This is a genomic window from Methylobacterium sp. Leaf361 (genome assembly GCF_001424445.1).
GTDB lineage: Bacteria > Pseudomonadota > Alphaproteobacteria > Rhizobiales > Beijerinckiaceae > Methylobacterium.
In genome coordinates this window covers 242616-300286 of the sequence record NZ_LMPY01000034.1, presented here as the reverse complement: position 1 = coordinate 300286, position 57671 = coordinate 242616, and the positions used below count along the sequence as shown (strand labels likewise).

Genomic DNA, 57671 nt, shown 5'->3' with positions numbered 1-57671 from the left:
TCGTCGAAGCCGCGAGCCGGAGCAGAAGCACGGGGTCGGCGGAAATAAGCCGGGATCGCGGCCGCGATCGATCGCCGGTGCCGGTCGGCGACGGCCGGCTCCTGGGACTTGCCAAAACCGGCGCGATGCCTGAATATCATTCTGTAACAACGACTTAGCGAAACAATGCTCCGGCAGCGCGCTCGTGCGGTCGAAACCTTCTCCGCCGGACCGGGGCATCCGGAAGAGACTTCTCGCCGGCGCCGCCGGCGGCGGAATCGGGCCGCCACCGCGACCGATTCGAGGGAGACGACACCATGGCCCCGGGGACGATGATGCGGGGCGACGCCCCGGCCAATGTGGGCGTGACGGTCCAGAGACACGACGCCCTGGAGCGCGGCCGGCCCGGCCCGTTCCGCCCCCTGCCGTGATCGGCGACGACCGATGCATCACGCTGCCCTGCCCGCCGCGGGTGCCACGATGGCCGTGGTCCAGCCGCCCCTGCGCATCACGAGCCGCAGCACCGCGGAGGCCGAAGTCTGGGCCGCCCTGCGCGCCGAGGCCGAGGCGGCCCTGATCGAGGAGCCCCTCTATGCGGGGATCATCCAGGCGACGATTCTCGACCAGCGCTCGCTGGCCCAGGCCCTCGCCTACCGCCTCGCGCACCGGCTCGGGGACGGCGACCTCGCACGCCTGTCGATGCGCGACCTGTGCCTCTCGGCCTTCGAGGCCGACCCGCAGGCCGGCGCCCACGCGGTGCGCGACCTCGTGGCGATCCGCGAGCGCGACCCGACCTGCCGCCGCTACCTCGACCCGTTCCTGTTCTACAAGGGACTCGCCGCGCTCGAGGCGTACCGGGTCGGCCACTGGCTCTGGCACCGGGGCCGGGCGACCCTGGCGCTGCACGTCCAGAGCCGGATCTCCGAGGTGTTCGGCTGCGACATCCACCCGGCGGCCCGGATCGGCTCGGGGGTGTTCATCGACCACGCCACCGGCGTGGTGATCGGCGAGACCACGGTGATCGCCGACGACGTCTCGATCCTCCAGTCGGTGACGCTCGGGGGCAACGGAAAGGAGAGCGGCGACCGGCATCCCAAGATCGAGCGCGGGGTGCTGCTCAGCGTCGGCGCCAAGGTGCTGGGCAACATCCGCGTCGGGGCGGGCGCCAAGGTCGCGGCTGCCGCGGTGGTGCTGCAGGACGTGCCGCCCCACACGACCGTGGCGGGCGTGCCGGCCCGGGTCGTCTCGCGCCTGCCCGTCGACGAGGAGCCGGCGCTCAGCATGGACCAGTCCTTCGGCTACGGAGACGGCATCTAAGACGCGCGAAAGATTTTTCCTGACAACAAAGTCGTCCGGGCGCCGCCGCCGGGCGCGACTCTGTAGAATTAAGTTCTCTGACCTGCCTGTCTGAGGACGGTCGTGTCCTGTTCGTCGTGCATACCACGGGATCCATTTCTACGAATCGACGAAAAATGGGGACATCATTCCGTTGACCCTTGGGCGAATCAGACTTTATCCAGACATTACCGGAACAACGATGAAGTCGGCCCGGCCAATCGTTCGACGATGGCTGTCGGACTGCTAGAGAATACATGATTTGATTGATGGTGCGGCCGCTCGGGTCGCGATCGTCGTCGCGTTCTGATCGGAACGACTTGCGTCCGCCCCGCACAGGCTGTGGGGCGCACCGCCGCCGCGCGGATCGGCGCGGCGCGCCTGAAATCCTGGATGGAGTGAGGACGAACGATGAGCGGACCGGGTCTGAGCGTGAGCGCCACGGCGGCACGCAATCTTGCGACGGCGACCGTCACCTCGGTCCAGAACGCGGCCAACACGCCGCGCTGGCTGCTCCGGCTCCTGCCCTTCGTGGACGTGGCGGGCGGGGTCTACCGCGTCAACCGCCGCGCCGTCGTGCTGGCCCGCCCCGGCCGGATCGATCTCGTCGCCGAGGACAAGGGGGACGGCAAGGTGATCCGTCCCGCCTCCCTGCGGGCCGTGCCGCTGTTCAGCCGGCTGGGCGATGCCGAGCTGGCGGCGCTGGCGGCCAAGTTCACCGAGAGCCGGCACAAGGCCGGAACGGTGATCCACGAGGAGGGCTCCGCCGGCCGCAGCCTCACGGTGGTGGCCGACGGCACCGTCGAGCTGACCCTGTCGGGCCCCTACAAGGGTCGCCTGCGCCAGGGGCTCGCCACGAAGGGCGACTATTTCGGCGATGCGGGCCTCGCCGGTGAGCGCGCGCCCGCCCCGGCCGTGAAGGCCCTGTCGGCCGTGACCCTCCTGACCCTCGACGCCGCCGCGGTGGAGAGCGAGGAGATCCGCGCCAAGATCGCGCAGTACCGCGAGGAGCGCGACCGCCTCAAAGGTCACACCAACTCCTACGGCGAGCAGGGGATCGAGCTCCTGGCGGTCCATACCGGCGAGCCGCGCCTGCCGACGACCTTCGTGGACTACGAGGTCGATCCGCGCGAGTACCACCTCTCGACCATCCAGACGATCCTCAACACCCATACCCGCGTCACCGATCTCTACTCCAACGAGATCGACCAGCTCCGCGAGCAGATCCGCCTCACGGTCGACGCCGTGAAGGAGCGCGAGGAGTGGGAGCTCCTGAACAACGCGCAGTTCGGCCTTCTCGGCGAGGTCGGCCCGCGCCAGCGCATTCCCACCCGCGGCGGCCCGCCCACCCCGGACGACCTCGACGAGTTGCTGACGCTGGTCTGGAAGAAGCCCGCCTTCTTCGTGGCCCATCCCCGCGCCATCGCGGCCTTCGGCCGGGAGGCGACCCGCCGCGGCGTGCCGCCGGTCGTCGTCCACCTGTTCGGCGCGCCGTTCATCACGTGGCGCGGCGTGCCGCTGGTGCCGAGCGACAAGCTGCCGATCGACCTCGACCCGGTGACCGGGGCCGAGACCACCTCGATCCTGCTGCTGCGCGTCGGCGAGGGCGAGCAGGGCGTGGTCGGCCTGCAGAAGTCGGGCGTGACCGGCGAGATCGAGCCCGGCCTGTCGGTGCGCTACATGGGCACCAACGACCACTCGATCGCCTCGCACCTCGTGACCCGCTACTTCTCGGCCGCCGTGCTGGTCGAGGACGCGATCGCCCGCCTCGATAACGTGCTGCTGGGCAACTACCATGACTACGCCTGAGGCTGTCGCCCTCGGGCTGCCCGGGGCGAGCCCGGGCGAGCTGGCCCACGCGGATCTCGTCGGACGCCTCGCCCGGGAGATCTACGGGCAGGGTCAGGCCGCGAGCCGGCCCTTCGCGCCGGCGCTCCCCGCCGGCCCCCAGGTCCCGCAGGCCCTCGAGAGCCTGCCCCAGGGCTTGGGCGGCGCGCCGCTGCCGAGTGCGCCCCTGGGCGTCCCTTCCGCCCCAGCGGGCGGCCAGCCCGCCGACCTGCCGCCCGACGCCTCCGCGCTGGCGGCGCGCTCCTTCGGGGCGCCGCCGGTCGGCCTGCCGGGCCTCTCCGGCCCGACCGTGCCGAACCTCGCACCCGCGAGCCCGGCCCTCGCCGATGTCGGGGCGATCCCGCCGGTCCACCCGGCGAGCCCGCGCCCCGTGCTGCCCGATTTCTCCTTCGCCAGCGCCCCGGCGCTGGCGGCCGCCCTGCCCGGCGGTCCGGAGCTGCACCGGCAGATCGCCGCGGACCATCCCCGCGCCCACGCCTTCGCCCAAGCGCTCGTCCCGCACCGTGTGCCGGCCGACCCGTCGAAGGCCGGCGGTGACGCGGCGCAGGAGCGCTTCGCGCGGACCGGCCCTCTGTCCCGGGCCCCCGAGGCGCCGGCCTCCGACTACTACTTCCTGAACCTCGGACCCGGCCCGGCCCGCAGGGCGTCGGCGAGCCCACGGGTGGAGCCGGCCCGCGATCCCGGCCCGGCGCCGCGCCTGGTCGCGCAGGGCTCGAGCCCGGTGGCGGCGCCCTTCGACGTGGAGCATGTCCGCCGGGATTTCCCGGCCCTGCACCAGAGCGTCAACGGCCACCCGCTGGTCTGGCTCGACAACGCCGCGACGACCCACAAGCCGCAGGCCGTGATCGACGCGACCGCGGACTTCTACGCCCGGCACAACTCGAACATCCACCGGGCCGCCCACACCCTGGCGGCGCGCGCCACTGACCTGTTCGAGGGCGGCCGCGCGGCGGTGCGCCGCTTCCTCAACGCGCCCACGAAGGACGACATCGTCTTCCTGCGCGGCACCACGGAGGCGATCAACCTCGTGGCGAACTCCTACGGCCGGGCCCAGATCGGCCCGGGCGACGAGATCATCGTCTCGACCATCGAGCACCACGCCAACATCGTGCCCTGGCAGCTGCTGGCGCAGCAGACCGGGGCGACGCTCCGGGTGATCCCGGTCAACGATCGGGGCGAGATCATCTTCGAGCAGTACGCGGCGTTGCTCTCCGGCCGGACCAAGATCGTCTCGGTGACGCAGGTGGCCAACGCGCTCGGCACCGTGAACCCGGTGCGGGAGATCATCCAGCTCGCCCACGCCTACGGGGTGCCGGTGCTGGTCGACGCGGCGCAATCCGCGCCGCACATGCCGCTGGACGTGCAGTCCCTCGACGCGGACTTCCTGGTCTTCTCCGGCCACAAGGTGTTCGGGCCGACGGGCATCGGCGTGCTCTACGGCAAGACCCACCTGCTGGAGGCGATGCCGCCCTGGCAGGGCGGCGGCCACATGATCGAGGACGTCACCTTCGCGAAGACCGTCTACAAGGGCGCGCCCGAGAAGTTCGAGGCCGGCACGCCCGACATCGCCGGGGCGGTCGGTCTCGGGGCGGCGCTCGACTACCTCGCGGGTATCGGCATGCCGGCGATCGCCGCCTACGAGCACGACCTCCTCGCGTACGCCCAGGGCGGGCTCGCCGACGTGAAGGGCCTGCGCCTGATCGGCACGGCCCGTGAGAAGGCGAGCGTGATGTCCTTCGTGATCGAGGGGCAGACGAACGCGGCGGTGGCCCACCACCTCGACGGTCACGGCATCGCGGTGCGCTCGGGCCACCACTGCGCCCTGCCGGCCCTGCGCAGGTTCGGGGTCGACCAGTCGGTGCGGGCCTCGCTCGCCTTCTACAACACCCGCGCGGAGGTCGACGCCTTCCTGCGGGCGCTGCACACCCTGCCGCGACCGTGACCGGCGCGTCGCCGGCCGGCGGGCGCGGGGGCGTCGTGTCCGTGCCGAACCCTGCCCTGCGGGCGTGAGGATCCGCGCGACCCGTCGCCGACGTCCGGCGCGGCGCGCGGATCCTCACGCCGCCGGCCGGAGATGCCGCGTCCGCACCGTGCCGTCGATGGCCCGCAGCGCGCGGAGCACCGCGTCCGCCTCGCCCGGCGGCACGGACGCGTCCACCACGACGTAGCCGAACTCGCCGTCCGTCTGCAGGTACTGCGCGTCGATGTTGAGCGACCGGCCCGAGAAGATCGCGTTGATCTGCCCGAGCACGCCGGGCACGTTCCGGTGCACGTGGAGGAACCGCGCGCCCGACAGGCGCGGCGGCAGCTGGACCTGCGGGAAGTTCACGGCGCCGAGCGTCGAGCCGGTCTGGACGTAGTCGACCAGCTTGCGGGCCACCTCCGCGCCGATGCGGTCCTGGGCCTCCTCGGTCGAGCCGCCGACATGGGGGGTGAGGATCACGTTCGGCAGCCCCTGCAGAGGCGAGACGAAGCGCTCGGCGTTGGAGGTCGGCTCCACCGGGAAGACGTCGATCGCGGCCCCGGCGAGGTGACCGTCGCGCAGCGCCGCCGCCAGGGCGTCCAGGTCCACGACCGTGCCGCGGCTGTTGTTGATCAGGTAGGCGCCCGGCTTCATCGCGCGGATCCGCTCCGCGCCCATCAGCCCGTGGGTCAGCGGCGTCTCCGGGACGTGCAGGCTGACCACGTCGCTCACGGCGAGCAGGGCCTCGAAGCTCTCGGCCGGCTCGGTGTTCCCGTGGCGCAGCTTGTCGGTGAGGTCGTAGAAGATCACGCGCATGCCCATCGCCTCGGCGAGGTTCGAGAGCTGCGCGCCGATATTGCCGTAACCGACGATGCCGAGCGTCTTGCCGCGCACCTCGAAGGCGCCGGTGGCCGACTTGTCCCAGCCGCCTTCATGGGCCGCGACCGAGCGCGGCACGATGCGCCGGAGCAGCATCACGATCTCGCCGATCGTCAGTTCGGCGACGCTGCGCGTGTTCGAGAACGGCGCGTTGAACACCGGCAGGCCGCGGGCGCGCGCCGTCTCGAGGTCGACCTGGTTGGTCCCGACGCTGAAGCAGCCGATGGCGGCGAGGTCGGGCAGGGCGTCGAGAAGCGCGGCGGTGACCTGCGTGCGCGAGCGGATGCCGAGGACGGTGACGTCGGCCAGTTCGCCGGCGTCCCCGGGGCTGACCGCGCGCGACAGCTGCCGGATGGCGCCGATCCCGGCCTGGGTGAAGATCCTGGACGCTGTCGGCGCTATGCTTTCGGTCAGAACGACGCGCTCGGTCGACACGGTCTGTCCTCCCTCCACGGACGGGATGCGATCCGCGACCTTGGCGCCGGCGCGGCGCGGCGGCAAGGGCGGCGCGGGCAGGAAGGGGTTGCGGGCGCGGGGCGCCCTCCCCCGCCCCGCGGCGGACGGCCCGGCCCCGTCGTCTCGACGCGGCGCGCGGGGCCTGCCAGTGTCCGCCTCCCGGCGGCCGAGGCCGCGGAGCGACAGGTGCGTCATGACCGGATCGACAGCCCGGGCCGTCATCGTCCAGCCCGGCGGCGGCTTCGACAAGGTGGCCTTCGGCGAGCGGCCCGTGCCGGAGCCCGAGCCCGGCGCGATCACCGTCCGCCTGCGGGCGAGCTCCCTCAACTACCACGACTACGCGGTGGTCAACGGGATGTGGGGCCCGAGCGAGCCGCGCATCCCGATGTCCGACGGAGCCGGAGAGGTCGAGGCCGTGGGGCCGGGCGTGACCGAGTTCGCCGTGGGCGACCGAGTGGTCAGCACGTTCTTCCCGACCTGGCTGGAGGGCGCGCCGCGCGTCGAGGGCTTCGCCACCGTGCCGGGCGACGGGGTCGACGGCTACGCCCGCGGGGGCGTCACCGCGCCCGCCACCGCCTTCACCCGCGCCCCGCGGGGCTGGGACCACGCCGAGGCGGCGACGCTCACCACCGCCGCGCTCACCGCGTGGCGGGCGCTGCACGCCGATGCCGGCCTGAAGAGCGGCGACGTGGTGCTGGTGCAGGGCACCGGCGGCGTGTCGCTGTTCGGCCTGCAATTCGCCAAGGCGGCGGGGGCCACGGTGATCGCCACTTCCTCCAGCGACGACAAGCTGGAGCGCCTGCGCGGTCTCGGCGCCGACCACGTCATCAACTACCGCACCGACCCGGCCTGGGGCGAGACCGCCCGGCGCCTGACCGACGGGCGCGGTGTCGACCACGTCCTCGACGTCGGCGGCCCGGCGACGCTGGAGCAGTCCATGGCCGCCGCGCGGGTCGCCGGCCACGTCTCGGTGATCGGCATCCTCTCGGGGATCGCGGGCGAGCTGCCGCTGGTGCCGGCGCTCCTGAAGCAGATCCGGCTGCAGGGCGTGCTGGTCGGCAGCCGGCGCCACCAGATCGAGATGATCCGCGGCATCGACGCCTGCGGGCTGCGGCCGGTCATCGACCGCCGCTTCCCCCTCGACGACCTCGTCGCGGCGTTCCGCCACCAGGAGAGCAACCGCCACTTCGGCAAGATCTGCGTCGAGATCTGAGCGGTCCGGCCGGGCCCGAGGCGATGTAGTGGGCGACGCGGCGGGCGTTCAGCGGAAGGCGATCCCGAGGCCACCGGGTATCATCAGGGCCCGGGGCGTCTCGGCCTGGCTCGGCGGCGGCGGCACGTGCGCGCAGCCGTTCTCGCAGAACGTGCGGAGTGTGCGCCGGTCGAGGCCGATGTCGCTCAGCATCTCGTCGTCGAGGGCCGAGAGAATGCGAAGATTTCGCGCCGCGATACGGCTCTTCCGGGCAGATTTCAGGAACGAGAGGATCATGATCCAGCCTCCGTTGCGCCGAAAGATCCGTGGTTTATCCACGATCGGCCGGATCAGCCTCGCTTCAATGCAAAGTATGCGCATCCTCCGTTCGGATTAAGGGTGGCGCGCGGCGCGAATATTTTTGCCGGAGCGCGCTAGGCGTCCGCGATCGGCTGCGGGCAGAGCAGGAGCAGGCGCACCAGCTCGGCTTGGCGGCGCGTCCCCGTCTTCTCGAACAAGTGGCGCAGGTGCACGCGCGCCGTGTTCCGGGTGATCCGGCGGCGCGTCGCGCTCGCCGCGAGGTCGTTCCCGGCCAGGATGTCGACGGCCAGGGCCGCCTCCGCGGGCGTGAAGCCGAACTGGTCCTGGAGAATGCCGGGATCCGGCAGGCGCGGGGTCCCGGGGTCGGTGAGACGCAGGAGAACCGCGCCCTCGCCGATCGGGCCGAGCGTCCCGGGAATCGCCGAGGCGGCGACCAGGAGCGTCCCGCCCGCGCCCTCCAATCGCACCGAGCCGCCGCGATGGCCCGCGGCGCAGCGGGCGATGACCCGGCGCAGCCCCGCGCTGTCCTCGGGCGTCGCGCCGCGCAGGCCGCCGTGCTCCAGGCACAGGAGGCCGCGCGCGACGAAGGCCTGCGCCGCGCGGTTCAGGAAATGGGCCCGCCCGTACCGGTCGGCCACCGCCAGCCCCTGCTCGAGATGCTCCGCCAGGAGATGGAGCGCCGCCTCCACGAGGGTCGGGTCCGGGAAGGCCGGGGTGCCGCCGGCCTGAACCCGCCGCTCCTGGGCGGAGCCGATCCCGGATATCGTTTCGGCTCTGCGGGTGTGCAGGTGGGATTGACTGATCACGCTGGGATCCTCGCCGGATCGTCATCACGATATCAGTAATAACCCGAAACTGGCGTCCCTTATTCCCGCCTTATCCCGGCGGGCCCCCGGTCCGGGACTGAAACAGGTCGGCGAAGGCGCGCAGGTCGCGCCGGTTGAGGTCCGAGACCGCCCAGTAGGTGAGGTCGCCGTGGCGCCAGCGCTCGAGCGTGGACCCGTCGCGCCGCTCCTCGCCGGCGCCGGGGCCGTCGGCGGCGGGGACCACCGTGACGCTGATGACGTGCCTGTCGCGGCGATAGACTAGGGTCGGCACGGGGGTTCCGCCGACGATGTCGACCCGGCCGCCGACCAGCGGGAAGCCCTTGTCGGACAGGTCGGGGGCCTCGGGCGCGAGGGGGGTCCGGCCGTTGAACCAGGGCTTCACCACGTGCCGGTCCGAGGAGGCGACGTCGAAGGGCTGGGGCGCCGCGAGGCCGCGGAGATGGCCGGCGAGCACGGCCGCGCCGGTATCCGGGGCGCCGTCGGGGCGGTCGAGATAGACGATCCCGCCGCCGAGCGCGGCCCCGCCGACGAGGCCGACGAGCAGCGTCGCGGCCAGCGCCTGCCGGGATCTGCGCCAGGATTCGAGCCAGGCCTCGACCCAGGTCCCGACCCAGGACCCGAGCCGGGTCCCGAGCGGGCCTCCGAGGCGGCCGCGCGACGGAGGCGGGTCGGTGAAGCCGATCTGCTCGATCACGCGCGCCCGCAGGGATTCCGGGGCGGGCGGCCCCGCGAGGGGCCCGCGCAGGGTGGCCGAGAGGTCGCGGAGGCGTTCCGCCAGGGCCCGCGCGTCGGGATCCGCCGCGAGACGGCGCTCCATGGCCAGGACTTCGCCGGGCGACAGTTCGCCGTCCGCGTAGGCGCTGAGGAGCAGGAGGGTCTCGTCGTCGGTCATCGCCCGTCCTTCGCGAGCCGTGCAAGCAGGTGCTGCCGCGCGCGGCCGAGGCGCGACATCACGGTCCCGATCGGGACCCCCGTCACCGTGGCGATCTCCCGGTAGCTGAGGCCGTGGTACTCGCGCAGGACCAGCGCCTCGCGGAAGGCCACCGGCAGGGCCTCGACCGCCCGGGCGAGCTGCCCCGCGTCGTCGCGGGCGATGAGGGTCGCCTCGGGCGTCTCCGGGACCTCGGTCAGGGCGCCCCCGATCTCCAGCTCGGCGCGGGCCTCGGGGGCGAGGTCGTCGGCGAAGACCACCGCCCGCGGCCGGTGCCGCTGCAGCCAGGAATAGCCGGTGTTGCGGACGATGGTCAGGAACCACGCTCGGGCATTGCCCTCGGCGAACCCCTCGATCGCCCGGTAGGCGCGCAGACACGCCTCCTGCATCACGTCCTCGGCGTCGGTGGCGTTGCCGGTGAGCCAGTGCGCGAGCCGGTAGCCCTCGTCCAGGCGCGGGAGAACGAGCTGACTGAAGCGCGCGCGCGCCAGGGTCGTCATGTCGGCGGCCGGGCCGGGCCCGCCCCCTCGAGAGCCTGCGAAGCCATGGGGTCCCTGCCCTCGCGCTCCTGCCTGCAGCCTTGTGCCACACAATCGGGAACCGGGCGGCGGCGGGCTTTATTCCCGCGTCCGGGCACGCGAATGTTCGGGGCGCTACTCGGGGCGCTACTCGGGGCGCTACTCGGGAAGCCTCTCGGGCCGGTGGCGCGTCGCGACCGGCCGCCCCGGAGGCGCCCGGCGGTCCGGCGCCGCGGCCTCGCTCCCGCGGTCCTGCCCGGACGGCGATCGCCGGTCGGGTGCCGGTTCCGGGCAGCCGTCCGGACCGAGGCGCTTGCGGGCGACGCGCTCGGCCGCCGCCCGTTCCGCCGCCGAGGGGTTCGCGCCGCCGCTCTTATCCTGGGCCATGGCCATGTCCAACCGGAGCGGGACCGTCCGCGGTCCCGGTCGTGGCATCCCCGGCGCTGCCGGCCCGCATCACCGTCAACGGGAAAGGGGCAGGCCCCGCCTCCTCGGAGACGGGACCTGCCCCTGGATCAACCCGCGGGTCGGGCCACGGTTCGGCGCCGGACCCGCGCGTCGGGACGCGTGCCTGCGCGACCTTAGCGGCAGACGCGCCGCGGTCCCCACGGGGTCGGACGGAAGAAGCAGCGCGGGCCGTAGAAGCGCGGCCGCCGGTACATCGGCCGGCAGCGCCCGTACGGGCCGGGCGCCCAGCCGGGGCCGCAGCCGAACGCCACAGTGCTGACCGCGGCGGGGCCGGTGAGCGTATCGGCGCCGGCGGGCGCCAGGGGCGCCGCGCCGGCGGAGGCCAGGCCGAGGCCGCCGACGACAGCCGCGGCGGCCGCGATCATCTTCACGTGCATCATCATCAGACCTTCTGTTCGGTTCCGCGCCGGTTCGGCCCGGCGCAAGACCCGGTCAGAATGGTCATCGGGCCTGAATGTCGGCTGACCTCCGCCATCATCGTCTAGAAACAAACAGTCCGGCCGGCGCCCGCGCGGGGGCGGGCGCCGCGGCGGGGCTCTAGCGGTGGTCGACGCGGCCCAGCAGCGAGGCCGCGGCCGCGGTGGCCCCCGCCAGCAGGATCCCGGTCAGGACCGGGTTGATCGAGGCCCGGGTGTAGGCGCTGCGCATGACGTGGTGGGGCGAGCCGCCCCGCACGGCCCCGTCGCGGCCGGCCGCGTGGAGGGCGCCGTCCCGCCGCTTGCCGGCCGCGCCCGCCGTCTGGCTCCGCGACATCACCTGGGCGCCCATCCAGTCGGTCGCCGCGGGGACCCGCTTGCGCAGCGCGCTCATCAGCTTGCCGCCGCCGCCGACGTAGAGGTCGCGGGGCCCGTGCTCCGCGGCGTACAGGATCGCGTCGGCGACGTCAGCGGGGTCGTAGACCGGCGGCGGCAGCTTGGGCGCCTGCGCCATGTAGTTCCGGGCATGCTCCGGGAACGGCGTGTCGATCGAGGCCGGCTTGATGAGCGTCACCGAGACCGGGGCGCCCTCCTCTTGGAGCTCCATCCGGAGCGCGTCCGTGAAGCCTTTGATCGCGTGCTTGGAGGCGGAGTACATGCCCTGGATCGGCAAGGCGAGGTCGGAGGCGACGGAGCCCAGGTTGATCAGCGCGCCGCCGGTCCGCTTCAGGTGCTGCAGCGCCACCGTCGAGCCGTAGACGATCCCCCAGAAATTGACGTCGAACAGCCGGCGATGGTCTTCGTCCGAAACCTCCTCGAGGCGGCCGAAGATCGAGAGACCGGCATTGTTGACCCAGGTGTCGAAGCCGCCGTAGGCGCGCACGGTCTCTGCGGCCAGCGCCTCGACATCCTCGCGGCGGGACACGTCGGTCACGACGGCCCGGGCCTCGCCGCCGCGCTCCTGGATGTCGCGGACGATGTCGTCGAGGGCGGCGCCGTTCCGGGCCGCCAGCACGACGCGGGCGCCGCGGCGGGCGGCCGCCCGGGCCGTGGCGAGGCCGATCCCGCTGGAGGCGCCGGTGATGACGATCACCTGCTCGCGCAGGGGCTTGTGCCGGATCTGCATGCTGCGTCTTCCTCTCTCGCGTGCTGTCTCGATGGCGGCGCTCAGCCCCGGCCTCCGCCCGGCCGGTCGCGCTCCGCGCCGAGACTGGTCCCGCCCTGGCGCGCCTCCTCCTTCTCGGTGCCGGCCCGCTCCATCGGGCCGTCCTGCGGCCTGACCGTGCCGGTTGCGGTGTCGCGGGGGCTGTCGGCCAGGCCCGCGCGCTCCGGCTCGCCGTGCGGCATCCGCTCGGCCTGGGTGTCGTCCGGCGTGTCCGCCATGCTGCATCCCTCGCGATGGGCCTGATCCCCTGAGGGCCAACCCGTCAGGCGGCCGGCGTATCCGGCGCCCCCGGCCGCGGGGCGGCGGACGCTGTGCGCGAATCGAGGTGCGGGAGGGTGCGGGCCGGGCGAACGCGCCGCAGGAACACGGCCGCGGGGCCCGTGTTGTCTGCCAAATCTTTTTCACGAGGCGCCGATGTCAGGAACCGCCAAGAAGACCGACCCGAAACTGTGGGACAAGGTCAAGACGCAGGTCACGAAGTCCGAGAAGGGCGGGAAGCCCGGCCAGTGGTCGGCGCGCAAGGCGCAGATTGCGACCGCCGAATACAAGAAGGAGGGCGGCGGCTACGCCGGCAAGAAGTCGGCCGACAACCATCTCCAGCAATGGACCGACGAGGAGTGGGGCACGAAGTCTGGCAAAGAGAGCGGCAAGACCGGCGAGCGCTACCTGCCCAAGAAGGCCCGCGAGAGCCTGACCGACACGGAATACGCCGCCAGCACGGCCAAGAAGCGCGCCGATACCCGGAAGGGCAAGCAGTTCTCGAAGCAGCCGAAGGCCGCCGCCGAGAAGGCCGCCGCGGCGCGCGAGGACGGCAAGTCCACCAAGGCGTCCGGAAAAGGCAAGACGTCCGGCAAGACGACCGGCAAGTCTGCCGCCAAGGCGTCCGGCAAGGCGTCCGGCAAGGTGGAAACGACCAAGGCCGCGCTGATGCGCAAGGCCCGGGCGCAGAACGTGCCCGGCCGGTCGCGGATGTCGAAGGCGCAGCTGGAGCACGCGGTCCACGCCTGAGGCGCGCCGCGGCGGGCCCTCGCCCCCGACGCAAGACGTCCCGGGAATGGCTCCCGGGACGCTCCTCGGCTCAAGCGGCCAGTTTGATCGGGCTGGGGTGCTCAGGTCGAGAAGGGATGCGGCCTGTCCAGAGGCCCGCGCGCCGTCCCGGTGAGCGGGACGCAGCCCCCCGCGGCGCGGGGGGCGCGGTCGCGCGTGGTTCTTAGTACGAGCCGAACTTGTAGTTCAGGCCGGCGCGGATGACGGCAAACTCGTCGTCGCGGCGGCCGATGTTGTTGTACACCACCGGGAAGTTGTTGGCGGCGTTGATGACGAACGCACCCTGGTTGCGGGTGTTGCGGTCGAGGTTGACGTACAGGCCTTCGACCTTGAGCGTCACGGCGTTCGAACGGAAGAAGTTCAGGAACGAGTCGGTGGGCAGGGCGTACTCGATGCCGCCGCCGACCGCGTAGCCGGTGCGGAAGCTGTCGTTGCCGGCGAAGCCGCCGAAGGAGCGGTCGGCGCTGCCCGAGCCGTAGGCGAAGCCGCCGGTGCCGTACACGAGGACGCGGTCGAAGGCGTAGCCGATGCGGCCGCGGACGGTGCCGAAGAAGTCGAGGCTGGAGAGGCCGCGCGGGTCGGTGACGTAGTAGCCGGGGGCCAGCGGACCGACGAGGAAGGCGTTGTTCCGGCTGCGGCCGAAGTCGAGGTACTGGGCGTCGGCCTCGACACCGACGACGATGCCGGAGCCCGGGGTGAACTGGAAGTTGTAGCCAACCTGGCCACCGCCGGTGAAGCCTTCCTGGTTGCGCTGGCTGAAGAAGGCGGTTGTGCCGTTGCCGTAGGGGGCGGGCACGCCGAAGCTGTTGGTGTTGTTGCTGCTGGCGTCGAAGGCGTAGCCGGCGTTGATACCGAAGTAGGCGCCGGTCCAGGTGAAGACCGGGACGGGGGTGAACACCGGCGGCGGGGCGGCGCGGCGAAGCTTCTTGATCATCTGGTCCTCTGTCTCCCGTTGGGCGGGATGTGTGCGGGGCGGACAGAACGCCAGGACGTGCCGGGGCGATAGTGCATCGCTGCAACAGCTCGGAATCGGGTCTTTGACCCCGAAACAGCCGGGTGCGCTGGAGCACATCGCGAAATCGACTGGTCTAGCCCGAGAAGAACTTCGGTATCCGAATGTTTCCAGAAACAAAATGCCCCGTCGCGCTCGAGCGGACGGGGCTTCAGTTTGTCGGTGAACGTTCCCAGGACCAACCAGGAAGCTTCGAGGTTTAATAAATCCTACCGGTCGGCGGCCCGCAAGCCCGATCGCGATCCCGCGAGCGGTTAACATTAATTTACGGGTGGTGCCCGCGCATCCCCGGGCGCGCGGGTGCGGGCGGCGCCGCAGATCTCGCGCGATCCCGTCCCGTATTGCGGGGCTTTCGGACGCCATCGCGCCTCTGTGCGGGCACCACTCGCGCGTCCGGCCACGGATCTGCACAGATGAAACCGGCCGCCCGACTGGCCCGAGTCTTGATCGCGCATCCCCGGGTCTTGGCGCGCCGCCGGGGCCGGATCGATCTCCTCGGCACCGGCAGATCTCGCGGGGGATCGGCGGCGGCGCGGCGCCGGTCTCCCGACCTGTGGAGAAGGCGCCGCCACGCCGGGGCGGCGCGGCGGCCGCGGCTTTTCCGGCGCGCCGCAGGCCCTATCTGCCGGCCTCGTCGTCGGTGGAGATTTCAGGAGACGCGCATGCACCCCGTCGCGCTGCCTTCGATGCCGGCCCTCCGGGCCCGGACCCGGATCGGGGATGCCGGCCCCGCGCCGGCCGGGAGGCCTCAATGACCGACACGCCGGCCCCGTATCTCGCGGTGGCGTTCCTCTCGGCGCTGTGCCTGCTCGTGGCCGGGCTGCAGGCGGAGGGCCTCCTGTGGTGATCCGCCCGGTCCGGAGCAACGCCGCCGTCCGTCCCGGCGACCGGCGGAGGCGGGGCGCGGCGCGTCCGCCCGCGTAGCCCGCCGATGTTCGGCTTCTCCCTCAGCGCGACCGAGCCCGACAGCATCGCCCACATCATCCAGGTGGCGCTCGCGCCCGCCTTCCTGCTGTCGGCGCTGGCGACGCTGCTCAACGTGTTCTCGACCCGCCTCGGCCGGATCTCCGACAAGGTCGACAGCCTCTCGGCGGAGGCCGCCCGGGCGACGGAAGCCGAGGCCGGCCGCCTCGCCCGCCGGCTGACCTTCCTGCGGCGGCGCTCCTTCGTGCTGGACGTGGCGGTGGTCCTGGCCTCGCTGGCGGGCGGCCTGATCGGTCTTGCCGTGCTCACGCTGTTCGTCGGCGCGCTGCGCGACGCGGCGACCGCGTCCGTCCTGTTCGCCTGCTTCGGAGCGGCGCTGGTCTGCACCGTGGCGGCGATCGCGGCGTTCATGACCGAGATCCTCATGGCCGGCCGCGGCGTCCGCGACGCGGTCGACCGGCAGCAGGATCAGGTTTCGACGCCGCGGTGAGGCCCGTCCCGGATCGCCCGGACGCGCTCCGCGACCGGGAGCGGCCTCCCGATCTTCCGGAGATCGCGGGGCGAGCCCGTGCCGCGCGCTGCGGCCGCGCCCGCCGTGCGGGCTGGGCGATCCGGCGCGAACGGGCGGCGATTTCGGTTGCGGCGTGCGCGAGCCGGGCCTTAGTCTCGCCGTGGCCCGACTCCGCCGCCGGCGACGCCCGAGTGTTCTGTCATGAGCATCGCGATCCTGATTGCCTTCGTTGCCGGCGCGCTCTGCCTCGGGATCCTGTCCGCGGTCATCCCGTTCGGGCGGCGCGAGGCCGAGGAGCTGGATGAGGCGCTTCCGTACGAGGACGAGTTCTTCGACGTGGGCGGCCCTGTGATCGATCTGGAGCCGCGCCACCTCACCTGACGGCGCGTCGGTCCGAAGCCTACCGGCCTGCCGATCCCCCGGTGCCGGGCGTCGCGGCGTCCTGCCGGGCCGACCAGACCACCCGCCCGGCGGAATCCCGCAGGGCCGCCGAGCCCGCGCGGCCGGCGCGTAGCTCCGCGAAGCGGGCCTTGGCGGCGGCGACCGCCGCCTCCACGAGGGGCCCGGGAATCTGCTCGTCGTGGATGATGATGCCGCCGGCGCTTTCCCGGTGGATCATGCACTGCAGCCGGTAGGGCGCCTGGGTCTCGGGCGTGGCCATGTGGCGATCTCCCGTCCGATCACGGGACCCGCGCGCCGCCGGAACGGGCGTGGCGCAAGGATCCCGGGCGCCGGCCTCTCTCGGTACGACGCGTCGAGCGCGATCCATACCAGATCGGTCCGGCCCACGGGCGATCCCGCGCGGTGCCTCTCGCGCTCGCCCCCAAAATCCCGCGTGGACGGGCATCGCCCGGCGGTCGGACGCCGCCCTGGCTCCGTCAGGCCGCCTCGCCCGCCGCGTCGTCGGCGTCCGGGATCGTCTCCGGATCGCCCACGAGGGCGTCGCGCCGGTCGGCCGTCGCGACGCGCTCGCGGTTTGGTCGGCCACCTCGCCGCGCTCAACCGCGCCTGCGGGTGTAGCGCTCGACCACGCGCTGCCGGTGCGACGGGAGCTCCGGCAGGCGGGAGGGGCCCGCCAGGGCACGGTCCCGGGCCGCGGGGGGCCTGGGCGCGGGCAGCAGCTCCGGCGGGAACCGGGGCGTCTCGACGACGACCGCCTCCAGCACGATGGGCCGCATCCGCGGCGCGGAACGCACCGGTCGGCCAGGCCGTGCCGCGAGGGTGCCGAACATGCCGAGGGCCCAGAGCCCGAGGCAGAACAGGCCGATCAGGATCCCGTCCCAGGACGGCTCGGTCCGGCACATCAGGATCCCGGTGCCGGTGAGGGCGGCCGCGGCCGCGAACAGGCGCGGTGTCGGATCGGCGGAACGCATGCACCACCGTCGGTGCGGAGCCCTAGGGACGCGTGAACGGGATCGCTTGAATTGTCGACACCGCCGGATTCTCCCCAGGCTATTCCCAGGTTCTCTCCATGTTCTCCTCAGGTTCTCCCGGTACGCACCGGCCCCGGCGGCCGGGACGGGCACCGCGGCCCGGCGGACGCGCCTCAGTCCGCCAGGCTGGACGGGGCCTGCCACGCGACGCCGGGATGCTCGCGGATGTCACCGGCCCGGGATCCGGTATCGGCGTCGCTCGTCCAGTCGCCGGGCTCGGCGACGTGGGCGATCTCGGCGTCCGGATAGGCGGCCGCCAGGAACAGGCGCGCCTCGCCCTCGGCCTCGGCCCGGACCGTCACGAGCGGCCGCTCGCCGCCCGCGTCGCGCACCTGCGCGATGAACAGCTTGGTCATGGTCTCCCTCCGGACTCGTCCGCCGGCGCGGCGGGATCAGGCCTGCAGTTCCTCGACGTGGAGGCCGCCGGCCCGCAGATGGTTCGGGATCCGCGTGCGGTCGCGGAAGCCGGCGGCGCGCGCCATCGCGTCGAGGGCGGCCATCGGATCGAGCGCCGCACCGCTCCAGAGAATCGCGCCCGTCGCCGCCTGCATGATCCGGAACACCTTCACGCCACGCTCCCGGTCTCGACCCTCGGACAAGCCGGGGGGACTCGCGGGTGTTCCCGACGAACCGTGGCGGGCGCGCTGCGGCCGATTCGCGCCGGCCCGGCCCCGGCGGGAACGGGCGCCGCCGGGATGCGGTTCTCCAACCGACGTCGGCACAAGCCGGCACGGTGACGACCCGCGTCGAGACCCCGCTCGGGATCCAAGGAGAGCCATGACCAGCCGCACCGTTCAGTCCGCCCTGCTCGCCCTCGCCCTCGTTGCCGGCAGCGCCGGGATGGCCGCCGCGCAGAGCACGCCCAACGGCAACACCTCGTCTCCCGGCGCCCCCGCGGGCGACAACAGCACCGGCAACGGCGCCACCGGCAGCGGCGCGGCCCCGAGCGGCCGGTAACCGCAGGTTAACCATAAGGGTCGAAGCCCTCGATCCTCACAACCGTGCAACTCACCGTCCCGCGGCCACCCGGCCTGCGGGACGTTCTGTTTCACGGCCCCTTGCCGGCCCCTTGCCGGCCTCTCGCCGACCGCGCCGGGACGGAGCACGGCGCGGAGTCCGGTGATTGGAACGGAGTGCCACTTTTCTGGGCAGACAGAATCGCCATATTGTCGGCGTGACCGGGCCGCGCTCGGTCAGGACTAACACGGGCGATGCGACCGAAACCGATCCTGCAGCTCAGGGGCGAGAGCCCGGGTCATCGTCAGGCCGACGACTGGCGCGACGCCGTCGCGCCGTTCTGGGATTTCACGATCCGCCGGGAGGACCTGCCCGATTTCCGCGGACAGTCCCGGGTCCGTCACCTCGGCACCGCGATCGTCTGCAGCGCCCGCGCCTCCGGGCTCCGGTTCGTGCGCGCGCGGGCCCTGACCGCCCGGATGGGCGTCGACCACATCGTCGCCCACATGCGCGTCTCCGGGCAGTCCCGGGTCACGATCGGCGGCCGGGAGCGGGACTGCGCCCCCGGCGACATCTGCCTGTTCGACCTGTCGCAGCCGCTCTCCGCCGCCTCCACGGACTACGAGGCCATCACGGTGGTGCTGCCGCGCCCGCTCTTCGGATCCCGGCAGAGCGGCCTCGACGCCCTGCACGGTTCGGTGATCCGGGGCGCGACCCCGTTCGGCCGGATGCTCAGCGACCACCTGCACTCCCTGAGCGCGCACGCGACCGGGTTCTCGGAGCCGGAGGCCGCGGCGGCGGCCGAGGCCACCGCCGCGCTGCTCGGCGCGGCGACCCTGGGCCTGCCGGAGGACGGAGGGGGCACGCAGCCGCCCGAGCGGGCGCCTCTGCTCGTCGCGATCCGGCGCTTCATCGAGGCCGAGCTGGCCTCCGCGGACCTGTCCGCCGAGACGATCGGGCGGCGGTTCGGCGTCTCGCGGAGCGCCCTCTACCGGCTGTTCGTCCCCCTCGGGGGGGTCTCCGGCTACGTCCGGCAGCGCCGGCTCGCCCGCGCCTACCGCGACCTCGCCACCGGCGACGGGCGCTTCGCCCGCATCTCCGAGGTGGCGTATCGCTGGCGCTTCGAGAGCCCCGCGCATTTCACCCAGGCCTTCCGCGCGGAGTTCGGCTGCGCCCCCCGGGACGTCCGCGACCGGGCCGCGGCCGAGCCCGCCCGGTCCCCGGCCGCGGAGCCGCCGGCCCAGGCCGAGACCTGGGCCGACTTCTACCAGTGGGTCCTCAAGCTGGCGGCCTGAGGGGGCCGGGGCCGGCACCCCGGACCTTGTGCCCCCGGCCTCGGATGGCTCATAAGGGCCGCGATGACCTTCGGGGTTCGGCATAGGCGCCCGGCCGGGGCGCGGGGCTGGTGGGCGCTCGCCGCCCGCGCGCTCGCGCTCGTCCTGGCGCTGACCGTCGCCGCTCCGGGCGTCGGCCTCGCGGCGGATCTCGCCTTCCACGCGGGCGGCCACCACGACCGGGGCCAGGGCCCGGCCCTCGACGCGCCGGCGGCGCCCGCGACCGTCGATCCCGGCCTCTCGGAGCACCTCCATTGCGGCTGCCATCAGGCGGCCCGCCTGGAGGCGACCGAGATCGCGCCCCCGGCCGCTCCGGGCCGGGTGCTGCCGGGCGCCCTCGCCCAGGGCCGCCCCTCCGTCAGTCCCGACCGCCTGCCGCGGCCTCCGCGCGCGTGAGCTGACGCCGCCCGCGGGCGGCGCTCCGCCCGGATGCCGAACCGGCTCCGGGTTCACCCCCACGCGACACCTGAACGGGACCCTCCGGGACCGCCGCGCGCGGCACCCCGCCCTCCCGGCCGAGCAGCTTCCCCATGCGCATCATCCTGTCCGTGGCCGCCGCCGCGGCACTCCTGGCCGCCGGCTTCGCCCTCGGCGCCGCCGCCCCCGGCGCCCCGACCCTGCCCGACCGTCTCCGGCAGACCCTCGCGTCCGTCGGGCTCGCCCGAGCCCCGGCCGACGACCACGATCAGCGCTACGCGGCGGCCGTACCGGACCGGCCCAAAGCCGCGCCCGACCCGCACGCGGGCGACGATCACGCCGGCCACGACCACGACCACGCGCACGGCCACGCGCACGGCGCCGACGAGCCTCACGAGGCGGGCACGATCCGGATGCGGCCCGATCAGGTCGCCGGTCAGGACATCGTCACGCGCAGTGTGGAGGGCGGCACGCTGGCGCGCCACCTCCTCGTCCCCGGCACGATCACGCCCGACACCGACCGGATCGCCCGGGTCCCGGCCCGGGTGGTCGGGACCGTGGCCGAGATGCGCAAGCGCCTCGGCGACGCCGTGCAGGCGAACGAGGTCGTCGCCATCCTCGACAGCCGCGAGGTCGCCGACGCCAAGAGCGAGTACCTCACCGCCCAGGTCCAGGCCGAGCTGCAGACGATCAACTTCGAGCGCCAGCAGAAGCTGCTCGCCTCGCGCAGCGCCTCCGAGGCCGCGTTCGAGACCGCCCGGGCCGCCTATCTGGAGAACCGGCTCCGGGTCGACCTCGCCCGCCAGAAGCTGTCGGCGCTCGGCCTCGACGCCGCCGAGGTGGCGGCCGCCCAGAAGCGCGACGAGGCGACGCCGAACCAGTCGACGCTGCGCCGCTACCCCCTGCGGTCGCCCCTCGCCGGACGCATCGTCGAGCGCAAGGTCGATGTCGGCACGGCGGTCGGCAAGGAGGGCGATCCGGCCGACCTCTACACGGTGGCGGACCTCTCCACGGTCTGGATCGAGCTGTCGGTGCCGACCGTCGACCTCGCCCAGGTGCGGGAAGGCGCCCGCGTGACGGTCACGCCCGGCCGGACGGGCGAGACGGAGCGCCGGGCGGAGGGCCGCGTGATCTTCGTCAGCCCCTTCCTCAACCCCGACACGCGCTCGGCCCGGGTGGTGGTCGCCCTGCCGAACCCCGACCTCGCGTGGCGGCCCGGCACCTTCGTGACCGCCGAGGTCGAGATCGCGCAGGACGCGGTCCCGGTCCGGATCCCCAAGGCGGCGGTCCAGACCGTCGAGGGCCGGAGCGTCGTCTTCGCGCGCACGGCCGAGGGGTTCGAGAAGCGGCCGGTCACCCTCGGCCGCTCCGACGACGAGGCCTACGAGGTCACCGCCGGGCTCGAGCCCGGTGCCGAGATCGCGGTCGGCAACGCGTTCCTGCTGAAGGCCGAGCTCGGCAAGGCCGACGCCGGCCACGCCCACTGAGGAGACGGACGATGATCAGCCGCATCCTCGCCGTCTCGGTCCGCCAGCGCTGGCTGGTGCTGCTCCTCGTGCTGCTGGCCTCGGCCTTCGGCGCCGCCGCGCTCACGCGGCTGCCCATCGACGCCGTGCCCGACATCACCAACAACCAGGTCCAGATCAACACCCTGGCCCCGTCCCTGTCGCCGGCCGACGTCGAGCGGCAGGTCACCTACCCGGTCGAGACGGCGCTCGCCGGCATCAAGGGCCTCGAGTACACCCGCTCGCTCTCGCGCAACGGCTTCTCGCAGATCACCGCGGTCTTCGCCGAGTCCCTCGACATCTACTTCGCCCGCCAGCAGGTCGCCGAGCGCATCGCCCAGGTGCGGGAGGACCTGCCCTCCGGGGTCGAGCCGCGGATGGGCCCGATCTCCACGGGGCTCGGCGAGATCTACATGTGGTCGGTCCAGTACGCGCCGCTGCCTGAGCGCGCGGCCGTGCCGGCGGGCCGGCCGGGCTGGCAGCCGGACGGGAGCTACCGGACCCCGGAGGGCCAGGCGCTCAGGACGGAACTGGAGCAGGTCGCCTACCTGCGCACGGTGCAGGACTGGATCGTGCGGCCGCAGATCAAGTCCGTCCCGGGCGTCGCCGGCGTCGACGGGATCGGCGGCTTCGAGAAGCAGTACCACGTCCAGCCGGACCCCACGAAGCTCACCGCCCTCGACCTGTCCTTCGCGGACGTCGCCCGGGCGCTCCAGGCCAACAACGCGAACCAGGGCGCCCGCTACCTGGAGGATAACGGCGAGAGCTACGTGGTGCGCGCCGCCGGCCGCCTGGAGAGTCCGGAGGCGATCGCCGACGTCGTCGTGGCGAGCCGCGGCGGCGTGCCGGTGCGGATCCGCGACGTCGCCACGGTGCGGATCGGGCGCGACCTGCGCACCGGCTCGGCGAGCGAGAACGGGCAGGAGACCGTCATCGGCACCGCCCTGATGCGGATCGGCGAGAACAGCCGCACGGTGGCGGCCGCCGTCGATGCCCGCATGGACCAGATCCGGCGGGCCCTGCCCCCCGGCATCGTCGTCCAGACCGTCCTCGACCGGACGCAGCTCGTCGAGGCCACGATCCGCACGGTGGGCAGGAACCTCGCCGAGGGCGCGGCCCTCGTGATCGTCGTCCTGTTCCTGCTGCTCGGCAACATCCGGGCGGCGCTGATCGCCGCGCTGGTCATCCCGGCCGCCATGCTGATGACCGTGACCGGCATGGTCGAGGGGAGGATCTCGGCGAACCTGATGAGCCTCGGGGCGCTGGATTTCGGGCTCATCGTCGACGGGGCGGTGATCATCACCGAGAACGCGCTGCGCCACCTCGCCGAGCGGCAGCACGCTCTCGGGCGGCCACTCGTGCTGGAGGAGCGCCTGGAGACGGTGCGGGACTCGGCCGAGGAGATGATCGCGCCGTCCCTCTACGGGCAGGCGATCATTATGCTGGTCTACGTCCCGCTCCTGACCTTCACGGGGGTCGAGGGCAAGATGTTCCAGCCGATGGCGCTGACCGTCATCCTCGCCCTGGCGGCGGCCTTCGTGCTGTCGCTGACCTTCGTGCCGGCCCTGATCGCCATCGCGCTGACCGGCCGGGTCACCGAGGCCGAGAACCCTCTCGTCCGGGGCCTGAAGGCGCTCTACCGGCCCGTCCTCGCGGCGGCGATCCGGGCGCCCGCCCCGTTCGTCGGGACGGCGCTGCTCCTCCTCGCGGGCGCAGGGCTGCTCGCCACCCGGCTCGGGACCGAGTTCATCCCGCAGCTCGACGAGAAGAGCATCGCCCTCAACGCCACACGGATCCCGTCCACCTCTCTCACCCAGTCGCAGGCGATGCAGCTCAAGGTGGAGCGGGCGATCGCCAAGTTCCCGCAGGTCGCCTACGTGTTCTCGAAGACCGGTACCGCCGAGGTCGCCACCGACCCGATGCCGCCGAATTCCTCCGACACCTTCGTGATGCTCAAGCCGCAGCCGGACTGGCCCGACCCGGGCCTGTCGAAGGCCGCGCTGCAGGAGCGGATCGAGGCGTCCTTGGGCGAGCTCGCCGGCAACGTCTACGAGTTCTCCCAGCCGATCCAGCTGCGCTTCAACGAGCTGCTCGCCGGGACACGGGGCGACCTCGCCGTGAAGGTGTTCGGCGACGCCTTCGAGCCGATGCTGGAGACCGCCAACCGGATCGCCGCGATCCTGCGCGGGATCCCGGGCGCCGACGACGTGAAGGTCGAGCAGATCACCGGCCTGCCGGTCTTCGAGATCAGGATCGACCGGACCGAGGCGGCCCGGCTCGGCCTCAGCACCGGGGCGATCCAGGACGTGATCGGCGCCGCCATGGGCGGCCGGGACGCCGGGGTCGTGTTCGAGGGCGACCGGCGCGTGCCGATCGTCGTGCGCCTGACCGATCAGGTCCGCGAGGACCGGGAGGCCCTGGAGAACCTGCCGGTCCCCCTGCCCCCGGGCGCGAACGGCCGGGCCGCCTCCGTGCTCCTGCGGCAGGTGGCGCAGTTCTCGGTGAGCGAGGGGCCGAACCAGATCAGCCGCGAGAACGGCCGGCGCCGGGTCGTGGTCACCGCCAATGTCCGCGGGCGCGACATCGGCTCGCTGGTGGCGGAGGCGCAGGCGAAGGTCGCCGCGCAGGTGACCCTGCCGGCGGGCTCGTACGTCACCTGGGGCGGCCAGTTCGAGAACCTCGCCTCGGCTCAGGCGCGGCTCACCGTGGTGGTGCCGGTGTGCTTCTTCCTGATCTTCCTGCTGCTCACCTCGGCGCTCGGCAGCGCGCGGGACGCGCTCCTGGTGTTCAGCGCGGTGCCGCTGGCGCTCACCGGCGGCATCGCGGCCCTGTGGCTGCGGGGGATGCCGCTGTCGGTGCCGGCCGCGGTCGGGTTCATCGCGCTCTCGGGGGTGGCGGTGCTCAACGGCCTCGTGATGCTGACCTTCATCAAGCAGCTCGTCGCCGCGGGCCGGCCGCTGCGGGCGGCGATCCGCGAGGGCGCCCTCACCCGGCTGCGGCCGGTGGCGATGACCGCGCTGGTCGCCTCCCTGGGTTTCGTGCCGATGGCGCTCGCCACCGGCACCGGGGCCGAGGTGCAGCGGCCGCTGGCGACCGTGGTGATCGGCGGCCTGATCAGCGCGACCCTGCTGACCCTGGTGGTGCTGCCGGCGCTCTACGCGCGGTTCGCGCGCCCCTGTTCGGCCGACCGCGCCGCGCCCACGGCGGAGCCGGTGGCGGATCGCGCCGCCTGACGGCGCCCGCGCCGCGGCCGCGCCCGTCGCCGGGCGGGACGGTCGTCAGGCGGGGAGGATGTGCAGCATCCCGCCGACCATGCCGAGGGCGCCGATGCCGATCAGCCCCACGGCGATGTAGAGCCGCATCCGGCTCTCGTCGGCGGCCGACGGCGGCTGGGGGTCTTCGGGCAGGTCGAACCAATCCATCGGGTGAGCGCAGCCGGTCGGGTGGGCGGGAGGCGCCGCCCTAGGCCGGCCGGATGACGACGGGATGACAACGGGATGACGGCGGTATGCCGGCCGCGCAGGCCGCTACGGCTTCACCAGCAGCACGTTCACCGCCTTGGCGAGCACGTGGACGGTGTCGCCTTCCTTGAGGCCCAGCTCCTCCAGCGAGTCGACCGTCATGACCGAGGCCATGCGGTAGGCGGTGCCGACCAGCTCCACCTCGACCTGGGCCATCACGTCCCCGCGCTTGATCGCCGTCACCGTGGCGGGGATGTCGTTGCGCGCGCCGTGTTTCATGGGAGCTTCCGGGTTGCGCAGCCGGTTCGGCCGCCATCGAGGCCTATCGCGGCCGCGGCCCCGGCATCAATCACGACGCCGGGACCGCGATCGGGAAACCTCCGGGAAACCGCCGCGGAGCGGCCCGGGGCAGGGCCGGATCAGCGACGGCCGGAGGCTCCGGCCGAGCCGCCATCGCTGCCGCCCGGCTGGAATCCGGCCGCGTTCGGCGGCCCCTTCATCCGGCCGTCCTGCTTCGGCATCTCCGAGCCCGGAGATCCGGTCGTCGTGCCCGTCGTCTCGCCTTTGCCCGTCGCGCCCTGGCCCGCCGCGCCCTGGCCCGTGTAGCCGGCCGCGTTGGGCGAACCCTGCATGCGGGTCCCGGTACTCTCCGCGGCCGTGGCGGCCGCGCCTGTCGCCAGGAGGCCGGCGACGGTCAGGCTGATCAGCGTCTTCATGTGCGAATCCTCAAGCGCTTCCCCAGGCCGCCTCTCCGGACGTACCGGGGCAACGCGGCCGGACGGATCCCGTTCACGCCGCCGCGACCGGACCGGCGCGGGCGCCGGGGTTGCGGGACAATACTTGCTGCGATGCGATATTTCTGCATCGAAGACGGGGCGCGAGCCCGTTCCGCGAGGCAATGTATTGATTTATGTACGGAGTTGAGCCGCCGGGCACAATTGCAATCCGCGGCAGAATCTGTTTGAATATTCGGACGCGTTGCATTCCATCGTGGTGACTGAATTCGCTTGCGGCCTATCGGGCTCCGCGAGGAGGTCAAACATGTACGCTTTGGCCAAGACCAGAGAGAGAACCGACTGGGAGCTGGTCGTCGTCTTCGGCAGCTGGATCGTCTTCGAGATCGCGATCCTGATGCTGTGCTTGGTGTCGATGTAGGCTTTCTTCGGGACTACGCCCGATCCGCCACGCCCCGGGCGGTGCCGGATCCACGGCCGGGTGGCCGATGCTTGGAGATGCGCGGAGACGCTTGAGAAACCCGCGCGTGCCGGGGCATGCTCTGCCGATCGCAGGAGTCGCCGACAGGGTCGGCGCGACGGCAGGGGACGGGTGCATGGCGAAGGCGGTGCGGGCGGGCGGCGATCGCGAGGCGCGTCAGAGACCCCCGTCCGAGGACGTCCACGCCGCGGAACTCGCGCGCCTGCGCGCCGAGGATCCGGCGCCGCGGCCGCCCGGCTGGCAGCTCTCGCTCCAGGCCGTCCGGCGCTTCATCTGCGGCGACGGCGCGACCCCCGCCAAGGTGGTCTGCGCCCCGGCGCTCGTGGAGCGGGCCATGGTCACCCTGGCGACCTCCCGCGCCCTGCTGCTGATCGGCGAGCCCGGGACCGCCAAGAGCCTGCTCTCGGAACTCCTCGCCGCCGCGATCAGCGGGCGCTCGACCCTGACGATCCAGGGCGGCGCGTCGCTGACCGAGGACCAGATCCGCTACGGCTGGAACTACGCGCTGCTCGTCGCCGAGGGGCCGAGCCCGCGCGCCCTGGTGCCGGGCGCCCTCCATACCGGCCTCAGCGAGGGGCGGATCGTCCGCTTCGAGGAGCTGACCCGCTGCCCGCTGGAGGTGCAGGACAGCCTGCTCTCGGTCCTGTCCGACCGGGTGCTCGCGGTGCCCGAACTCACCGGCGCGGACGGGATGGTCTACGCCCGGGAGGGGTTCAACCTGATCGCCACGGCCAATACCCGCGACCGGGGCGTCAACGAGATGTCGGCGGCCCTCAAGCGCCGGTTCGGCTTCGAGACCGTCTTCCCGATCGCCGATCTCGACGCCGAGCTCGCCCTGGTGCAGCGCGAGGCGACCGCCCTGCTGGCCCGCTCCGGCGTGCCCCGCGCCCCGGATCCGGAGGTGCTCGAACTCCTCGTGACCTGCTTCCGGGAGCTGCGCGAGGCCGTGGACACCGAGGGCACCGGCATGGAGCGGCTCTCGTCCGTGATGAGCACCGCGGAGGCGGTCAGCGTCGCCCACGCCATCGGCGTGAAGGGCCATTTCCTGCGCGGCGATGCCGGCCGGCCGGAGGACATCGTCGCCTGCCTCGCCGGCACCGCCGCCAAGGACGACGCCGAGGACCTCGCCCGCCTGCGCCGCTACCTCGACCAGCGCGTCAGCCGCCGCTCCGGCGCGGCGTGGCGGGAGTTCTACGCGGCGCGGCACCTCCTCACCCCGCAATGAACCCCGCAACGAGTGGTCCCGCGCCGGATCCCGGCCGCCTGACCGTCATCGGCGTGCGCCACCATTCCCCGGCCTGCGCCGGGCTCGTCCGGCGCACGATCGCGGCGCTGCGGCCGGCCTGCGTGCTGATCGAGGGGCCGGTCGACTTCAACCCGCACCTGCCCGACCTCGCCCTCGGCCACGACCTGCCGGTGGCGATCTTCTCGTTCCGGGCCGACGCGGCGGGCAGCGCCGCCTCCTACACGCCGTTCTGCGCCTTCTCGCCGGAATGGCAGGCCCTGGAGGCGGGCCGGGCGGTGGGTGCCGAGACGCTGTTCTGCGACCTGCCGGCCTGGGACCCGGCCTTCGGGCGCCGCGCCAACCGCTACGCCGACCCGCACGGGGCGCGCGCCGAGGCGGCCGAGCGGGCGCTGGCCGCCGCCCTCGGCGTCGCCGACCAGGACGCCCTCTGGGACGTCCTCGCCGAGGCGGCGCCCGAGGCGGAGCTGCCGGCCCGGCTCGACCGCTACTTCGCCCTGCTGCGCCCGCCCGGCACGGACGATCCCGCCGAGGAGGCCCGCGAGCGCTTCATGGGCGCCTACGCGGCCCACGCCCTGCGGGCGGCCGGCGACCGGCCGGTCGTCCTCGTCTGCGGCGGCTGGCACGCGGACGCCGTCCGGCGCCACGCCGCGCGGGCCGACGGGACCCGGCCCGAGCCGGCGCCGCCGGAGCCGGACCTGCGCACCGGCAGCTACGTGGTGCCCTACGCCTATCCCCGGCTCGACCGGTTCTCGGGCTACGCGGCCGGCATGCCGGCCCCGGGCTACTATGAGCGCGTCGCCGCGTCGGGCCTCGCCCCCGCGGCCGACTGGGCGATGACGGCGATCACCGCGGCCCTGCGCGAGGCCGGGCAGGTCGTCTCCACCGCCGACCGCGTCGCCTGGCGGGTCCACGCCGAGGCCCTCGCCCGGCTGCGCGCCCATCCCGCGATCCTGCGCGCCGACCTGATCGACGCGGCCCTCGCGGCCCTGGTGAAGGATGCCCTCGACCGCCCGCCCGCCTGGGCGGCCGGCCGCGCCGCGCCCGGCCACCCGGCGCTCGCCGCGATGCTGCGGGCGCTCACCGGCCCGCGCGAGGGACGCCTCGCCCCCGGCACCCGGCAGCCGCCCCTCGTGGCCGACGTCGCCGAGCGCCTGCGCGCCGCCGACCTGGAGCCGGGGCCGGCCCGCCGCAGCGTCGACCTCGACTGGGCCGAGCCCGGTGACCGGGCGCGGGCGCACCTGCTCCACCGGCTGGTCCTGCTCGGATTGCCGGGGATCGCCCGCGAGGGCCCGGACCGCGCCGGGCCCGGCCTGCCGCGGGAGCGCTTCACGCTCGCGCGCCACCCGCACTGGCTCGGCGCCCTGATCGAGGCCTCGCTCTGGGGCGGGACCCTGGAGATGGCCGCCTCCGCCCGGATCACCGCCCGGGTCGAGGCGGCGCCCGATTCCCTCGGAATCCTCGCCGGGGCCCTGTCCGACGCGCTGTTCGCCGGCCTCACCCTGGAGGGCGAACTGCTCGCCCGCCTGAGCGCGGGCATCGCGGCGGCGCACGACGCCGCCGCCCTGGGCGCCGCCGGGGCCGGGATCGTGCGGCTGTACCGGTTCGGCGACGCCTTCGCGCCGGCGCGGCCGGCCCTCGCCCGCCTCTGCGCCGTCCTGGCGGCCCGGGCGCTCTTCGTCGTCGAGGCCGTCCGGGACCCGCGCGCGGGGCTCGGCGCCATCCCGCTGGTCCTCGCCTGCCGCGACCTGTTCCGCGAGGTCGGCGCGGAGATCCCGGGCCTCGATGATCTGCGCGCGCCGTTCTCCGCCATGCTCGGCCGCCGCCTCGCCGATCCGGAGACGCCGCCGGCCCTCGCGGGGGCGGCGCTCGGCTTCCGGGTCGCCTGCGGCGATGCCGGATCGGACCCGGAGGCCGCCCTGGCCTGGCTGCGCCGCTTCGGCCTGCCCGCGACGCTCGGCGACTTCCTCGCCGGCCTGTTCGCCCTCGCCCGCGAGGAGATCGCCGCCGACGCGACCCTCGCCTCCGTCGAGGGTCTGGTGGCCGCCTGGGGCGACGACGACTTCCTGCGCGCGCTGCCGTCCCTGCGGATGGCCTTCGCGTGGTTCCCGCCCCGGGAGCGCGAGCGCATCGCCGTCGCGATCCTGCGCCGGAGCGGCCTCGGCGAGGCCCGGGCCGAGGTCGAGGCCCTGGCCTGGATGCGCCAGCGCGCCCGCCCGGCCGATCAGGCCGAGGCCCTGGCCCGCGAGGCGCGGGTCGCCGCGCGGCTCGCCCGCCACGGGTTGACCTGAGCCGCGACAAGGAAAATTTTACCGCCGCGCCACGGGGAGAGGACTGCATGCAGCGTTACGAGCTGACGGCGGGAACATCGGCGAAGTTCTGGGAGGCCGGAGCCGAGGACAGCGTTCTCATCGTGAGATTCGGCCGGATCGGCACGCAGGGGCAGTCCAAGACGAAGAGCTTCCCGAGCGCGCAGGCGGCCCGGGTCGAACTCGACCGGCTGGTGCGGGAGAAGACCGGCAAGGGCTATCGCCCGGCGGGTGAGGCCGCGCCGGCCGGACCGGATCCGGCCTCCGGAGCGGGCGCCGCGGCGACGGGCAACGCCGCCGCATCCCCGGCGGCCGAGGCCCGGTCCGCCGAGACCGGGGCCGCCGGGACGTCGCCCGCCCCCGCCGCCGGCGCGGAGGCGCGCCGCGTCCCGATCTTCACCGGTACGCCCCTGCCCACCCGCGGCCGGCCCGGCGCGCCCCTCGACGCCGCCGCCGACTGGGCCGCCTTCGCGGCGCGGATCCGCCCGCTGCTGGCGGCCGCCCCGGACGAGGCGCGCGCGCCGGCCGAGGCCCTCGCCGCCCGGCTCGACGGGTCGCCGCCGGCCCTCGACCCGGACGAGGTCCGCGCCTGGCTGGAGCAACTCGAGGCGGCCTGCCCGGCGCTGAGCCAGCGCCCCTGGGGCGCCAAGCCCGGACCGCAGGGGCCGGCGGCCCGGGCGGCGTTCACGCATCTCGCCCGCTGGCTCGTGGCCCGCTCCGGCACCGGGGGGACGCTCGTGGCCCTGCTCGACCGGCTGCGGCCCCGTCCCTCCGGCCGCTACGGCTCGCTCCCGGTCTCGGCCTGGGACATCCCCACCACCTTGGGTCTCCGGGCGGCCCTGGTCGCCGCCCCCGAGGCGGCGTACGCGGAGGCCCTGGACGCGGCCCTCCGGCTCGCCGCTTCGGACCCGGAGCCCACCCTCGCCCGCTGGCTCGCGGTGATCTTCGCGGACGACCGGCCCGGCGCCGACCACGCCCTCTCCGCCCGCGCGGTGCTGGCGCGCTGCGACCCGCCCGATCCCAAGGCCTACGGCAATTCCCACGTCGCCCTGCCGCTGATCGTCGACCTGCCGCCCGCGCAGGCCGCGCCCTGGTACGCCGCGCCGTATCACCGGGCGACGCTGGCGACCTGCGATGTCGGGGCCGAGGAGGCCGCCGCGACGGTGATCGCCGTCGCCGACGCGGTCGGCGAGCCGGCCACCCCCGGCCTCGTCTGGCTCCTGGAGGGGGCGGTCGGCCCCGAGCGCACGATCGTCGCCCGGGCCCTGCTGGAGACCCGCGCCGCCGACGCCCTCGACGCGCTCCTGCCCTTCGTGGGCACCAAGCTGGTCCGCGACGCCCTCGACGCCGCCGACGCGGCCTTCCCCGACTGGATGCTGCGGGCCTATCTCGGCGCGCTCCAGGGCAAGGGGGAGCCCGCCTACGGCCCCCGGGCCGTGACGCTCGCCGCGCGCCACGGGCACGAGACCGCCCGCGCCTGGGCGGCGGCCGAGGGAGGCCGGGCCGCGGGGCGCCTGGACCGGCTGCTCGCCGCCGGCAGCGCGCCTCAGGCGGCGCCGGAGGCCCTGCCGCCGGTGCTGCGGGACCCGCCCTGGCGGCGGCGCGGGGCCGCGCGCGCCCGGTCGGAACGGGCGGTGGCGCCGATCCCGACGCCCTTCGCGCACGGCTTCGACCCCGACGAGGCCCTCGACCGCAGCACCTTCTACTTCGAGGCCGGGACGCTGGTGGAGTCCATGACGGACCTCGCGGCGCGGATCCGCGCCACCGAGGCGGAGGCCCTCTACGACATGCCGATCCCGCCGCCGGCCGAGCCCGTGCCCGCCGCCGACGCGGATCCGGTCACCGCCCTGGCCTGGCTCGACCGCCGGCTCGACCTGGACCGCGACGCGTTCACCGGCTTCTTCTACTTCAACTACGGGCCCTGGTTCCGGATGGTCGGGTGGCAGCCCGAGCCCCTGGCGCTGATGCTGTGGGAGAAGACCGGGCCGCAGCGCGCCCACTACGTCGCGTGGCGGCGCACCATCGCGGTGATGCTGTCGCGCTTCGGCGCGCGGGCCGTGCCCGGCCTCGTCCGCCTCGTCGCGGCGGACCCGGCGCTGCTCCTGCCGGAGGTCGAGCCGGTGGACGCCGCCGACCTCGCCCCGGTCGCCGCTCGGGCCTTCCACCGCACCCGCAAGCTCCGGCCGGCCGCGGCCGCTTGGCTGCGCGCCCATCCCCGCACCGCCGCGCTGCGGCTCCTGCCCGAGACCCTCGGGGCCGCCGGCCCGGACCGCGACGCGGCCGACGCGGCCCTGCGCTTCCTCGCCGCCGAGCCCGCGGGGCGCGCCGCCCTCGACGCCGCCGTCGCGGCCTACGCGGAGCGGGATCCCGGCGTGCGCGGGGCGGTGGCCGCCGGCGTCGACAGCGACCCGCTGGAGCAGGTGCCGTCCAAGCCACCGAAGCTCCCCGACTGGGTGGTCCCCGCCGCCCTGCCCCGCCCGGTCCTGCGGAGCGGCGGCGCCCTGCCCGACGCCGCCGTCACCGCCCTGTGCGAGATGCTCGCCTTCTCCGACCCGCTCGCGCCCTACGCGGGCGTCGCGCAGGTCCGCGCCGCCTGCACGCCGGAGAGCCTCGACGCCTTCGCGGTCGCGCTGTTCCAGTCCTGGATCGCCGCCGGCGCCAAGGCGACGGGAGAGTGGGCGATGCAGGCGCTCGCCCTGATCGGGGGCGACCACGCCGCCCGCGACCTCACCCGGCAGATCCGCGCCTGGGGGCAGGCCGGCCTCAAGCCGCGCGGCAAGGCCGGCATCGCCGTGCTCGCCGGGATCGGCACCGACGTGGCGCTGATGAACCTCAGCGCCATCGCCGAGAAGAGCCCGCTGCTGCAACTGCGCGAGGCCGCCCGCGCCGCCATCGTCGACGCCGCCGAGGTTCGCGGCCTCGACGAGGTCGACCTCGCCGACCGGCTCTCCCCCGATCTCGGCCTCGACGCGCGCGGCGGGCTGGACCTGTCCTTCGGGGAGCGCCGGTTCCGGGTCGGCTTCGACGAGACCCTGAAGCCCGTCCTGCGCGACGCCGAGGGCCGGCGGCTCGCCGCCCTGCCCCGCCCGACCAAGGCGGACGATCCCGAATCCGCCAAGGCGGCGTCCCGGCACTGGGCGGCCCTGCGCAAGGACGCGGAGGCCGCGGCCGGCCTGCAGATCACCCGGCTCGAGGCCATGCTGGCGTCTCAGCGCCGCGTCGCCCCGGGGGTGTTCTGGCCGTTCTTCGCCGCCCACCCGCTGATCCGCCACCTCGCCGGGCGGCTCGTCTGGGGCCTCTACCCGGACGCCGCGCCCGCGACGCCGCCGGGGCACATCTTCCGCCTCGCGGAGGATCTCTCGCCGACCGACGCCGCGGACCACGCCCTCGCCCTCGACGTCGCGGCGGCCGAGGGCGTGGTCGGCCTCGTCCACCCCCTCCACCTCGACCCGGAGGAACGGACCGCCTGGAGCGGCCTGTTCGCCGATTACGAGATCGCCCAGCCGTTCCCGCAGATCGCCCGCGAGACCTTCGCGTTCACCGAGGCCGAGCGGGGCGCCGCCGAGACCCACCGCTTCGACGGGGTCCGGGTGGGCGGCCGCCGCCTGCGGGGGCTGCGGCCCCAGGGCTGGTCGACCGACACGGGGAGCGAGCACGTCCATGCGGTGCAGCGTCCGGTCGCGCTGCCCGACGGCACCCGCCTCGTCGCGGTCCTCCGATTCGAGGACGGGTTCTGGCACCGGCCCGGCCCGGAGGGCGACGGGATCCAGACGCTGCGGACCCTGACCCTGTCGGAGACCGGCTGGCGCGCCGCGGCGACCCACCGGTTCGGCGACCTCGACCCGGTGACCGCGAGCGAGGTCCTGCGGACGCCGAGCCTGCTCGCCGCCGCCGGCGACGCGTGAGAGGGAGACAGGCCATGGAACGCTACGAGCTGGTCGAGGGCAGCGCGGCCAAGTTCTGGGAGGTCGGCGTCTCCGGCCCGACGCTCACCGTCCGCTTCGGGCGCCTCGGCACCCAGGGCCAGAGCAAGGACAAGACCTGCGCCGATGCGGCCGCGGCCGTGAAGGAGAAGGACAAGCTCGTCCGCGAGAAGACCGCCAAGGGCTACGTCCGCGCCGACGGCGCGGCTCTCGCCCCGGCGCCGGCCGCGGCCCCCACCCCGGCACCGACCGCCGCCGCCACCTCGAAGCCGGCCCCTGCGCAGGCGTCCGGGCCGGTCGGCGAGACGGTTGTCGAGCCCGCCGCGGAGCCGGCGGCCGCCCCGCCGCCGGCCGAGGCCCCGCCGGAGCACGTCCCGCCCCCCGCCCCGGCCGCGGTCTTCGCGGCGGTGCCGCTGCCGACCCGCCTGCGCCCCGGTCCGCGCCCGGACGCGGCGGAGGCCTGGCGGGCGATCGCGGCGCCGCTGGCGGCCGCGCTCGGCGATGCCGAGGCCGCGCGCCTCGCCGGAGCGCCGCCGGACCGGGACGGCCTCGCCGCCTGGCTGGACGCGATCGTCGACGCCGCGGAGGCGCGCCGACAGGGGAATCCGTCCCGGGCCGCCACCGGCGACGCCGTCCTTCGAGGGGCACTGGAGGCGGTCCTGCGCTACGCCGTGGCCGAGGGCGGGACGGAGACCGTCGCCCGGCTGGCCGATCGCCGCCGCCCGACCCCGAAGACGCCGCGCGCCTACCAGCGCCTGTCCTGGGCCGAGCCGCTCCACCTCGCCCTGCGGGCCGCCCTCGTGCACGCCCCGGAGGCCGATTACGACGCCGCGGTCGCGCTCCTGAACGCCCGGATCGCCGAGGACCACGACTGGCCGGCGGCCTGCGCCTTCGCGTTCATCCTGGCCGACGACCGGGCCGCCCCGCACCCGCTCCAGCCCGTCGCGGTGGTCGAGGCCGCCGCGTCGGCGGGGATCGACGTCACGGCCGATACGGCCTACCTGCCGCTGCTGGCCGACGCGCCGCCGGAAGCGGTCGCGCGCTGGCGCGCCAAGCGCAGCTACCACCTCTACTTCGTCTACTGCGCCCTCGACGCGGCCGAGGCGGCCGCGACCCTGCTGGCGGTGGCCCGCGCCGCCGGGCAGCCGGCCCTGCCGGCCCTCGACTGGCTGCTGCACTACGCCCTCGACGAGCAGCGTCGCACGGTCGCCCTGGCGGTCCTGTCGACGGGCGAGGCCGGGGCGCTCCCGGCCCTGCTGCCCCACCTCCACGAGAAGCCCGTCGCGGCCGCCCTCGACGCGGCGCTGGAGGCCGATCCCGCCGCGATCCTGCCCCGCTGTCTCGCGGCCCTCGCGGGCGGCCGGTCCGAGCCCGCCCTGCGCGCCCGGGTGAACCGGGCGCTCGACGCCCACGGGCTCGACACGGTCCGCGGCTGGCTCGCGGCGTCGGGCGGGCGCGGGGCCGGCATCCTCGACGCCCTGGCGGAAGCCCGCGCGGTGCCCCTCGCGGAGCCCGCCGCCTGGCCGCGGGTGCTGCGCGACCCGCCCTGGCGGGCCAAGGCCCGGACCCGGGACGACCTCGTCCTCGCCCTCGCGCCGCTGCCGACGCCGTTCGCCCACGCGGTGCCCGAGGTCGCGCCGAGCTACTGGCGCGCGCGGAACGCCGTCACCCTCGACGGCCCGGAGGCGCTGCGGGCCTTCGTGGCGGCCGCCGAGCTTTCCCATCCGACGCAGGGCTGGAGCCGGATCCCGCCCCCGCTCTCCGAGCCGCCGCGCGACGATCCGCCGGCCCTGATCGCCTGGGTCGCCGGCCGCGTCGCCCAGATCGACGAGGCCTGCCATTACTGGGCGAACTCGCCCTATCGCCAGCTGGTCGGCAGCCTGGAGCGGCAGCCCGAGCCCCTGGCGCTCGCCCTCTGGGCCCAGTCGCGCGTCGTTGCGGGATGCTTCCACGTCTCGCAGTGGCCGGAGATCGTGTGGGCGATGCTGTCGCGGTTCGGCGAGCGGGCGATGCCGGGCCTCGTCGGGCTGGTCGAGGCCGATCCGGTCGGGCTCCTGCCGGCGGTCCTGGCGGTGGACGATGCCCGCCTCGCCGGGCCCGCCGCCCGCGCCCTCACGAAGCTCAAGAAGGCCCGCGAGCCGGCCCTGGCCTGGCTGCGCCGCCATCCCGAGACCGCCCTCACCCGCCTCTTGCCCGACGCCGTGGGCCGGCCCGGGGCGCTGCGCGACGCCGGCGAGCACGCCCTGCGCGTGCTGGCGCAGGACCGGGCGGACGGCCGCGCCATCATCGCTTCCGTGGTCGCGCGCTACGCGGACCAGGCACCGGACGTGACCGAGGCGGTCGCGCAGGTGCTCGACCGCGATCCCTTCGCCCGCGTCCCCGCCAAGGTCGGCAAGCCGCCCGCCTGGGTCGTGCCGTCCATGCTGACCCGGCCGCGTCTGCGGGACGGGACCGCCCTGCCGGACGCGGCGATCCTGACCCTGTGCGAGATGCTGTCCTTCACCGACCCGGACGCCGTCTATGCCGGCGTGCCGATGGTCCGCGAGGCCTGCACCGAGGCGAGCCTCGCGGCCTTCGCGTGGGACCTGTTCTCCGCCTGGATCGCCGCCGGGACGCCCTCCAAGGACGGCTGGGCCCTGCGCGCGCTGGGCTGGTTCGGCACCGACGCCACGGCCCGCGACCTGACCCGCCTGATCCGCCGCTGGCCCGGCGAGGCCGCCCACGCCCGCGCGGTCACCGGACTCGACGTGCTGGTCGACATCGGCACCGACGTCGCGCTGATGAACCTCAACGGCATCGCCGAGAAGCTGAAGTTCAAGGGGCTCCAGGAGAAGGCCCGCCAGAAGATCGCCCAGCTCGCCGAGGCCCGCGGCCTCACCCCCGAGGAACTGGCAGACCGGCTCGCCCCCGACCTCGACCTCGACGAGCGCGGCGGCCTCGACCTCGATTTCGGCCCCCGCGGGTTCCGGGTCGGGTTCGACGAGACCCTCAAGCCCTGGGTCCGGGACGCCGCCGGCCAGAGGCTCAAGGACCTGCCCAAGCCCGCCAAGGCCGACGAGGCCGGCAAGGCCGCGGCGGCGGCGGCCCGCTGGGGCGCCCTGAAAAAGGACGCGCGGGCCGTGGCGAGCCTGCAGGTGGCCCGCCTGGAGGCGATGCTCGCCGGCGCCCGCCGGGTCCAGCCGACGGTGTTCGGCCCCTGCTTCGCCGCGCACCCGCTCGTGCGCCACCTCGCCCAGCGCCTCGTCTGGGCCACCTTCGCGGATGCCGACCCGCGGACCGGTCCGGGCCTGACCTTCCGGGTGGCTGAGGACCTGACCTTCACGGATGCCGACGACGCGCCGCTCGACCTCGACCTGACCGGGGCGGCCCCGGGCCTGATCGGCCTCGTCCATCCCCTGCAGCTCGACGCCGGGGCGCTGGCGGCCTGGGGGGCGCTGTTCGGCGACTACGAGATCGTCCAGCCCTTCCCGCAGCTCGCCCGCGAGACCTACGCCTTCACGGAGGCCGAGGCTGCCGCATCGACCACGAGCCGCTTCGCCGGGACCGTCGTGGAGGCCAACCGCCTGCGCGGCATGGCCGCCCGGGGCTGGCCCCTCGGGGCGCCCCAGGATGCCGGGGTGGTGTGGTGGATCGAGCGCGCCGTGACCTTCCCGGGCGGCGCGGCCGGCCAAGCGTCGCTGACTTTCTCGGAGGGCCTGTTCACCGGCGCGGTGGAGTTTGAGGACCGGGAGCAGACCCTCGGCGACCTGACCCTCGGCTCGCCCTGGAGCAGCCGGTCGGATCCGGGCCAGCGCGCCTTCGGCGAGCTCGCGCCGGTGACGGCGAGCGAGCTCCTGCGCGGACCGAGCCTCCTCGCCGGGACGCGGCTGCGGTGAGCCTCGACCCGGTCACGCGCTGGCGGCTCATCCTGGGCGAGGCAGCGGATTCCGCCTGCGCGGGGGCCGGCTGCGCCCTCTCGGGCGATGCGGCCGCCATGGATCAGGCGCTCGACTGGCTCTACGGCCGCGACGCCGAGGGCGCGTCGCGGGGGGAGCGCCGCCAGGGCGGCCGCGAGGGCTCGACCCTGACGGTGCCGGGCTGGATCAACGCGGTCCACACGCTCTTCCCCCGCGAGACGATCGAGCGGCTGGAGCGCGACGCGATCGAGCTCTACGCCATCGACGACGTGGTCACGAACCCCGAGGTGCTGTCCCGGGTCGAGCCGAACGAGACGCTGCTGAAGGCGGTCCTGCGCACCAAGCACCTGATGGCGCCCGACGTGCTGGTGATGGCCCGCAAGCTCGTGCAGGAGGTGGTGCGGCAGCTGATGGAGCGGCTGGCGCGGGACCTCGCGGTGGCGTTCTCGGGGGTGCTCGACCGGCGGCGCCACACACGCCTGCCCGGCGCCCGCGACCTCGACCTGAACCGGACGATCCGCGACAACCTGCGCCACTACGATCCCGAGAGCCGGCGGATCACCGTCGAGCGGCTGCACTTCTTCGCCCGGAACCGGCGCCAGATGCGGCCCTGGCAGGTGATCCTGCTCGTCGACCAGAGCGGGTCGATGCTCGATTCGGTGATCCACGCCTCGGTGATGGCCGCCTGCCTGTGGAAGCTCCCCGGCATCCGCACCCATCTCGTCGCCTTCGACACGGCGGTGGTGGACCTGACCCGCGACTGCGACGACGCCTGCGAGCTGCTCATGAAGGTCCAGCTCGGCGGCGGCACCGATATCGGGGGCGCCGTGCGCTACGCGGCCGGCCTGATCACCGCGCCGGAGCGGGCGATCGTGGTCCTGGTCTCCGACTTCTACGAGGGCGCGAGCGAGGCCGCCCTGGTCGAGCAGGTGCGGGCGCTCTCCGGCCAGCGGACCCGCGTGCTGGGCCTTGCGGCCCTCGATTCGGAGGCGCGGCCCGCCTACGACCGGGCGATGGCCCAGCGGCTCGTAGCGGCCGGCGCCGAGATCGGCGCGATGACGCCCGGCGAACTCGCCGGCTGGCTCGCCGCCGCGATCCGGGCCTGAGCGGCGCCGATGGCCCGCCCCGACCTCCGCGCCCTCACGGATGACGGCCTGATCCAGCTCGCCAATGCCGGGCTGGTGAAGCGGGCGCTGCGCGAGGTGGCCGCCGGCCAGGGGCCGGACCTCGCGGAGGCCGGGGACGGCACCGTCGAGGCGCGCTTCGCCGACGGCACGGTCACGCGGCTCGGCCCCGGCCGGCCTCCCGGCGAGGCCAGCTGCACCTGCCCGGCGAGCGGGATGTGCCGGCACCGGGTCGCCCTCGTCGTCGCCTACCGGGCCGCCCCGGTCGCGGACGGGCCGGCCGACGGGACCGGCGATGGGGCCGGCGATGGAGATCCCGAGGGTGCGGCGGTGCCGGCCGCGGCGCCGGTCGCCTGGGATCCCGGCAGCCTCGACGGCGCCGCCTTCGAGGCGGGGCTCGGCGGCGCGGCGGCGGCGGAGCTGCGCCGCCTCCTGGCGGGTGGGATCACGGTCGGGCTGGAGCGGGGCGCCGTGCCGGCCGCGCGGCTCCCGACCGCGACGGTGCGCTTCCTCGTGCCCGACGCCGTCGGCTACGCCCGTTGCGACTGCGCGGCCGGGGGCGGCTGCGCCCACGTCGCCCTGGCGATCCGCGCCTTCCGGGATTCCGCGGGCGCCCCCGAGATCCGCCTCGGCGGCGCGGCCCCGGCCGGAGCGGAGGCGAAGCCGGCGGAGACGGACCTCGCGGAGGCCGCCGACCGGGTGGTCGCCGGCCTGCTGGAGGCCGGGGTCGTGTCCGGACCGGAGGCGCACGGCGCGGCCCTCGTCCGGCTCCGGCGGGCGGCCGAGAGGTGGGGCGCCACGCAGCTCCTGCTGGCGGAGGCGGACCTCGACGGGCAGGTCGCGGCCTATGCCGGGCGCTACGCCGCCTACGACGCGGCCGTCGTCCTGGCGCTCGCCACGGAGCTCCTCGGCCGCGTCCGGGGCGGGGAGGCCGCCCTCGGCCTCGGCCAGCCCTACGAGACCGCCATGGGCAAGACCCGCCTCGTCTCCCTGGGCGCCCGGCTCCTCGCCCGCGGGCGCGGCGCCACCGCCCGGGTGGCGCTGGCCGACACCGATACCGGCGCGCTCCTGGCGCTGGAGCGCGCGTTCGCGCCGGGCGAGGCCGAGGCGGATATCGCGGCCGGCCTGCCCGGGCGCCTCCTGAGCCCGGGCCTGTCCGTCTCGGGCACCGGCCAGGGCCAGATCCTGACCAGCGTCGCGCGGCGCCGGGCCGACGGGCTCCTCGCCCTCGGCCAGGGCGCGCGGGGCCGCACGGCGCTGCTGCCGCGGGACGCCCTGGTGGCCCTGCCGGCCCCCCTGGCGGCGCGGGACGTCCCGTCGATCCTGCGCCGCCTCGCCGACCGGCCGCCCGTCTTCCTGCGCCCGCGCGACCGGCTGGAGGCCTTCCACGTCTTCCCCGTCGAGGCGGTCCTGGGACAGGCCTGGGCGCCCGGCGCCCAGATGTGGCAGGCCGCCGTCGCGCTGCCAGGGGCGGGCGGCACGCTGCATCTCGCCCGCGCCTACGACCCCGCCGCGCCGCACGCCCTGGACGCCCTCGCGGGCGCCTGCGCGGGGCGCTGGGGACCCGTGCGGCAGGTCGCCGGCCCGGTGCGGATCGCGGACGGCGCCCTGGTCTGCGATCCCTGGTCGGTGTCGGTCGACCGGCTCGTCGTGCCCGACCTCGCCGTCCACGACGGCGCCGGCCACCCGATCCCGCCGGCGCCGGACCTGGGGCCGGCCACGCTCCTCGACGAGGCGGCCGCGCTCCTGGCGAACGCCCTCCATGCGGGGCGGCGGGCCTTCGCGGCCAGCGCCCGCGCCGGCGGGGCCGACTTGGTCGCACGCCTCGCCGCGACCGGCTATCCGGCCACCGCCGCGCGGCTCTCCGCCTTCCTCTCCGCCACCCTGGCGGCTCCGGGCGCGCAGTCCGAGCCCTTCGCCCGGGCCGCCCTCTGGGTCGCCGCCATGCGCGACGATCCCGGGCCGGAAGAGGCCTGATGAGGCCCGATCACGGAATCGTGCGCGCGCAGTTGCCCCCTCGGTCCCGCTGGGGCAGGTTGCCGCGGCTTCGGGCGCCGCGATTCGCCGGCCGGCCCGTCCCGGTCGTTTCGCGAGGAGCCCGGATGCGAGGACCCGTCGACCGTCGCGCGCGCGCGACGCATCCCTGCCCGGCCGCGCGGGCCGGCGCGGTGGCATGAGGGTCGTCCGCGCGGCGCGCCTCCACCTGCGGGACGCCACCTCCGACAAGGTCTACGACGTCGACCTGATCGAGAACGAGGCCCTCGGGACGCCCGAGCGCTACTTCGTCAACACGCGCTACGGCCGGCGCGGCGCGACCCTGCGCGAGGGCTCCAAGACGCCCCAGCCCGTGACCGCCGAGGCGGCCGCCCGGGTGTTCGACAGCGTGGTCGTCTCCAAGATCAACGGCGGCTACCGGCGGGTCGACGGCCCGGAGACCGCCGCACCCGAGGCGACGCCCGACGGGCGCGATGGCGTGCTGCGGGCGCGGCTCTCCGCCTGCCTAAGCGAGAGCTGGGCCGAGCGTGACCGCGACCGCCTGCTCTGGCGCATCGGCGAGTTGCGGCTGGCCGCGACCGCCCCGGATCTGATCGCCCTCGCGCGGGGCCTCGGCCCGGCGCGGGCGAGCTACGCCCTGGTCTGGGCGCTCGCCCGGGCGGCGGGCGCACAGGCCGGTCCGGCGCTCGCGGCGATCGCCGCCGAGGCGCCCGGCAGCGTGGTCCGCGACCTCGCCCGCTTCGCGCTCACCGCCCCGCTCACCGGGCCCTACCGGCCGCCGGAGGCCGAGCCGGACCTGCCCGGCATGGTCGCCCGGCCGGCCGAGGCGGGCGACGTCGACGGGTTGTGCGGGGCGCTGGACGGCCTTGCCCGGCACGATCCGGGCCGGGTCGGGCCGGCCCTGGTGGCGCTCGGCCGCCGGGCGCAGGCGGCGCCCGGCCTGCACGCGACGCTCTGCGCCGCCCTGCTCCGGCTGCCGGCGCGGCCGCCCTACCTGATCGGCCTGCGGCGCCTCTTCAAGCACGCCGAGATGGCCGACGATGCCGCCCTGTTCGGCGCCACCGCCCAGCGCTTCGAGACCGCGCAGGCGATGTATCAGGCCGGCCGGAGCCACGCCTACGTCCCCGACCTCCGGCGCTACGTCGCGGTGGACGCGGCGCGCCAGGGGCCTGAGGCGCGGCTCGGCCTGTCCACCGCCACCCGCGCCTACATGAAGCGGCGGATCTGGCGCGCCCTGCGCAAGCGCGGCGCCGTCGGGGACCCGGCCTTCGCGGCGCTGGCGGCGGACTTCCTGCTGGCGCTCGGGCCGGAGGATCTCGATCCCCCGACCCGCTGGACCGCCTGGGGGCGGAAGCCGGACGGGACCTGGGGCCGGCAGGCGCGGGCGCGGGGACCGCTCGGCCGCAACTGGACGGCGAGCCAGCTCCTGTACCGTCACGCCCCGGAGGCCCGGCCGCGGACGGGTTCGCTGACTTTCCTGGAGACCGGCGCCGTCGATCCCGACCGGCGCGACGAGGCCTTCCCCGACCTCTGGAGCGCCCGCCCGGACCTGGCGCTCCGCCTCGCCGCGGAGGGGCGGATCGAGCCGGTGGCGCGGCTGGGCCTGCGGGTGCTGCGCGCGGACCCGCGGGCCTGCGCGGCCCTGACGGCCAGCGAGATCGGGCGCCTGCTGGCCGCCCCGCACGACGCCGTGCGGACCTTCGCGTTCCGGACCGCCCAGGCGCGTCTCGCCGCCGGGATCGCCGAGCCTGCCGAACTCGCCGCCCTGGTGGCGGCGCTGCTCGCGAGCCCGGAGCCGGAGGCGCGGGCGCTGGCCCTGCGGCGCCTCGAGGCGGAGGCGCCGATCGTCTGGTCGGATCCCGACCTCGCCGCCGCGCTGCTCACGAGCCCGGAGCCGGACGTCCAGGCGGCCCTCCCCGGCCTCGCCGGGGCGCGGGCGCTGCCCACCGGGCTCGCGGCGCCCCTGGTGGCGCGGCTGGTGGCGTGGCTGCGGGCGATGCCGCCGGAGCCCGACGCGGCCGCGACGGCCGCGATCCGGGGTCTGCGCGCCGCCCTGCCCTTCCTGTGGCCGGACCGCGACCTGCCGGTCACGTCCGAGACCGCCGCCGCCCTGATCGCCCACCCGTCCGCCGCGGTCCGGTCCGCCGGCCTCGCCCTCCTGGCGCAGTCCGAGGCCGGGGCCGCCGGCCTGCCGCCGGAGAGCTGGGACGCGCTGATCGGCGCGGAATCCGAGGACATCCGGATCGCCGCCCTCGTCCTGCTGGCGCGCCTCGACGACGCGCGGCTCGGGCTCTACGCGGACCGGATCGTCGCCTTCGCCAGCGGGCCCGACAGCGCCGTCCGGCGGGCTGCCCGGCCCCTTGTGGCGCGCCTCGCGGCGGCGGATCCGGGCCTCGCTCCCCGCCTCGCCCGGGAGCTGATCGGCAGCCTGTTCCGCGCGGCGCCCGACGACGCCTACGCGGCCGACACCGTGGCCCTGCTGCGCGAGGCCCTGCCTGGGGAATGCGCCGCCCTCGACGACGGCACCCTGTGGCGCCTGCTGCAGGCGCGGGCCGACGGCGCCCGCCGCCTCGGCGCCGCCCTCCTGCCCGACCGGCGCCCCGAGGCCCTCAGCGTCCGCCAGATCGCCCGGCTCGGCGGCCACCCGTACCGGGCGGTGCGGGACTGGGCGACGGCGGCCTTCGCGGCCGACCCGACCTGGTTCCAGGCCGCGGCGGCCGAGGCCGTCCTCCTGGTCGAGAGCGACTGGCCCGACACCCTCGCCTTCGCCCGCGGCCTGTTCGACGCGTGGCCGGAGACCGCCTGGACGCCCGAGGCGCTCGCCGTCGTCACCGACAGCGTCAAGCCGGAGGTCCTGGCCCTCGCCCGCCACCTCCTGCGCAGCCGGCTCCGGCCCGAGGACGCGGAGGCGCAGGTCCTGCGCCTCCTGGAGCACCCCGCCCCGTCGATGCACCTCCTGCTCACCGAACTCCTCACCGAGCAGGCCGTGGCGAGCGAGGCGGCCTTCGCGCGGCTGATCCCCCTCGCCCGCATCGTGATGCTGCAGGTGCTGCGCGGCCGGGTCGCCAAGGACCGGATGGCCGCCTTCCTCCGGGCCGAGGCCCTGCGCAGCCGCGCCCGCGCCGCGGCGCTGCTGCCGCTCTTCGCCGACCTGACCCTGAGTGGCACGGCCCGGGACCGCAGCGCCGCGATCCTGGCCCTGCGCGACGTCGCCGACGCGCATCCCGATCTCGCCGTGCCCCTCGTCCGGCGCCCGCCGGAGGCGCGGGGACCCGTCTCCGTCTCGGAAGAGGCCTGATGAACTTCGTCCATCGCTACCTCGGCGAGAGCCGGGCCGTCTCGGACGCGGACGCGACCCGGCTCGGCTTCGTTCCCGACACCCTGCGCGAGCCGACCTACTTCGCCGGGACGGTGGCGCGGCACCTGCCGTTCCGGGAGGCGATCTCCGCCCTGCACCACGTCGTCGTGTCGGACCTGCGCTTCAAGCCGAAGGACCGCACCGCCTACTTCGCGTGGCTCCAGGCCCACGAGCAGGAACTCCTGGCCGAGGCCCTCGCCGAGAAGGACAGCCTGCGCGCCGAGATCGAGGCGCTGCGCGCCGAGTCCCGGGACATCGCGGCCCGCTCCGACGCGGTGATGCGGTCGTTCTACGACGCGCGGAAGCGGTACTTCGACTATCTCTACCGGGAGAACCTCGACGCCTGGATCGTGCTCGACCCGGTCATCACCGTCCATCCGGACGAGATCTTTTTCGAGGCCTTCAGCCTCGACGAGTCGAGCTACGGGCGCCTGTCCTGCGACCACGACACGTTCGCGCGGATCGGCGACATGGCCTGCGGCACGACCAACATCGACTACAGCCACGCCCTCTACGACGAGTTCCAGAAGATCCGCAGCTACCGCGACACCGAGCTGGCGATCGACCCGACCGGCTTCGCGGTCCAGACCTCCGGCGAGGCCGCCTACCGCGAGGACAAGATCGACCTGCCCGATTCCTGGATGCGGGGCTTCCTGCAGGTGTCGAGCGCCATGGCGCAGCCCGCCCACGTGGTGGACCTGCACCCGGTCGACATGCACGCGATCCTGACCCGCCTCGCCGCGCGCCGGGAGCGCCACGGCCCGCGCTCCCTGCGGTTCCTGCTCGAGCCCGGCCGGCCGGTCAGCGTGCTGATCGAGCCCTGGAACGAGCGGCTGACCTTCCGGCGCTCGATCTACCGCGGTGGCGCGGCCGCGGAGATCCGCCTGTGGGGCCGGCGGCGGCTCGCGATCCTGGCCCGGACCCTGCCGCTCGCCCGGTCGGTGCGGCTGCACCTCCTCGGCACCGGTCTGCCGAGCTTCGCGGTGGTGGATTTCGGCGGCCTGCGCTTCACCCTCGGCCTGTCGGGCTGGACCGCCAACGACTGGTCCCGGGCCGGGCAGTTCGACCTGCTCGCGCCACGGGCCGACGTCGACGCCGACACCGCCGCCCGGGTCTTCGCGGCGCTCCGGCGCCACCACGCCGCCGACACCGGCCAGCTCGCCGCCGAGACCGGCCTCGACCGGTCGACCGTGGAGGCGGCGCTCGGCGGCTACGTGCAGGCGGGCCGCGCCATGTTCGACCTCGACAAGCGGGTCTACCGCCTGCGGGAGCTGACCCGGGAGCCGCTGGCGCCGGGCGCCCTGCGCTTCGCCTCCGAGCAGGAGGCCAAGGCCGACCGGTTCCTGGCGGCCGGACTGGTCACCCTCGGGCCCGTCGAGCAGGCCGGCGACAGGCGGCGCCTGAGCGGGACCGTGCTGGACGACGGCCGGAGCCTGACGCCCGCGGTGGAGCTCGATTCCGACGACCGCATGGTCGGCGGCAGCTGCCAGTGCGGGTTCTACACCCACAACCGGCTGACCCGGGGCCCCTGCGAGCACATGCTGGCCGTGCGCCGCCTCGTCCACGCCCAGGTCGAGGGCAAGCCGGTGCGGTGGCAGGCGTGAGACGGACCCGATTGATGCGGCCGCGCGCCTGGCCTATCCTCCCCGCGACGAGGGGCGTCGGCCGGGGCGGACCTTGCATTTCGGGCGGCGATTCGCCGTCCCTGCACCCTGCCCGGCAAAGCGTCACTGGCCCGCTCTTCACTGGGCCGGCACTGACCACCGGTGCGCGTTCGCGGTTTGGGTTCGCTGAACCCAAACGCGCACCGGTGGTCGTGCCGGCGTCGAGTGGACCGGGCCAGTCCCGAGACTTGACGAAGGCATCCCGGCCGACGTCCCCCGTCACGCCTCCTGCCTGCGCCGGAGGTCGCCGATGAGCCAGCAGCCCGGCAGCCTGACCCGCCAGCAGCTCTACGACCGGATCCGCGAGAGCTCGAAGGACGAGGTCATCCTCGAGGAGATGATCCGGCTCGGCTTCTGGCCGGACGGGGAAGCGCAGCCCAACCCGCCGGACGACCTGATCCGCCGCCGCGGCGAGATCGCCCGCGCCCTCGCCGACCTGCACCGGCGGGAGGCGGCGTGGCGCGACCCGGAGGCCGCCCTCAAGGAGATGCATCGCCGCCGCAAGAAGGCGGCGCTGGAGCGGCGGCGCGAGACGCGGCTGCGCAACGCCCGCGACCGCCACGCGCGGGCGCAGGCATGGCACGCGCGCCGGGAGGCGGAGATCCTCCATCTCGGCGACGGGGTCTCGGCCGGCCTCGCGCACGCGGACGCTCCGGGGCGGGGGCCCGCCCCCGGTCTCCCGTCCCTGGCGAGCCCGAAGGCGCTGGCCGAGGCCATGGGAATCGGCCTCGGCGAGCTGCGCTTCCTCGCCTACGACCGGGCGCTCAGCGCGGTGAGCCATTACCGGCGCTTCACCATCCCCAAGAAGGCCGGCGGCCTGCGCCGCATCTCGGCGCCGATGCCGCGCCTGAAGCGGGCGCAGTACTGGATCCTCGACGCGCTCCTCGCCCACGTCCCCGTGCACGCGGCGGCCCACGGCTTCGTGCCCGGCCGCTCGATCGTCACCAACGCCGCCGCCCATGTCGGGCGGGACGTCGTGGTCAATCTCGACCTCAAGGATTTCTTCCCGAGCCTCGATTACCGGCGGATCAAGGGGAAGTTCCGGGGCCTGGGCTACGCCGAGCCGGTGGCGACCGTGCTGGCGCTGCTCTGCACCGAGCCGGACGTGGACGCGGTTGAGATCGACGGCGCCCGCCTCTACGCCGCCCGGGGGCCCCGCCGACTGCCGCAGGGCGCGCCGACGAGCCCCGCGCTCACCAACCTCGTCTGCACCCGGCTCGACGCCCGGCTCGCCGGCCTCGCCGGCAGCCTCGGTTTCACCTACACGCGCTACGCCGACGACCTGACCTTCTCGGCCTCCGGCGAGGCCGCCGGGAAGGTCGGCGCGCTGCTCAAATACGTCCACGCCATCGTCGCCGGGGAGGGCTTCACCGTCCATCCGGACAAGACCCGCGTGATGCGCCGCGGCCGGCACCAGGAGGTGACCGGGCTCACCGTCAACGAGCGGGTCGGCGTGCCCCGCGAGACCCTGCGCCGCTTCCGCGCCCTCCTGCACGGGCTCGAGCGGCACGGGCCGGCCGGGCGCCGCTGGGGCGCGGCCGGCGAGGCGGGCGTGCTCCGCGCCGCGGTCGGCTTCGCCCAGTTCGTCCGGATGGTCACGCCGGAGACCGGCGCGCCGCTTGTCGCGCAGGCCCGCGCCCTCGCGGACCGCCATTCGGCCCCGGTGACGGCGCCCCGGCAGCCGGACTTCCGCGCCCGGTCCGCGCGGGGCGAGGTGCCCCTCGCCCGCTGGTGGGTGCCGGCCCCCCGCCCCGCGCCCGAGCCGGACCCGATCCTGGCCGAGGCCGAGGCGGCCGCGGCCAGGGCTGCGGCCGCGCCGGTGCCGGGCCGCAGCGGCGTGCCGGCCTCGGGGCGCCCGCGCCTCGGCGCCCCGGAACCGGCCGCCCGCGCGGAGGCCGCGCCGGACGCGGAGCCCGACGACGCCCCGATGAAGCCCTGGAAGGTCGTCCTGGGGATCTTCGTCCTGTTCCAGGCGGCCGCCCTGCTGCACCCGGCGCTCGGGCTGCTCGTCCTCGCGGTCGCCCTGCTCCTCGGCCTGCGACGCCTGCTGCGCCGCTGGCGCCGGCGCCGATGAGCCCGGCCCGGAGCCTCCCGGCCGGGCACCTCCGGACCAGCCTCGCCGCGCTCTTCGCCCTGGCCCCGGTCCTCTCGCTCGGACCGGGGGCGTCCCGGGCCGACGAGGCGCCCGCCGCACCCGTCTTCAACAAGGCCGAGGCCGCGGAGATCGCGGCGCCGCTGCGGCAGGACCCGGCCTTGCTGCGCAGCTTCGGCACCTGCCCGGCCGACACCTTCGCGCGGGAGCGCCCGTTCTGGCGGTGGGCGTTCGCGCCCCGCCGGCCCACCGAGCGCCGCTGCGCGCGCGAGCCCGCTTCCTGCTACGCGCTCTGCACCCGGTGGTCGAACGCGCCGGCCTGCTTCGACCTCGCCCTCGCCCTGGAACACCACTCCCTCGACGTCGCCGACATCCTCGACAAGGAGCGGCTCTACGCCCTCGCCTGCGCGGGCGGGTTCCCGGCGGGCTGCACCAACCGGGCGGCCGGGATCCGGAACGGCGGCTACGCGGAGGATCCCTTCCGCGCCGCGCCGCGCGCCGACACGGATGCCTGCCTCGCCCGGAGCTTCCGCCTCGATTGCGACCGGCGCGGCGCCTGGGGCTGCGCCATGCTCGGCCAGGCCTATCGCCTCGGCGAGGGCGTCGCCGCCGAGGCGTCCCGGGCCCGGGCGGCGTTCGACATGGCCTGCGCGATTAACCCGGACTTCGCGGCCTGCACCTTCGCCAAACGGCAGCTGGCCGAGATGGGCGCGCCGTGAGCGCCGGCGACGCCGGACCGGCTTCCGACGCCCTGCGGGCCCTCTACGGGCGGGTCGACCCAATGCCCGAGGGGCCGCCGGCCCCGGGCCACGCCCGCGCCTCCCTGTGCGTGGACGTGGGCGACGGGGACGACGTCGCCGCCGCCGAGCGCTGGATGCTGGCCCATGCCGGCCGGCTCACCCGCGTGCGCAGCACCGGCTGCGGCTGCTGCGTGATCGGCTGGGACATCGAGGGGCCGGCGGCGCTCATCGCCACCCTGCCGGCGGCGCTCGAGGCAACCTCCGACTGGGCCGGCCCGGCCGCGGCCCCGCGGCGCGCGGCGAGCGCGCGGGGCCGGCGCTTCTGGGCGCACGGGTGGGAGCGCTGGTGGGAGCGCTGGGTCCGCCGCCGCTGAGACGCGACCGACACGCGGCCCCGACGGGGAGCCTAGCGCGGTTCCGCGACGGCCTCGGCGCGGTCCAGCACCGGCGGCGCCGGCCTCTGCTCCGGGATCAGCCGGTCCGGCGCCGCGCCGCGCTCGAGAGTGGCGACCGCCAGGGGCGCGCCGCGGCCGCGCAGGGCGTGCGTCCCCAGCCCGCGGGCGCGGACGCCGTCGGGCAGCCGGACCAGCCGGTCGAGGAGATCCTGCGAGATCAGGATGCCGACGCCCAGCGGGCGGCACAGGGCCTCGATCCGCGCCGTCACGTTCACGGCGTCGCCGAAATACGCGATCTTGTGGCGGTCGACCCCGACTTCGGCCGTGACCACCGGACCGCCGTGCAGCGCCGCCCGCAGCCGCGGGACCGTCCCGAACCGGGCTTGCCAGGCCGCGGCGTCGGCCTCGATCCGGTCGAGCACCGCGAACACGCAGGTGACGCAGCGCGCGTCCTTGAGGCCGCGCTTCATCGGCCACGTGATCATCGCGAGGTCGCCGATGAAGTCGTCCGTGGAGCCGGCGTTGCGCCGCACCGGCTCGGCGAGCGTCGCGAACACGGCGCTGAGATATTCCTGCGCGCGCAGGTCGCCGTGGGTCTCCGCGAAGGCCGTCGAGCCGACCACGTCGAGGAACAGGAAGATCCGCTCCTCCTGCACCGGCTTGTGGTAGCGGCCGATCATGAAGTTCACGAACACCTCGCCGCCGATCAGGTCGCGCATGCGCATGACGAAGACCAGCAGGGCCGACACGGCCAGCGAGTAGGCGAGGAACCGCGGCGTGATCCGCACCGCCGTGGACAGGCTGTCGGCGGTGAGGCCGAAGGTCCAGACGACCAAGCCGCCGAGCGCGCAGCCGAGCGTGATCAGCACCACGTAGAGCAGTTCGGCAGCCAGCATGTAGACCAGCGCCGGCAGGCGGCGCAGCCGCGTCTGGACGCCCGACAGGGCCAGGCCGGGCACGAAGGCCAGCACCGTCCCGCCCACCGCCAGGGCGTAGACCAGGCCGGCGAGCATCGAGGCCCCGCCGACGAAGAGCAGGTTGTAGAGGAGGCCCGCCCCGCCGGAGGCGAGGAGGAGGGTCAGGGCCCAGAGCCAGCGGTACTGTGGGAGCATGGGCGGTCGGCGGGGTCGAGCGTGGCGGTGAGCACGGTTGGACCTACGCGATGGCGGGGGGCGAAGGCGAGAGGGGGGCGCCGCGACGGGTGGATCGGGCTGACGCCCTCGGGCTGGCCGGTCGCCCGTGACCGATCCGGAGCGATTCGCGCCGTCGAGAGCACGCTGGAGATCGTGCCCTACGGCCGCGGGGAGGCCTATGTCCGTATGAGGACGGCGTGGGGCAACCGTCATTTCTGCAGCCTCTACGCCGTCTTCCGGGCAGAGGCCGACGTTCTAGTCCACGAAGGGAAGGCCTCGGACGGACGAGCCTGCCGGATGCGCATCGTGCTCAAGGACGGGATATTCAGGACCTCGGTCCGAGACCTGAAGACCGGGGAACGCTTGCAGGATCACCTCCATCCAGCGCCGGCGGCACTGGACTACAAAGGAGAAGGTGCGCCTCGTCGAGGAGACCTATCTGCCCGGTCAGTCCGTCTCGCTCGTCGCCCGCCGCCACGGGCTGAACGCCAACCAGCTGTTCACGTGGCGTCGGCTGATGGAGCGCGGCGCGTTCACGGCCGCCGGKGCCGGTGAAGAGGTGGTGCCAGCCTCYGAGYTKCGKGMTGCCTGAGCCACAGATCCGTGAGCTGCAGCGGCTCCTGGGCAAGAAGACGCTCGAGACCGAGATCCTGCGCGAGGCGATGGAGCGGGTCGCCGCCCCCAAAAAGTTGCCCTCGCGCGTGACCTCNCAGCGGCTCCTGGGCAAGAAGACGCTCGAGACCGAGATCCTGCGCGAGGCGATGGAGCGGGTCGCCGCCCCCAAAAAGTTGCCCTCGCGCGTGACCTCGTGGCCGGGGGGACGGCCGGTGAGCGCTGTGGCCGCAGCTTTGMGCGTGTCGCGCCCGCACCTCGCCTCGTCCAGGCAGGCCTCCCCCGYCYGGAAGCCCAKGSGCCGACGSGGCCGTCCGCCTGCACCCGACGCCGCGTTGCTCGGCGCGATCCAGGCGCTCATCGCCGATCTGCCGACCTACGGCTATCGGCGCGTCCATGCCCTTCTGCGCCGGCAGGCCGAGCGGGAYGGKCGGCCTGCGCCGAACGCCAAGCGGGTCTACCGGGTCATGAAGGTGCACGGCCTCCTGCTCCAGCGACATGCGGGCGGAGCCGAGACGCGCCGCCACGAGGGCAAGGTGGCGGTGGCCGTGCGCAACACGCGCTGGGCGGGTCCCCGCCCGGTCTCCGACCGGGTGGCATGCCCGCTGCTCGGACGGGCTGGAGATCGCGGCAGAGAACGGTGAGCGTGTGCGGGTCGCCTTCGCGCTCGACTGGTGCGATCGGGAGGCAATGAGCTACGTGGCGACCACGGCGGGCATCACGGGCGAGGACGTCCGCGACCTGATGGTAGCCGCCGTCGAACACCGCTTCGGGCCGGTCAACCAATTGCCGAGCCTGATCGAGTGGCTGACTGACAACGGCAGTTGCTACGTAGCCCGCGACACGCGCCGCTTCGCCCGCGACCTTGGTTTGTTGCCAAAAACGACGCCGCTGGAGAGCCCGCAGAGCAACGGCATGGCCGAGGCGTTCGTGCGAACCTTGAAACGCGACTACGTGCGTGTCTCGGTACTACCGGACGCCGAGAGCGTGCTGCGCCAGCTTCCTGTCTGGCTGGCGCACTACAACGATCTTCACCCTCATCGCGCGCCGGGCTACCGCTCGCCGCGCGAGTTCATCGCCCGATCAACCCAGGAGACCTTGTCCGGTCTTTAGGGGGCAACAACAACAGGCCAGGATGATACGCAGGCGCGAAACCAGCGCCTGCCCGGTCTCGTGTCGCCGCAGCAGGCGCTGGATCTCACCCTGCTCCTGCTCGCTGAGATCGAGAGAGACGGCCTTTGAGCCACGCAACATGGCGCACCTCCATCAGGAAGCACCTAACGATCCGCCCACCCGACTAAACTGTCAAACCTCTATTAACTCAAACCACTCGAGCTATCACCGGGAGAAGAACGCTAGCGTTTACCAGCGGTCATAGCGCCGCTTAAGCTCCGCGGTTCGCGCTTCCGTATGCCCGAGTAAGCAGGTGGCGATAGCTGGATAAGTCCCTGTACCGCCATGCCACTCATCGGTGATGAGATCGCCGCAGTCGGCATCGCGGAAGCGCATCCAAGTCTGTTGAGCAAGTCTGAGCTCCTCCTGCCACTTCTTACCGTTATCCTCGCTGCTGATCGCCTTCATGGCGCGTGCGTAAGTCGCGTTCAATTTCTTATCTGCGATTTCCTGGGCTCGACCCAGGCAAGCGGTCATCCCTGGGCTGATTACCTCAGAACAGGCAGCATCGAGTTTGCCCGCAACATCTACGTAGGCCTTCGACAGCGCCTTCGCTGCATCCTCACCATGACGGTTCAGGCAGGCGTCTATTGTATTGTCATCCATGCAGGCCAAGGGCGGCGGTTCTTTCGAGGCTGATGGCGCCGCATCATTCGGCGCAGCGTATGCCGCGCTAAGAAAGCCGGCAGATAAAATAATAGAGAGAGCGAGATCCTTCATCGTCGACACCTTTATGTTCCGCGGATACTGCCTTAGCGTTTTCGCCAATTCGTCCGGCGCGGTGTATATCAATCTCAAACTAAATTCATCGAGGGCGAGAAACGGGGACGTTAAGGCCAGGAGGGGCCCAAAGACCGCGTCACAAATCTATTCGCGGTCGTAGCGCCGCTTAAGTTCTGCTGCTCGCTCTATGGTATGCGCGACCAGACAGGCTGATCCCGCTGGACCGGCGCCTGTACCGTCCATCCACTCGAATGATATGACATCGCCGCAGTCGGCATCCCGAAATCGAAGCCAAGCCTGTTGTGCGAGCTTGAGTCTTTCGCGCCATTTGCGGGCCGCGTCATCGTCGCTGCCTATCGACTTCATCGCACGGGCGTAGGTCTCATCGAGCTCCTTGTCCGCGACTCGTCGAGCACGCTCCAAGCAATCGCCGATGGCCGGGCCGATCACCTCGAAGCACATCGGAGCGACCTTTTTGGATGCGTCGGCGTAAGCCTTAGACAACATATTCCCAGCCGCTTCGCCATGGCGGCTCAGGCATGAGGTTGGGTCGTCCGAGTCACATGTCTCAGCGGCGGACGCACTTGGCGCTGCAAGGGCCATGGGCACGAAAGTCACGCTGGCCACTGCGCCAGCAAATGCACCGGCAAGGGTGCGAAGAGCGGCCTTGCTCATACTGCTACCTGATCTGACTGTAATACTGCAAAAAACCACAGATTTCGGGCCGTAATGTTGAGATGTGTTGATCGTGCAGAATTTGCGATCTCGAAGCACGAACTGCGATTGCTGCAATTGCCACATGGCCGGACCGCGCCTCACATGAGGCGCAGGTTGGATCACTTGGTTTCCGGAGCCTCAATAGTAACGCCCCGGAATGAAGCGAGTACGGGTCGCGTTCCAGTGACCTCTCATGTAGCCAACCGGCCGATTGGTGGCATGGCAAGCGGGGATCCACCTCGTGCCGTGATAGCAGAGTTTGCCGTAGCGGCTGAGCCAAGCGACGTTGGACACGAGGGGCTGATCGGAGGTTGTGAGTGCCTTATCCAGGGCGATAATAGGTCCCGCATTCGCCGCGCCGATCGAGGCGATCGAAAGGGCTGCGGCAACAACAATGGACTTCATGGCTTGCTGCTTTCGTTAACAGATGGCGCATTGAAAAGATCTAATTTGATCTGGGGCGATCCGGTTGATTTCGCCGGTTCGCTGCGGGAGTACATATCTCCGACCTCAGAAAGCTTAGGTGCTTCAGAGCACGTCAGCTGCGGCGCCTCATTCGGTCTCCGCGCTGAAGAGCATCTCTCTCACAGCAGCGGCAAGGAGCCCGTATTCAAAATACTTGACAGCGACAGCGGTAGCTTCGGAGTTGCAGTGTCACGGACCGGCGGAAGACCAGCCGCCGGCGGCCAGCTCGATCCGGTCGCCGTACGATTCGAGCATCTCGTCGCGGTCTGGCCGGATGGCCTCGTCGGGAGCCGGGCCCGGGATGCCCGCGCCCTCTTCGAGGCGCTGTCCGAATCCGAGCAACTCGCGGCGATCGCCGCGGCACGGGCCTACGCGGCACACGCTCAGCGCAAGCCGGGCTACGCCTTCGCGTCGCAGACGTGGTTGCGCCAGACCGACTTCGCCCCGCTGCCCAGCCCGGGGCGCCGCACAGCCGCGTCTTCGTCCGCGACGACTCGCCCGGATGGGAAGCGTGGGCCGTACACTACCGGCGCCTCGGCGGACCGATGATGACCCCCATCCACATGGGCGGCCAGGACGGCTGGCGCTTTGGGAGCCCGCTGCCGCTCACGGCAACCTCCGCGGCCTGATCGTGGCCGCTCCTCATCCGCTCGGTCCGCGCAATCGACCCTCTGATCAGGAGAGCCCCATGTCCGATTCCCCCGACGACCTCCTCAGCCTCACCGCCGGCATCGTGGCGGCCTGCGTCAGCCGGCAGGCCGTGACCGCAGATGCGCTGCCCGGGCTGATGCGCACAGTCCGCGACGGCCTCGTCGCGCTCCAGGACCTGGCGCCGGCCGCGGCGGCGGCCAACCCCGAGGGCTTTCGCCTGACGGCCACCGAGATCCGCAAGTCGATGAAGCCCGACGCGCTGATCAGCTTCATCGACGGCAAGCCGTACAAGACGCTGAAGCGGCATCTGACGTCTCACGGTCTGACCCCGAAGGACTACCGCACGCGCTTCGGCCTGCCTGACGACTATCCCATGGTCGCCGCCGGCTACGCCGCAAAGCGCTCGGCGCTCGCGAAGGCAATTAGGCTGGGCGTGCCCGGCGCACAGATGGGGCGCCAGCCAAAAGAGTGATCGAAATGGAGAGGTATGACCGCAAGCCCCGGGGCAACGAGGACTCCAAAAGGAAATCGCCTCGAAAAGCCAAAAATAATGCAGGCTGACGGCCACCTGACGCAGCCACTATGGCTATACCATGTATCAGCCCGTCGACGCCAAAGACCATATGAACCTCTATCAAAATGCATGCCGTTGATACAGCAAAACGAGCACGTTTACGGATTATTAACGTTTCTGAATTTTTTCTGCGAAGTCAGAATTCGGATTAAAAAGACTTGATTGATGATTATTACTGTACCTGACCGTTGTCGCGCGGCGCTGCTTGCCGGGATCGCATTTTCGACGCCGGCTGCGACCGCTCGCGCCGAGGGTGCGGCCTGGAGTCTCTATTCAGACAAATCAACCAGCATCTCGATCCCATTTGCTTCCCCCATTGTCTTTGCAGACAACGGTCAGGGCGCCACCATAAATCTCAGCTTTGGATCTAGCACAACAACCAGTCCTTTTCAGCTCGATACAGGATCAACCGGAATCGCTATCGGCAAGGACTCGACAGTTTGGCAACCTGATCCTGGTCAAAAGTCGATTGGCCCAGGCATGATCAACTATAGCAGCAGCGACCGATATTTATACGGTGATCTTTACGAGATGACCGTCAATTTCTACGACAAAAATAATAAACTTGCGTCAGCGGTTGTTCCGATCCTTAGAGTAACATCTGAAATCCATAAAGGCGCCCCGGTGACCGGTCGGATCACCACTCAGATGTTTGGTGTTGGCTTTGGGCGTGAGGCAGCCGGCTTTCCAAACGGAACGCCCGACGCCAACCCCTTACTCAATATTGACTGGATCGCTAACGGTGACGCATCTAAGCTCGTACGTGGTTATGTTGTTACGCAGAATGGCATTGAGCTAGGCCTAACCGCTGCTAACACGCAGGGGACTACATTTGTGAGATTGGCGGCCGGACCGCAGTCAGGGAACGCAATCGAGTGGCAGATGACGCCGGGCGACCTACGAGCGGGAGGCGCCATCGGCTCTGGGACAATCTTGCCCGACACCGGCGTTTACACCGCCTACGTTAAGATCCCAGAAGGCAGTAGCATCAAGCGCGGCGAGAATATGCCGAATGGAACTCTCGTAACCGTTTACATACCGGGCCACTCGAGCCCACCGGTGGCATTGTACAGCTTTAGGGTCGGCGACACGGACAATCCGCTCGCCCCGGTTGGCCCCGTTTATGCCGAGGGCAAATCGACAAACGACACGGGCGCAACGTATATTAATACAACGATCACGATCCTACGGGGTTTTAATCTCATCTATGACGCTGACAGCGGCTTCGCAGGCTATCAGCGCATCTTGCCTGAGAGCGCTGACCTCCTTGCGAAGCCGATGATCGCGCTGCAGGGCAGCCTAAGCTTGGCCTCGCAGTTCAGAACCGGGCTTCCCGTGTTCCTAATGAGTACTACGGCGCTGAACCCGTTCGATGTCGCGAGCCTCGGCGGCGACATTTTTGGGCCCGGCGGTCTGATCAAGGCTGGCCTAGGCACCCTCGAACTCGCTGGGACCAACACCTATGCAGGCGGTACCGCGGTCTATGGCGGTACCCTCGCGGTCTCCCGCGACGCCAACCTCGGCGCCGCCGGCACCGGTCTGATCCTCGGCGGCGGCACCCTTGAGGTCCTCACCGATGGCTTTACCACCGCACGCCCGCTCACACTCACCGGCCTCGGTGCCCTGCAGATCGACCTCGGCAACGCCACCTTCGCGGGCTCGATTGCCGACGGTAGTCAGTCGGGCACCCTCGTCAAGACTGGACTTGGCACCGCAATCCTATCGGCTTCCAACACATTCACGGCCGGCACCGTCATCAGCGCCGGTACCCTGGCCCTGACCGCCACCGGCAGCCTCACCGCGCCGGTCCTCGTCGGCTCGGCGGCGAGCTTCCTCAATGCCGGGCTCGTCTCCGGCAGCGTCGCCAATCTCGGCGTCCTGGCCAACAGCGGCACCGTCGCGGGCGGCCTCGCCAATGCCGGTCTGGCCCTGAACACTGGCATCATCGGCGGCGGCGCGACCAACACCGGCAGCCTAGTTAACGTCGGCACTCTCGCGGGTGGGCTGAACAACGCAGGAACCACGCTCAACAGTGGCTCCATCACCGGCGGCGCGGCCAACACCGGCAGCCTGGTCAATGCCGGCATCCTCGCGGGCGGACTGAGCAACACCGGCACCGCCCTCAACACCGGCACCATCGCCGGCGGCCCGACCAACAGCGGCGTCCTGAGCAACGCCGGCGCCATCGGCGGCGGCGTTGCGAACACCGGCATGCTGTCCACCAGCGGCATGATCAGCGGCGGCTTGACCAATGCCGGCACCGTGCTCGCCAGCGCCGGCCGCATGGCCGGCACCGGCCCCTTCGCCAACGCCGCCGGCGCGACGCTCGCCGTCACCACGGGCGGCAGCTACAGCCTCGCCGGCCCCCTCGCCAATGCCGGCCTCGTCGCCGTCGCCCAGAGCGCCAGCCTCACCGCCTCCGGCGGCCTCAGCAAYGCCGGCCTCGTCGCCAGCGACGGCACCCTCACCGCCGACCTGACCAACACCGGCRTCGCCCGCCTGTCCGGGCAGTTCAACGGCACGMTCACCAAYRCCGGCCTCGTGCAGATCACCGGCCCGCTCGCCGGGCTGACCGGCCTGACCAACACCGGCGCCCTCGACCTCGGCGGCACCGCCCTCACGCTCACCGACCTCGCCGGMCCGGCCTCCGCCGTCCTSGGCAACGGCGCCCTCACGGTCTCCAGTGCGGCCGCCTCGACCTACGCCGGCGCCATCCTGGAGACCGCGAGCCCGACCAGCCTGACCAAGGCCGGCCCCGGCACGCTCCTGG

At 73.5% G+C, this 57671-nt stretch carries 47 protein-coding genes and 2 pseudogenes; 27 read left to right on the top strand and 22 right to left on the bottom strand.

Translation table 11 applies throughout. From position 1 onward, the window contains the following. Positions 1–423 precede the first annotated feature (423 nt). The 3 genes from cysE to ASG32_RS22075 all read left to right on the top strand — a co-directional run bounded on the left by cysE (position 424) and on the right by ASG32_RS22075 (position 5104). Positions 424–1296, top strand: coding sequence for a serine O-acetyltransferase (gene cysE / locus ASG32_RS22085; protein WP_020095129.1), 873 nt, complete (start codon positions 424–426; stop codon positions 1294–1296). 429 nt (positions 1297–1725) lie between these two features. Further along, positions 1726–3123, top strand: coding sequence for a family 2B encapsulin nanocompartment shell protein (locus ASG32_RS35675; protein ID WP_026605239.1), 1398 nt, complete (start codon positions 1726–1728; stop codon positions 3121–3123). Continuing rightward, entirely contained in the window at positions 3110–5104 is a 1995-nt protein-coding gene (locus ASG32_RS22075) for a family 2A encapsulin nanocompartment cargo protein cysteine desulfurase (protein WP_056530724.1), read from the top strand. Before ASG32_RS35675 ends, ASG32_RS22075 begins: the two co-directional genes overlap by 14 nt. Before the next feature lie 114 nt (positions 5105–5218). Here the strand turns inward: ASG32_RS22075 and serA are convergent, their stop codons facing one another. Further along, positions 5219–6439 carry a phosphoglycerate dehydrogenase gene (gene serA, locus ASG32_RS22070; RefSeq protein ID WP_082558002.1) on the bottom strand — a complete coding sequence of 407 codons (1221 nt, stop codon included), beginning with the start codon at positions 6437–6439 and terminating at the stop codon, positions 5219–5221. Positions 6440–6653: 214 nt separating this feature from the next. Between serA and ASG32_RS22065 the strand changes: the two genes are divergently transcribed. Further along, entirely contained in the window at positions 6654–7673 is a 1020-nt protein-coding gene (locus tag ASG32_RS22065) for an NAD(P)-dependent alcohol dehydrogenase (protein WP_056530721.1), read from the top strand. A 48-nt stretch (positions 7674–7721) separates the two neighbouring features. Here ASG32_RS22065 and ASG32_RS22060 read toward each other — a convergent pair whose 3' ends face one another. The 8 genes from ASG32_RS22060 to ASG32_RS22025 all read right to left on the bottom strand — a co-directional run bounded on the left by ASG32_RS22060 (position 7722) and on the right by ASG32_RS22025 (position 12516). Continuing rightward, on the bottom strand, positions 7722–7949 hold the full coding sequence (locus ASG32_RS22060; RefSeq protein ID WP_020095124.1) for a DUF1127 domain-containing protein: 228 nt from the start codon (positions 7947–7949) through the stop codon (positions 7722–7724). Between the two features lie 137 nt (positions 7950–8086). Continuing rightward, entirely contained in the window at positions 8087–8779 is a 693-nt protein-coding gene (locus ASG32_RS22055) for a helix-turn-helix transcriptional regulator (protein WP_056530718.1), read from the bottom strand. 70 nt (positions 8780–8849) lie between these two features. Then, positions 8850–9692 (bottom strand): anti-sigma factor, encoded by an 843-nt coding sequence (locus tag ASG32_RS22050; protein WP_056530715.1) that lies wholly within the window; start codon positions 9690–9692, stop codon positions 8850–8852. Then, positions 9689–10231, bottom strand: coding sequence for a sigma-70 family RNA polymerase sigma factor (locus ASG32_RS22045; RefSeq protein ID WP_020095120.1), 543 nt, complete (start codon positions 10229–10231; stop codon positions 9689–9691). The genes ASG32_RS22050 and ASG32_RS22045 overlap by 4 nt, the downstream gene beginning before the upstream one ends. Positions 10232–10408: 177 nt before the next feature. Then, positions 10409–10636 (bottom strand): hypothetical protein, encoded by a 228-nt coding sequence (locus tag ASG32_RS22040; protein ID WP_244492105.1) that lies wholly within the window; start codon positions 10634–10636, stop codon positions 10409–10411. Positions 10637–10830: 194 nt separating this feature from the next. Continuing rightward, a complete protein-coding gene (locus ASG32_RS22035) occupies positions 10831–11097 on the bottom strand; it encodes a hypothetical protein (protein WP_042675167.1) in 267 nt (88 codons plus the stop codon). A gap of 157 nt (positions 11098–11254) precedes the next feature. Then, positions 11255–12259, bottom strand: a complete 1005-nt coding sequence (locus ASG32_RS22030) for an SDR family oxidoreductase (protein ID WP_056530708.1) — start codon at positions 12257–12259, stop codon at positions 11255–11257. A gap of 41 nt (positions 12260–12300) precedes the next feature. Continuing rightward, complete coding sequence (locus tag ASG32_RS22025) at positions 12301–12516, bottom strand: hypothetical protein (RefSeq protein ID WP_020095116.1); 216 nt, start codon at positions 12514–12516, stop codon at positions 12301–12303. A 196-nt stretch (positions 12517–12712) separates the two neighbouring features. Here ASG32_RS22025 and ASG32_RS22020 point away from each other — a divergent pair, with 196 nt between their 5' ends. Next, positions 12713–13306: a hypothetical protein gene (locus ASG32_RS22020; RefSeq protein WP_056530705.1), complete on the top strand. Its 594-nt coding sequence runs from the start codon at positions 12713–12715 to the stop codon at positions 13304–13306. Between the two features lie 202 nt (positions 13307–13508). On the opposite strand, the gene ASG32_RS22015 is transcribed toward ASG32_RS22020, so the two are convergent. Further along, complete coding sequence (locus ASG32_RS22015; protein WP_056530702.1) at positions 13509–14279, bottom strand: outer membrane beta-barrel protein; 771 nt, start codon at positions 14277–14279, stop codon at positions 13509–13511. Positions 14280–15288: 1009 nt separating this feature from the next. On the opposite strand from ASG32_RS22015, the gene ASG32_RS22010 reads away from it, so the two are divergent. Together ASG32_RS22010 and ASG32_RS22005 are read left to right on the top strand one after the other, a co-directional pair. Further along, positions 15289–15771 (top strand): DUF2721 domain-containing protein, encoded by a 483-nt coding sequence (locus ASG32_RS22010; protein WP_020095112.1) that lies wholly within the window; start codon positions 15289–15291, stop codon positions 15769–15771. A 222-nt stretch (positions 15772–15993) separates the two neighbouring features. Then, the gene (locus ASG32_RS22005) at positions 15994–16173 is read left to right on the top strand and encodes a hypothetical protein (protein WP_020095111.1); all 180 of its coding nucleotides are present in this window, start codon (positions 15994–15996) and stop codon (positions 16171–16173) included. Positions 16174–16192: 19 nt separating this feature from the next. Here ASG32_RS22005 and ASG32_RS22000 read toward each other — a convergent pair whose 3' ends face one another. The 4 genes from ASG32_RS22000 to ASG32_RS34570 all read right to left on the bottom strand — a co-directional run bounded on the left by ASG32_RS22000 (position 16193) and on the right by ASG32_RS34570 (position 17794). Beyond that, positions 16193–16453, bottom strand: coding sequence for a hypothetical protein (locus ASG32_RS22000; RefSeq protein ID WP_056530699.1), 261 nt, complete (start codon positions 16451–16453; stop codon positions 16193–16195). Between the two features lie 337 nt (positions 16454–16790). Further along, positions 16791–17165 (bottom strand): hypothetical protein, encoded by a 375-nt coding sequence (locus tag ASG32_RS21995; RefSeq protein ID WP_056530696.1) that lies wholly within the window; start codon positions 17163–17165, stop codon positions 16791–16793. A 173-nt stretch (positions 17166–17338) separates the two neighbouring features. Further along, entirely contained in the window at positions 17339–17581 is a 243-nt protein-coding gene (locus tag ASG32_RS21990) for a hypothetical protein (protein ID WP_056530693.1), read from the bottom strand. 36 nt (positions 17582–17617) lie between these two features. Further along, on the bottom strand, positions 17618–17794 hold the full coding sequence (locus ASG32_RS34570; protein ID WP_020095107.1) for a hypothetical protein: 177 nt from the start codon (positions 17792–17794) through the stop codon (positions 17618–17620). A 208-nt stretch (positions 17795–18002) separates the two neighbouring features. On the opposite strand from ASG32_RS34570, the gene ASG32_RS21985 reads away from it, so the two are divergent. The 5 genes from ASG32_RS21985 to ASG32_RS21965 all read left to right on the top strand — a co-directional run bounded on the left by ASG32_RS21985 (position 18003) and on the right by ASG32_RS21965 (position 24671). Next, the gene (locus ASG32_RS21985; protein WP_020095106.1) at positions 18003–18182 is read left to right on the top strand and encodes a hypothetical protein; all 180 of its coding nucleotides are present in this window, start codon (positions 18003–18005) and stop codon (positions 18180–18182) included. Between the two features lie 254 nt (positions 18183–18436). Further along, entirely contained in the window at positions 18437–19477 is a 1041-nt protein-coding gene (locus tag ASG32_RS21980; RefSeq protein WP_056530689.1) for an AraC family transcriptional regulator, read from the top strand. 63 nt (positions 19478–19540) lie between these two features. Then, the gene (locus tag ASG32_RS21975) at positions 19541–19912 is read left to right on the top strand and encodes a hypothetical protein (RefSeq protein WP_020095104.1); all 372 of its coding nucleotides are present in this window, start codon (positions 19541–19543) and stop codon (positions 19910–19912) included. A gap of 134 nt (positions 19913–20046) precedes the next feature. Next, positions 20047–21420: an efflux RND transporter periplasmic adaptor subunit gene (locus ASG32_RS21970; protein WP_056530686.1), complete on the top strand. Its 1374-nt coding sequence runs from the start codon at positions 20047–20049 to the stop codon at positions 21418–21420. Positions 21421–21431: 11 nt separating this feature from the next. Further along, complete coding sequence (locus ASG32_RS21965) at positions 21432–24671, top strand: CusA/CzcA family heavy metal efflux RND transporter (protein ID WP_056530683.1); 3240 nt, start codon at positions 21432–21434, stop codon at positions 24669–24671. Positions 24672–24716: 45 nt separating this feature from the next. Here ASG32_RS21965 and ASG32_RS34565 read toward each other — a convergent pair whose 3' ends face one another. The 3 genes from ASG32_RS34565 to ASG32_RS21955 form a co-directional block, all read right to left on the bottom strand. Beyond that, positions 24717–24860, bottom strand: a complete 144-nt coding sequence (locus ASG32_RS34565) for a hypothetical protein (RefSeq protein ID WP_020095101.1) — start codon at positions 24858–24860, stop codon at positions 24717–24719. A gap of 105 nt (positions 24861–24965) precedes the next feature. Next, positions 24966–25178, bottom strand: a complete 213-nt coding sequence (locus tag ASG32_RS21960; protein WP_020095100.1) for a TOBE domain-containing protein — start codon at positions 25176–25178, stop codon at positions 24966–24968. A gap of 140 nt (positions 25179–25318) precedes the next feature. After that, on the bottom strand, positions 25319–25615 hold the full coding sequence (locus ASG32_RS21955) for a hypothetical protein (RefSeq protein ID WP_056530680.1): 297 nt from the start codon (positions 25613–25615) through the stop codon (positions 25319–25321). Positions 25616–26229: 614 nt separating this feature from the next. Here ASG32_RS21955 and ASG32_RS21950 point away from each other — a divergent pair. The 11 genes from ASG32_RS21950 (at position 26230) to ASG32_RS21900 (ending at position 48832) form a co-directional block, all read left to right on the top strand. Next, positions 26230–27339, top strand: a complete 1110-nt coding sequence (locus tag ASG32_RS21950; RefSeq protein ID WP_056530677.1) for an AAA family ATPase — start codon at positions 26230–26232, stop codon at positions 27337–27339. After that, a complete protein-coding gene (locus ASG32_RS21945; RefSeq protein WP_056530674.1) occupies positions 27336–29648 on the top strand; it encodes a DUF5682 family protein in 2313 nt (770 codons plus the stop codon). Before ASG32_RS21950 ends, ASG32_RS21945 begins: the two co-directional genes overlap by 4 nt. Before the next feature lie 47 nt (positions 29649–29695). Beyond that, on the top strand, positions 29696–33571 hold the full coding sequence (locus tag ASG32_RS21940; protein ID WP_056530671.1) for a DUF4132 domain-containing protein: 3876 nt from the start codon (positions 29696–29698) through the stop codon (positions 33569–33571). 14 nt (positions 33572–33585) lie between these two features. After that, positions 33586–37464, top strand: coding sequence for a DUF4132 domain-containing protein (locus ASG32_RS21935; protein ID WP_056530668.1), 3879 nt, complete (start codon positions 33586–33588; stop codon positions 37462–37464). Then, a complete protein-coding gene (locus ASG32_RS21930) occupies positions 37461–38591 on the top strand; it encodes a VWA domain-containing protein (RefSeq protein ID WP_056530666.1) in 1131 nt (376 codons plus the stop codon). The genes ASG32_RS21935 and ASG32_RS21930 overlap by 4 nt, the downstream gene beginning before the upstream one ends. 9 nt (positions 38592–38600) lie before the next feature. Beyond that, complete coding sequence (locus tag ASG32_RS21925) at positions 38601–40586, top strand: SWIM zinc finger family protein (protein WP_056530662.1); 1986 nt, start codon at positions 38601–38603, stop codon at positions 40584–40586. 196 nt (positions 40587–40782) lie between these two features. Then, the gene (locus ASG32_RS21920) at positions 40783–43902 is read left to right on the top strand and encodes a hypothetical protein (protein WP_056530657.1); all 3120 of its coding nucleotides are present in this window, start codon (positions 40783–40785) and stop codon (positions 43900–43902) included. After that, entirely contained in the window at positions 43902–45566 is a 1665-nt protein-coding gene (locus ASG32_RS21915) for a hypothetical protein (RefSeq protein ID WP_056530654.1), read from the top strand. The genes ASG32_RS21920 and ASG32_RS21915 overlap by 1 nt, the downstream gene beginning before the upstream one ends. Positions 45567–45876: 310 nt before the next feature. Then, entirely contained in the window at positions 45877–47700 is a 1824-nt protein-coding gene (locus ASG32_RS21910) for a reverse transcriptase family protein (protein WP_056530651.1), read from the top strand. After that, positions 47697–48437 carry a hypothetical protein gene (locus tag ASG32_RS21905; RefSeq protein WP_056530648.1) on the top strand — a complete coding sequence of 247 codons (741 nt, stop codon included), beginning with the start codon at positions 47697–47699 and terminating at the stop codon, positions 48435–48437. Before ASG32_RS21910 ends, ASG32_RS21905 begins: the two co-directional genes overlap by 4 nt. Then, positions 48434–48832, top strand: coding sequence for a hypothetical protein (locus tag ASG32_RS21900; RefSeq protein WP_056530643.1), 399 nt, complete (start codon positions 48434–48436; stop codon positions 48830–48832). Before ASG32_RS21905 ends, ASG32_RS21900 begins: the two co-directional genes overlap by 4 nt. A 32-nt stretch (positions 48833–48864) precedes the next feature. Here the strand turns inward: ASG32_RS21900 and ASG32_RS21895 are convergent, their stop codons facing one another. Then, positions 48865–49965 (bottom strand): adenylate/guanylate cyclase domain-containing protein, encoded by a 1101-nt coding sequence (locus ASG32_RS21895; RefSeq protein WP_056530639.1) that lies wholly within the window; start codon positions 49963–49965, stop codon positions 48865–48867. 391 nt (positions 49966–50356) lie between these two features. Between ASG32_RS21895 and ASG32_RS35295 the strand changes: the two are divergent. Together ASG32_RS35295 and ASG32_RS21885 are read left to right on the top strand one after the other, a co-directional pair. Then, a pseudogene (locus ASG32_RS35295) lies at positions 50357–50695 on the top strand (transposase); the annotation flags it as partial. Position 50696: 1 nt separating this feature from the next. Beyond that, positions 50697–51711, top strand: a pseudogene (locus ASG32_RS21885) (IS3 family transposase); the annotation flags it as partial. 249 nt (positions 51712–51960) lie between these two features. Here the strand turns inward: ASG32_RS21885 and ASG32_RS32800 are convergent. From ASG32_RS32800 to ASG32_RS34045, 4 genes are all read right to left on the bottom strand, one after another. Then, complete coding sequence (locus tag ASG32_RS32800; RefSeq protein ID WP_157862035.1) at positions 51961–52491, bottom strand: lysozyme inhibitor LprI family protein; 531 nt, start codon at positions 52489–52491, stop codon at positions 51961–51963. Positions 52492–52638: 147 nt separating this feature from the next. Continuing rightward, positions 52639–53295, bottom strand: a complete 657-nt coding sequence (locus ASG32_RS32795; protein ID WP_082557996.1) for a lysozyme inhibitor LprI family protein — start codon at positions 53293–53295, stop codon at positions 52639–52641. A 54-nt stretch (positions 53296–53349) separates the two neighbouring features. Further along, positions 53350–53616 (bottom strand): hypothetical protein, encoded by a 267-nt coding sequence (locus tag ASG32_RS34050; protein ID WP_157862034.1) that lies wholly within the window; start codon positions 53614–53616, stop codon positions 53350–53352. A gap of 249 nt (positions 53617–53865) precedes the next feature. Further along, positions 53866–54018 carry a hypothetical protein gene (locus ASG32_RS34045; RefSeq protein WP_157862033.1) on the bottom strand — a complete coding sequence of 51 codons (153 nt, stop codon included), beginning with the start codon at positions 54016–54018 and terminating at the stop codon, positions 53866–53868. A gap of 346 nt (positions 54019–54364) precedes the next feature. On the opposite strand from ASG32_RS34045, the gene ASG32_RS21880 reads away from it, so the two are divergent. Next, complete coding sequence (locus ASG32_RS21880; protein ID WP_056530633.1) at positions 54365–54799, top strand: MucR family transcriptional regulator; 435 nt, start codon at positions 54365–54367, stop codon at positions 54797–54799. A gap of 1161 nt (positions 54800–55960) precedes the next feature. Then, positions 55961–57671: autotransporter-associated beta strand repeat-containing protein (locus ASG32_RS32790; protein ID WP_244492103.1), on the top strand; the 1711-nt coding region annotated here is incomplete at its 3' end.

Coding starts and splice junctions, on each gene's coding strand:
- cysE (WP_020095129.1), top strand. CDS start 424: ATGCATCACGCTGCCCTGCCCGCCGCGGGTGCCACGATGGCCGTGGTC.
- ASG32_RS35675 (WP_026605239.1), top strand. CDS start 1,726: ATGAGCGGACCGGGTCTGAGCGTGAGCGCCACGGCGGCACGCAATCTT.
- ASG32_RS22075 (WP_056530724.1), top strand. CDS start 3,110: ATGACTACGCCTGAGGCTGTCGCCCTCGGGCTGCCCGGGGCGAGCCCG.
- ASG32_RS22065 (WP_056530721.1), top strand. CDS start 6,654: ATGACCGGATCGACAGCCCGGGCCGTCATCGTCCAGCCCGGCGGCGGC.
- ASG32_RS22060 (WP_020095124.1), bottom strand. CDS start 7,949: ATGATCCTCTCGTTCCTGAAATCTGCCCGGAAGAGCCGTATCGCGGCG.
- ASG32_RS22050 (WP_056530715.1), bottom strand. CDS start 9,692: ATGACCGACGACGAGACCCTCCTGCTCCTCAGCGCCTACGCGGACGGC.
- ASG32_RS22045 (WP_020095120.1), bottom strand. CDS start 10,231: ATGACGACCCTGGCGCGCGCGCGCTTCAGTCAGCTCGTTCTCCCGCGC.
- ASG32_RS22040 (WP_244492105.1), bottom strand. CDS start 10,636: ATGGCCCAGGATAAGAGCGGCGGCGCGAACCCCTCGGCGGCGGAACGG.
- ASG32_RS22035 (WP_042675167.1), bottom strand. CDS start 11,097: ATGATGCACGTGAAGATGATCGCGGCCGCCGCGGCTGTCGTCGGCGGC.
- ASG32_RS22030 (WP_056530708.1), bottom strand. CDS start 12,259: ATGCAGATCCGGCACAAGCCCCTGCGCGAGCAGGTGATCGTCATCACC.
- ASG32_RS22025 (WP_020095116.1), bottom strand. CDS start 12,516: ATGGCGGACACGCCGGACGACACCCAGGCCGAGCGGATGCCGCACGGC.
- ASG32_RS22020 (WP_056530705.1), top strand. CDS start 12,713: ATGTCAGGAACCGCCAAGAAGACCGACCCGAAACTGTGGGACAAGGTC.
- ASG32_RS22015 (WP_056530702.1), bottom strand. CDS start 14,279: ATGATCAAGAAGCTTCGCCGCGCCGCCCCGCCGCCGGTGTTCACCCCC.
- ASG32_RS22010 (WP_020095112.1), top strand. CDS start 15,289: ATGTTCGGCTTCTCCCTCAGCGCGACCGAGCCCGACAGCATCGCCCAC.
- ASG32_RS22005 (WP_020095111.1), top strand. CDS start 15,994: ATGAGCATCGCGATCCTGATTGCCTTCGTTGCCGGCGCGCTCTGCCTC.
- ASG32_RS22000 (WP_056530699.1), bottom strand. CDS start 16,453: ATGGCCACGCCCGAGACCCAGGCGCCCTACCGGCTGCAGTGCATGATC.
- ASG32_RS21995 (WP_056530696.1), bottom strand. CDS start 17,165: ATGCGTTCCGCCGATCCGACACCGCGCCTGTTCGCGGCCGCGGCCGCC.
- ASG32_RS21990 (WP_056530693.1), bottom strand. CDS start 17,581: ATGACCAAGCTGTTCATCGCGCAGGTGCGCGACGCGGGCGGCGAGCGG.
- ASG32_RS21985 (WP_020095106.1), top strand. CDS start 18,003: ATGACCAGCCGCACCGTTCAGTCCGCCCTGCTCGCCCTCGCCCTCGTT.
- ASG32_RS21980 (WP_056530689.1), top strand. CDS start 18,437: ATGCGACCGAAACCGATCCTGCAGCTCAGGGGCGAGAGCCCGGGTCAT.
- ASG32_RS21975 (WP_020095104.1), top strand. CDS start 19,541: ATGACCTTCGGGGTTCGGCATAGGCGCCCGGCCGGGGCGCGGGGCTGG.
- ASG32_RS21970 (WP_056530686.1), top strand. CDS start 20,047: ATGCGCATCATCCTGTCCGTGGCCGCCGCCGCGGCACTCCTGGCCGCC.
- ASG32_RS21965 (WP_056530683.1), top strand. CDS start 21,432: ATGATCAGCCGCATCCTCGCCGTCTCGGTCCGCCAGCGCTGGCTGGTG.
- ASG32_RS34565 (WP_020095101.1), bottom strand. CDS start 24,860: ATGGATTGGTTCGACCTGCCCGAAGACCCCCAGCCGCCGTCGGCCGCC.
- ASG32_RS21960 (WP_020095100.1), bottom strand. CDS start 25,178: ATGAAACACGGCGCGCGCAACGACATCCCCGCCACGGTGACGGCGATC.
- ASG32_RS21955 (WP_056530680.1), bottom strand. CDS start 25,615: ATGAAGACGCTGATCAGCCTGACCGTCGCCGGCCTCCTGGCGACAGGC.
- ASG32_RS21950 (WP_056530677.1), top strand. CDS start 26,230: ATGGCGAAGGCGGTGCGGGCGGGCGGCGATCGCGAGGCGCGTCAGAGA.
- ASG32_RS21945 (WP_056530674.1), top strand. CDS start 27,336: ATGAACCCCGCAACGAGTGGTCCCGCGCCGGATCCCGGCCGCCTGACC.
- ASG32_RS21940 (WP_056530671.1), top strand. CDS start 29,696: ATGCAGCGTTACGAGCTGACGGCGGGAACATCGGCGAAGTTCTGGGAG.
- ASG32_RS21935 (WP_056530668.1), top strand. CDS start 33,586: ATGGAACGCTACGAGCTGGTCGAGGGCAGCGCGGCCAAGTTCTGGGAG.
- ASG32_RS21925 (WP_056530662.1), top strand. CDS start 38,601: ATGGCCCGCCCCGACCTCCGCGCCCTCACGGATGACGGCCTGATCCAG.
- ASG32_RS21920 (WP_056530657.1), top strand. CDS start 40,783: ATGAGGGTCGTCCGCGCGGCGCGCCTCCACCTGCGGGACGCCACCTCC.
- ASG32_RS21915 (WP_056530654.1), top strand. CDS start 43,902: ATGAACTTCGTCCATCGCTACCTCGGCGAGAGCCGGGCCGTCTCGGAC.
- ASG32_RS21910 (WP_056530651.1), top strand. CDS start 45,877: ATGAGCCAGCAGCCCGGCAGCCTGACCCGCCAGCAGCTCTACGACCGG.
- ASG32_RS21905 (WP_056530648.1), top strand. CDS start 47,697: ATGAGCCCGGCCCGGAGCCTCCCGGCCGGGCACCTCCGGACCAGCCTC.
- ASG32_RS21895 (WP_056530639.1), bottom strand. CDS start 49,965: ATGCTCCCACAGTACCGCTGGCTCTGGGCCCTGACCCTCCTCCTCGCC.
- ASG32_RS32800 (WP_157862035.1), bottom strand. CDS start 52,491: ATGAAGGATCTCGCTCTCTCTATTATTTTATCTGCCGGCTTTCTTAGC.
- ASG32_RS32795 (WP_082557996.1), bottom strand. CDS start 53,295: ATGTGGCAATTGCAGCAATCGCAGTTCGTGCTTCGAGATCGCAAATTC.
- ASG32_RS34050 (WP_157862034.1), bottom strand. CDS start 53,616: ATGAAGTCCATTGTTGTTGCCGCAGCCCTTTCGATCGCCTCGATCGGC.
- ASG32_RS21880 (WP_056530633.1), top strand. CDS start 54,365: ATGTCCGATTCCCCCGACGACCTCCTCAGCCTCACCGCCGGCATCGTG.